44 protein-coding genes and 2 tRNA genes are annotated in these 46786 nt (G+C 61.9%); 3 read left to right on the forward strand and 43 right to left on the reverse strand.

Going from position 1 to position 46786, the window contains the following annotated elements:
* The 21 genes from PMI40_RS06870 to epsL all read right to left on the reverse strand — a co-directional run.
* On the reverse strand, window positions 1-640 hold a 640-nt coding region (locus PMI40_RS06870), incomplete at its 3' end, for an oligosaccharide flippase family protein (protein WP_008113530.1).
* Between the two features lie 36 nt (window positions 641-676).
* Window positions 677-1639: a glycosyltransferase family 2 protein gene (locus PMI40_RS22890; protein WP_008113533.1), complete on the reverse strand. Its 963-nt coding sequence runs from the start codon at window positions 1637-1639 to the stop codon at window positions 677-679.
* Window positions 1636-2601, reverse strand: coding sequence for a glycosyltransferase family 2 protein (locus PMI40_RS06880; RefSeq protein WP_008113535.1), 966 nt, complete (start codon window positions 2599-2601; stop codon window positions 1636-1638). The genes PMI40_RS22890 and PMI40_RS06880 overlap by 4 nt, the downstream gene beginning before the upstream one ends.
* 16 nt (window positions 2602-2617) lie before the next feature.
* Window positions 2618-3916, reverse strand: a complete 1299-nt coding sequence (locus PMI40_RS06885; RefSeq protein ID WP_008113536.1) for an O-antigen ligase — start codon at window positions 3914-3916, stop codon at window positions 2618-2620.
* 2 nt (window positions 3917-3918) lie between these two features.
* Window positions 3919-4935 carry a family 16 glycosylhydrolase gene (locus PMI40_RS06890; protein ID WP_008113538.1) on the reverse strand — a complete coding sequence of 339 codons (1017 nt, stop codon included), beginning with the start codon at window positions 4933-4935 and terminating at the stop codon, window positions 3919-3921.
* A 33-nt stretch (window positions 4936-4968) separates the two neighbouring features.
* A complete protein-coding gene (locus tag PMI40_RS06895) occupies window positions 4969-6048 on the reverse strand; it encodes an acyltransferase (RefSeq protein ID WP_008113540.1) in 1080 nt (359 codons plus the stop codon).
* Between the two features lie 55 nt (window positions 6049-6103).
* Entirely contained in the window at window positions 6104-7249 is a 1146-nt protein-coding gene (locus PMI40_RS06900) for an acyltransferase (protein WP_040501760.1), read from the reverse strand.
* Between the two features lie 5 nt (window positions 7250-7254).
* Window positions 7255-9294: an acyltransferase family protein gene (locus PMI40_RS06905; protein WP_157221460.1), complete on the reverse strand. Its 2040-nt coding sequence runs from the start codon at window positions 9292-9294 to the stop codon at window positions 7255-7257.
* Window positions 9291-10460 (reverse strand): acyltransferase, encoded by a 1170-nt coding sequence (locus PMI40_RS06910; RefSeq protein WP_008113544.1) that lies wholly within the window; start codon window positions 10458-10460, stop codon window positions 9291-9293. The genes PMI40_RS06905 and PMI40_RS06910 overlap by 4 nt, the downstream gene beginning before the upstream one ends.
* 4 nt (window positions 10461-10464) lie before the next feature.
* A complete protein-coding gene (locus tag PMI40_RS22895; RefSeq protein WP_008113545.1) occupies window positions 10465-11136 on the reverse strand; it encodes a hypothetical protein in 672 nt (223 codons plus the stop codon).
* On the reverse strand, window positions 11133-12050 hold the full coding sequence (locus tag PMI40_RS22900) for a DUF6492 family protein (RefSeq protein ID WP_008113546.1): 918 nt from the start codon (window positions 12048-12050) through the stop codon (window positions 11133-11135). The genes PMI40_RS22895 and PMI40_RS22900 overlap by 4 nt, the downstream gene beginning before the upstream one ends.
* Before the next feature lie 49 nt (window positions 12051-12099).
* Window positions 12100-14031, reverse strand: coding sequence for an acyltransferase family protein (locus tag PMI40_RS06925; protein ID WP_008113547.1), 1932 nt, complete (start codon window positions 14029-14031; stop codon window positions 12100-12102).
* A 9-nt stretch (window positions 14032-14040) separates the two neighbouring features.
* Window positions 14041-15222, reverse strand: coding sequence for a glycosyltransferase (locus PMI40_RS06930; protein WP_008113548.1), 1182 nt, complete (start codon window positions 15220-15222; stop codon window positions 14041-14043).
* A gap of 13 nt (window positions 15223-15235) precedes the next feature.
* Window positions 15236-16417 carry a glycosyltransferase gene (locus tag PMI40_RS06935; RefSeq protein WP_008113549.1) on the reverse strand — a complete coding sequence of 394 codons (1182 nt, stop codon included), beginning with the start codon at window positions 16415-16417 and terminating at the stop codon, window positions 15236-15238.
* Window positions 16414-18138 (reverse strand): exosortase B, encoded by a 1725-nt coding sequence (gene xrtB, locus PMI40_RS06940; protein ID WP_008113550.1) that lies wholly within the window; start codon window positions 18136-18138, stop codon window positions 16414-16416. Before xrtB ends, PMI40_RS06935 begins: the two co-directional genes overlap by 4 nt.
* Before the next feature lie 160 nt (window positions 18139-18298).
* On the reverse strand, window positions 18299-19183 hold the full coding sequence (epsG, locus tag PMI40_RS06945; RefSeq protein ID WP_008113552.1) for a chain length determinant protein tyrosine kinase EpsG: 885 nt from the start codon (window positions 19181-19183) through the stop codon (window positions 18299-18301).
* A 48-nt stretch (window positions 19184-19231) separates the two neighbouring features.
* A complete protein-coding gene (gene epsF / locus PMI40_RS06950; protein ID WP_008113554.1) occupies window positions 19232-20641 on the reverse strand; it encodes a chain length determinant protein EpsF in 1410 nt (469 codons plus the stop codon).
* A gap of 60 nt (window positions 20642-20701) precedes the next feature.
* Window positions 20702-21454: a polysaccharide export protein EpsE gene (gene epsE / locus PMI40_RS06955; protein WP_238540911.1), complete on the reverse strand. Its 753-nt coding sequence runs from the start codon at window positions 21452-21454 to the stop codon at window positions 20702-20704.
* A 109-nt stretch (window positions 21455-21563) separates the two neighbouring features.
* Window positions 21564-22469, reverse strand: a complete 906-nt coding sequence (locus tag PMI40_RS06960) for an EpsD family peptidyl-prolyl cis-trans isomerase (protein ID WP_008113557.1) — start codon at window positions 22467-22469, stop codon at window positions 21564-21566.
* A 133-nt stretch (window positions 22470-22602) separates the two neighbouring features.
* The gene (locus tag PMI40_RS06965) at window positions 22603-24015 is read right to left on the reverse strand and encodes an undecaprenyl-phosphate glucose phosphotransferase (RefSeq protein ID WP_008113559.1); all 1413 of its coding nucleotides are present in this window, start codon (window positions 24013-24015) and stop codon (window positions 22603-22605) included.
* An 8-nt stretch (window positions 24016-24023) separates the two neighbouring features.
* Window positions 24024-25376: an XrtB/PEP-CTERM-associated polysaccharide biosynthesis outer membrane protein EpsL gene (gene epsL, locus PMI40_RS06970; RefSeq protein WP_238540912.1), complete on the reverse strand. Its 1353-nt coding sequence runs from the start codon at window positions 25374-25376 to the stop codon at window positions 24024-24026.
* Window positions 25377-25514: 138 nt separating this feature from the next.
* On the opposite strand from epsL, the gene PMI40_RS23205 reads away from it, so the two are divergent.
* Entirely contained in the window at window positions 25515-26123 is a 609-nt protein-coding gene (locus tag PMI40_RS23205; RefSeq protein ID WP_081496421.1) for a phosphatase PAP2 family protein, read from the forward strand.
* A 57-nt stretch (window positions 26124-26180) separates the two neighbouring features.
* Here PMI40_RS23205 and PMI40_RS06980 read toward each other — a convergent pair whose 3' ends face one another.
* The 10 genes from PMI40_RS06980 to thrS all read right to left on the reverse strand — a co-directional run bounded on the left by PMI40_RS06980 (window position 26181) and on the right by thrS (window position 36040).
* Window positions 26181-27239 carry a choice-of-anchor A family protein gene (locus PMI40_RS06980; RefSeq protein WP_008113565.1) on the reverse strand — a complete coding sequence of 353 codons (1059 nt, stop codon included), beginning with the start codon at window positions 27237-27239 and terminating at the stop codon, window positions 26181-26183.
* Between the two features lie 285 nt (window positions 27240-27524).
* Entirely contained in the window at window positions 27525-28037 is a 513-nt protein-coding gene (locus PMI40_RS06985; RefSeq protein ID WP_008113567.1) for a GNAT family N-acetyltransferase, read from the reverse strand.
* A 95-nt stretch (window positions 28038-28132) separates the two neighbouring features.
* Window positions 28133-28534 carry a MerR family transcriptional regulator gene (locus PMI40_RS06990; RefSeq protein WP_008113570.1) on the reverse strand — a complete coding sequence of 134 codons (402 nt, stop codon included), beginning with the start codon at window positions 28532-28534 and terminating at the stop codon, window positions 28133-28135.
* A 3-nt stretch (window positions 28535-28537) separates the two neighbouring features.
* Window positions 28538-28951, reverse strand: coding sequence for an integration host factor subunit alpha (locus PMI40_RS06995; protein ID WP_081496423.1), 414 nt, complete (start codon window positions 28949-28951; stop codon window positions 28538-28540).
* A gap of 53 nt (window positions 28952-29004) precedes the next feature.
* The gene (pheT, locus tag PMI40_RS07000; protein ID WP_040501763.1) at window positions 29005-31431 is read right to left on the reverse strand and encodes a phenylalanine--tRNA ligase subunit beta; all 2427 of its coding nucleotides are present in this window, start codon (window positions 31429-31431) and stop codon (window positions 29005-29007) included.
* 65 nt (window positions 31432-31496) lie between these two features.
* A complete protein-coding gene (gene pheS / locus PMI40_RS07005) occupies window positions 31497-32513 on the reverse strand; it encodes a phenylalanine--tRNA ligase subunit alpha (protein WP_008113575.1) in 1017 nt (338 codons plus the stop codon).
* Window positions 32514-32703: 190 nt separating this feature from the next.
* Complete coding sequence (gene rplT, locus PMI40_RS07010) at window positions 32704-33066, reverse strand: 50S ribosomal protein L20 (RefSeq protein ID WP_008113576.1); 363 nt, start codon at window positions 33064-33066, stop codon at window positions 32704-32706.
* Window positions 33067-33093: 27 nt separating this feature from the next.
* Window positions 33094-33291 carry a 50S ribosomal protein L35 gene (gene rpmI, locus PMI40_RS07015; RefSeq protein WP_008113577.1) on the reverse strand — a complete coding sequence of 66 codons (198 nt, stop codon included), beginning with the start codon at window positions 33289-33291 and terminating at the stop codon, window positions 33094-33096.
* Between the two features lie 248 nt (window positions 33292-33539).
* Entirely contained in the window at window positions 33540-34061 is a 522-nt protein-coding gene (infC, locus tag PMI40_RS07020) for a translation initiation factor IF-3 (RefSeq protein ID WP_081496422.1), read from the reverse strand.
* Between the two features lie 71 nt (window positions 34062-34132).
* Window positions 34133-36040, reverse strand: a complete 1908-nt coding sequence (gene thrS, locus PMI40_RS07025) for a threonine--tRNA ligase (protein WP_008113579.1) — start codon at window positions 36038-36040, stop codon at window positions 34133-34135.
* Between the two features lie 395 nt (window positions 36041-36435).
* On the opposite strand from thrS, the gene PMI40_RS07030 reads away from it, so the two are divergent.
* Window positions 36436-36627 carry a hypothetical protein gene (locus PMI40_RS07030; protein ID WP_008113580.1) on the forward strand — a complete coding sequence of 64 codons (192 nt, stop codon included), beginning with the start codon at window positions 36436-36438 and terminating at the stop codon, window positions 36625-36627.
* A gap of 96 nt (window positions 36628-36723) precedes the next feature.
* Here the strand turns inward: PMI40_RS07030 and PMI40_RS07035 are convergent, their stop codons facing one another.
* From PMI40_RS07035 to PMI40_RS07090, 12 genes are all read right to left on the reverse strand, one after another.
* Window positions 36724-37137 carry a response regulator gene (locus tag PMI40_RS07035; protein WP_008113581.1) on the reverse strand — a complete coding sequence of 138 codons (414 nt, stop codon included), beginning with the start codon at window positions 37135-37137 and terminating at the stop codon, window positions 36724-36726.
* 266 nt (window positions 37138-37403) lie between these two features.
* Window positions 37404-37480 (reverse strand) — tRNA-Val (locus PMI40_RS07040).
* A gap of 75 nt (window positions 37481-37555) precedes the next feature.
* A complete protein-coding gene (locus tag PMI40_RS07045; RefSeq protein ID WP_008113582.1) occupies window positions 37556-39808 on the reverse strand; it encodes a bifunctional (p)ppGpp synthetase/guanosine-3',5'-bis(diphosphate) 3'-pyrophosphohydrolase in 2253 nt (750 codons plus the stop codon).
* A 4-nt stretch (window positions 39809-39812) separates the two neighbouring features.
* Window positions 39813-40163 carry a RidA family protein gene (locus tag PMI40_RS07050; protein WP_008113583.1) on the reverse strand — a complete coding sequence of 117 codons (351 nt, stop codon included), beginning with the start codon at window positions 40161-40163 and terminating at the stop codon, window positions 39813-39815.
* A gap of 59 nt (window positions 40164-40222) precedes the next feature.
* Window positions 40223-41089 carry an alpha/beta fold hydrolase gene (locus tag PMI40_RS07055; RefSeq protein ID WP_008113584.1) on the reverse strand — a complete coding sequence of 289 codons (867 nt, stop codon included), beginning with the start codon at window positions 41087-41089 and terminating at the stop codon, window positions 40223-40225.
* Window positions 41090-41235: 146 nt separating this feature from the next.
* A tRNA-Leu gene (locus tag PMI40_RS07060) sits at window positions 41236-41328 on the reverse strand.
* 113 nt (window positions 41329-41441) lie between these two features.
* The gene (locus tag PMI40_RS07065; RefSeq protein WP_008113586.1) at window positions 41442-42152 is read right to left on the reverse strand and encodes a GGDEF domain-containing protein; all 711 of its coding nucleotides are present in this window, start codon (window positions 42150-42152) and stop codon (window positions 41442-41444) included.
* Window positions 42152-42541: a DUF1987 domain-containing protein gene (locus tag PMI40_RS07070; protein WP_008113588.1), complete on the reverse strand. Its 390-nt coding sequence runs from the start codon at window positions 42539-42541 to the stop codon at window positions 42152-42154. The genes PMI40_RS07065 and PMI40_RS07070 overlap by 1 nt, the downstream gene beginning before the upstream one ends.
* Before the next feature lie 47 nt (window positions 42542-42588).
* Entirely contained in the window at window positions 42589-43149 is a 561-nt protein-coding gene (locus tag PMI40_RS07075; protein ID WP_008113590.1) for a SiaB family protein kinase, read from the reverse strand.
* Window positions 43146-44414 (reverse strand): SpoIIE family protein phosphatase, encoded by a 1269-nt coding sequence (locus PMI40_RS07080; RefSeq protein ID WP_008113593.1) that lies wholly within the window; start codon window positions 44412-44414, stop codon window positions 43146-43148. Before PMI40_RS07080 ends, PMI40_RS07075 begins: the two co-directional genes overlap by 4 nt.
* A gap of 111 nt (window positions 44415-44525) precedes the next feature.
* Entirely contained in the window at window positions 44526-44747 is a 222-nt protein-coding gene (locus PMI40_RS07085; RefSeq protein WP_040501777.1) for a hypothetical protein, read from the reverse strand.
* A gap of 201 nt (window positions 44748-44948) precedes the next feature.
* A complete protein-coding gene (locus PMI40_RS07090) occupies window positions 44949-45995 on the reverse strand; it encodes a nitronate monooxygenase family protein (protein ID WP_008113597.1) in 1047 nt (348 codons plus the stop codon).
* 158 nt (window positions 45996-46153) lie between these two features.
* On the opposite strand from PMI40_RS07090, the gene PMI40_RS07095 reads away from it, so the two are divergent.
* Complete coding sequence (locus tag PMI40_RS07095; RefSeq protein WP_008113599.1) at window positions 46154-46717, forward strand: DUF2242 domain-containing protein; 564 nt, start codon at window positions 46154-46156, stop codon at window positions 46715-46717.
* Window positions 46718-46786 lie beyond the last annotated feature (69 nt).

Genomic DNA, 46786 nt, shown 5'->3' on the forward strand with positions numbered 1-46786 from the left:
CCGGCTGCGGCCTGCCGTACAGGCGCCCGCCCAGCCAGCCATAGAACAACATCATCAGCACCGACTGCACCGTCAGGAACAGGATCCAGTCGTCCAGCGCACTGCGCTGCAGCACCATGAAGAACGCCAGCGCCACCGCCAAGCGCGCCACCACGGTGGCGACCCGCACCCAACCGGCGCGTGCGGTATGACCATGTGCCACCATCACCAGTTCGGTCGAGGCCGACACCCGCGCCAGGCCGATCTCGGCGAACAGCGCCACGACGATGAAAGGCAGGTCGACTTCGACCCGCATCACGCCGGTGGCCACCAGCGTGCCGACCAACACCGCGATGGGCAAGGTGATGGCGATGCTCAACAGCATGTTGCCGTAGTAGGTGGCAAAGCGACTCTTGTCGCGCGACACCGCACGCACCAGCAAGTCGGCCCCGCCCATGCCGATCAATTCGACGCCCACCGCCACGATGGCCAGCAAGGCGGTATAGCGACCGAACTGCTCTACCCCCAGGCCGCGTGCGGTGATGGCGAACGTCACCAGTTGCAGGCCAAGGGCGCCCATGGTCGGCACCATGGTCGAGACGATGGTCCATAGCCGGAACTTGGCCTCCAGCCTGGCCAGCAAGCCGGCGGCGCTAGCCATGGCGCGACACCCCGGCCCACACGTTGGTCAAGGGCATCAGCGGCATTGCTTCTGCCCCGGTTCTTCGGGACGCGCATATTCGACGAAGACGTCGCCGAAGTGCGATGCCCAGCGGCCCCGGATCTTGTCGTATTCGAGCAGCCAGCCGACCATCACCGATTCGGGTTCGCGTCGGAACAACGGATACAGCGGCAATCGCGCGGTGATGCCAAGGGTCTTGGCGAAGGAGCGCAACGACTTGCCGCCGATGCTTTCCCAGCGCACGGCGTGGTTGCCCACGCGGTAGCGGCGCTGGCGCATCCACTTGAAGCCGGCCCGCGACTGCGGCACTTCTTCGTGGATCCAGGCGTCCTCGGACCAGGCCATGGGGTGGCCGCGATAGAACAACTTGCGGAAGAACACCGTATCGCCGCCCCCCGAGAGTCCGAATTTTTCATCGAACAAGGGGCGCGGCTCGTTGGCGATGGCCTGCATGTCGATCAGGAAATTGCAGGAGCAGAACACGAAAGGCTTGCCCTCGAGGAACTGGCGCTGCACCGACCAGTAGCGCGCATACTTCTGCAGATGCGCCGCATTGTCGGGAAACACAGGGCGCACCGGGCCGCCCACCACCGCCGCGCGCTCGGCCGACTGGGTCTTGAGCAACTCCACCAGCCAGCCTGGTGCCGGCCATTCGTCGTCGTCGATCATGGCCATGAAGCGCACGCCAAGACGGGTCGCTTCGTCGAAGATCGCATTGCGGGCGGCCGAAATGCCGGGCGTGCTCTCGATGATGTAGTTGGCGGCGATACCGGTGCGCGCCGAGAAACCTTCCACGGACTTCCTCACCTCGGGGTCGCTACCGTCGTTGTCCACCACGATCACGGTGGCCGGCTGGCCCAGCGTGGCCACGGCCACGGCGATGTGTTCCAGCAGCCGCTCCAGCGACGGGCGCCGCTTGTAGGTGCAAAGGCCGATCGCCAGCGAGGAATCGGGTTGCCTGTCTTGTGCGCTGGTCATGATGCATCCTTTCCATTGGTCGAAACGTATCGCGTGGTCTTGGCGCCTGCCAAGCCTGCCACGCGACCTAGATAATGCGCGATGGCCAGTGTCGAGCGCGCGCACTCGTCGCGCCTGAACATGATGGCCGCGCGGCAGGTGCGCAGCACCGATGCCGCCAGTCCTTTGAACGCGCGCCACGCAGTAGTTCTCCAGCCGTCGTAGAAACCGTCGATGCGCACCATGTAGGCGCCCGTGGTGGCATAGCGCGAAAGCAGGCTGGATACGGTCAGGCGGTCCACCGGTGCCGGTTCGATCACGATCGCCTCGTCGCACCACACGATGCGACCGCGCGCCTGCGCCACGCGGCGAAACAGGTCGTAGTCCTCCCCGCCCGAGGCGCCGTATTCGTTACGAAACAGCGGCAGCCCGATCAGCTGCGTGGTGGCGCGCGCAATGGCCAGGTTCTGGGTGGTATTGAGGGTCTTGACCGGACCCGTGCTCCAGCGCGTGCGCGCGGCAAAGATGCTGTTGCGGGCCAGGATGTTGGCGTCGGCCGGCAATACGCCCTGCACCGGGCCGCCCACCAGGTGGGCGTCGTAGCGCAGGCCGGCGCCCAGCAGGTTGGCGATCCAGCCCTCGGTCACCAGGCCGTCGTCGTCCATCATCAAGAGCCAGTCCCAATCCGGACTGACGACGCCGGCATGGGCGACCAGGGCATTACGCACCTGGGCCACGCCGCGCTCGGCGACCGGGATGCATTTGGCGGCGGGCCAGCTGGCGGCGAATTGCTCGACCACGCGCGGGGCATCGGTGCCGCAATCGTTGTCGGCCACCAGTACGAACACCTCGCGCCCCTGCAATTCGGGTAACAGCGATTGCAACAGCGCGCGCAGCAGTTCGGGACGCTTGTAGGTGGGGATGCCGACCACCAGGCGCAGCGCCGACGGGTCCCTGCCGTTGTCATTGGCAAATACGTTCATGAGAACCTTTCTAGCATCAGGCAAGTGCGTTCACGACGTGGCCGGACGCCGCCTTGGCGCCCGTCTTTTCCTGCTCGTCGCGCAGCGCCATGCCGCGCAGCAGTACCATCAGGAACCAGGCAAATCCGGTGGTGAAGACTTCATGGGTCTCGACCATGCCGTGCGCCATGTTGAAGAAGGCCACGCCTGCGCACACCAGGGTGGCACGGTCGGCGCGCAGGAACGGCGCGATCATGGCCAGGTAGATCAACACACCGGCAAAGGCGAGCAGGCCGACAATGCCGCCGTCGCCGAATGCACCGAGGAAAGCATTGTGGGGCGTGACGATGGCACCGAGATCGCTCAGCCGCAACGCCAGGGGCAAGGTCAATTCGGACAGATAGGTGTATGCGCCTGGCCCTTCCCCCAGGAAGGGCGTGTTCAACATCGAATTGAAATACATCGACCAGACGAAGGTACGGCCGGTAAATGTCGGATCCTTGCCCAGCAGTGCCAGCAATTCCGGCAACACGAAGAAGCCGAAGATCAATATCGACAACAGGCTTACCAGCAAGGTCGTCACGCCCAGCGCCACGGTCACCCGCGAACGCAGGAAACCGACCAGTCCCAGGTAGCCCAAGGTCACCAATGCCGCCACCAGAGAGCCCTTGGAACCCGACATCAGGATGCACAGGATGGCCAGGGCGACCACGAACGCAGGAAATTTCCACCGCTGGCGCGTACACATGCCGGCCGAGACCAGCATGCACAAGGTGGCAATCCATCCCAGCGCATTCTTGTTGGAGAACACCCCGCGCCAGATGCCGCCATTGGCGTGTTGCCCGATTGCCGGCACCGCCACCGAAACCAGGACCGACAGCACCATCAGCGTTGCAGTGGTGCGGAACAGGACCTTGCGCGACAGCGCCACCGGCAACTCACCCACGACGATTGCCGCAGAGAGGATGCAGAAGGTCCACAGCACCAACGCCCGAAGCGAGGTGAAGGGCGAGATGCCAAAGACGGAAGCGGTCAGGCCCGCCAGGAAAAACGGTAGCCAGGGCAGCAGCACGCGCGCCAGGAAATCGAACCCGGCCCGACCGATGTGCAGGCACAGGCCGAGCAGGATCATCAACCACAGCAGGTATTGAAACGGTACGCCCCCGATCTTGTCGGTCTGCAGCGTATCGACCCCGCCAAAGGTGCTGGGCTGGAACAGCCAGGCGCCGGAAAACAGCACGATCGACATCACCAGCATGGCCACCCAGAAAGGCTTCCAGGGTATGTCCTGGGTCGGGGCCTTTGCCAGGCCGGTGGCGTTCATCGCCGCTGGCATTCTCATTTGCCTTGACATGTCTTGACCCCATTGGAAGCAGTTGTGCAGGCATCGGGCTCACCCATGGTGAAGGCCGATATATTGTCGACGTCGAACTTGACCGGCATCGGTGTGTCGGGCGTGGCGTTGCCGACCCAGGTGCCGCCTACGGCCAGGTTGACCAGCATGTACATCGGCTTGGTGAAGGTGCTGGGCGTGGCGACCTGGCCCACCGGCTTGCGATCGATGTAGTACACGATGCGCTCGGGCATCCACAAGGCGCCATAGAGATGAAAATCCTGGTCGTAGCCCTTGAGCGGGGTGCGGCAGGCGGTCTTGTTGGCCTGGCCGACCGGCTGCTGCCAGTGAAGGGTGCTCATGATGGTGTCACGCACGTGACTGGGCGCTTCCATGACGTCGAGCTCCTGCGGCCAGGTGCGGTCGTCGGCCAGCATCCAGAATGCCGGCACCAGGTGGGGTCCGGCCGGGACCCTGGCGCGGATCTCGAAATAGCCATACATCTGGGTGAACGAACGGCGCGTCGTCAGCAGTCCCGACATGTACTGGAAGCCGCCGAGGAAATTCTCCAGTTCTTCCGGTACGCGCTCGGCGGTAATGCTCATGATGCCGTTGTCGATCTTGAACGGGTTCAGCTTGAGCGACTTGCCGGCCGTGCCGCGATAATTGGGATCGACGTAGATCTGCTGTTCGCGAATGGCTGGCGCGGTGCGCTTGACCACCCAGTCGTACCCCTGCCAACGGCGCGAGATCTGGTCAAAGCCGCCGTCATAGTGCGGCGTCCATTTGTTGGCGCTGAAATCGATCTTGTCGAAGTCGTCGAAGAAGGTGCGCTTGAGCGTGACGCTGTCCTGCGCCGGTGCGCTGACCGGCGCGCATTCGGCCGGGGCCGGGCCTGGCGGCAAGGGCAACTGCACTTGCTCCTGGGCGGTGGCCGATCCGACCGACCACGCGGCCAGCGCCAACAGTTGCCCGCACAGCAAGGATATCTTCACGGCACGGGGACGAATTCCAGGTTTCATAAGCTACTCATCGATAATTGATTCGGGTGGTCGTCAGTGCGTGGCCAGCACGGGCGGCTTTTGCCGCGCGCGCAACCTGTCGTTGAGGTAGTTGGTGATCGGCTTCTCGATCAACACATGCACCACCGCGCCCACGGCCAGAGAAACGATACAGCTCAGTGCGACGTAGGCGTAAGGCTGCTGCCAGCCGGCACGCCCCCACACCACCGAGACCAGGTTGAGCGAAAACGGATGCGACAGGTAAAGCGCATAGGACGAATCGCCCAGGAACACCAGCGCCTTCTTCAGGCCGGTGGTCTCGGGCTTCTGCTCGACCAGCACGGCACCGCCACAGATGAGCAACGCCGGCAGGCCCATCCACAGGAACCGCACCGTCCAGTATGCCGTGGCAATGCCGGCCGCCTTGAGCACGAACATCAGCGCAAAGCCGGCGGCGATGGCCATCACTGCCGCCAGGGGCGACACCCGCAGGCCACGCTCGCGCGCCATTGCCAGCGCGATCCCCATCAGGAATTCGAGGATGATGGGATTGGTCCAGAACATGAACGGCTGCTGGCGCACGACATCGAACATGCCCACCAGCGCGAAGGCGCCGATCAGGCCGAACACCAGCCCCAGCCCAAGTGTGCGCCTAAAGCACAGGGCCAGGCTGAAGACCATGTAGAAAAAGAATTCGTAGTTCAGCGTCCATCCCAGCATCAGCACCGGATACGCGCCGCCATAGGCATTGTTGACTGGAATGAAGAAGAACGAGGCGATGACGTTGGCCATCGACAGCTTCGAATGGGTGATGTGACCGGCGAAGACCACGGTGGCCAGCAGCATGGCCAGGGTAAACAACCAATATGGCGGCGCGATCCGTATCAGCCGACGCACCAGGAAGTTGCCGGCCGCGCCGTCACGGCCGAAGGCCGAACTGGAAATGGCATACATGATGAAACCGCTGATGACGAAGAAGATATCCACGCCGCCGGCCAGGTAGATGGCATTCCAGGGCACGTAGTGGGCGCCGCCGAAGGTCATCTTCTCGGCCTCGTGCTGGACGTGGCTGAGCAACACCATGGCCGCGGCCAGGAAACGCAATATCTGTAAATTCGGTAAGGTGGTCTTCATGTTGCCGATCTGTATTGAATATCTGTCATGCCTTCTTTGGTCCAAGTATCGCGCTTCAAGTTTGCAGGCTCATGACCCATTTGCGGGCCGGCTCCTCTACCCAGCGCCAGACTGCATAGCCGACCACGATGGCCAGCACGATGCCGCCGGCCCATAGCGGAAACGCCAATTGCAGGTCACTGGCGATGTCCAGCTGGAAATAACGCCGGGCCACGCGGCATACCAGCACGATCAAGGTCTCCACCAGCGCGTGCGTCATGTACATGCTGTAGGAGATCTTGCCGAAGAACAACAGCACCGGACGCCGCAACGCGGCCTGGAACCAGTTGCCCGACAAGGCGGACAAGACCATCGCCGGCGCCAGCAGCACCGCCCACGGCGCCCACTGCTCGTGGCTCAGCGCGACCACGGTCGCCAGCACCAGCACCGCGGCAGCCAGGCCCGAGCCGAACCAGTGGGCAGGCGCGATGCGATACAGCAGTGCCCCCGCCAGGAACAACGGAAACACCCGCAGCAACACCAGCACGCCATTGGTCGGATACTGGTCGGGCTGCAGGTTCTGCAGGTACAGCGCCAGCGGCACCAGGGTACATGCGATCACCGCAAGAATCGCGCCTACCCGGCCGATGCGCGCGACCCACGGCACCATCAACGGAAACAGCAGGTAGGCGTGCCATTCGGCACTGATCGACCAGGCCGGGTAATTCCAGGAGCGATAGTCGATCCAGGGGCCATGCAGCATCAGCAGCGATCCGACGTAGGCGCCGAGACTGTAGCGGCCCTGCCAGGCATACAGTTCGGGCTGGCGATACAGCACCGGCAACATGATGAGCAACATCGCCGTCATGGCAAACACGTGTACCGGGTACAGCCGCGCCACACGCGCCCACATGAACCTGAAGAAGGCCTTCAGCCCGGCGCCCTGCGAAAACGCCTTGCCGTAGACGTGCATCATCACGAAGCCACTCATCAGGAAGAACACGTCCACCGCATACCAGGCCTGGGTCAGGATCACCAGGCGATCATGCAGCAGGTCGCGCACACTGGCCAGCGACCCGTAGAGGTGATAGCAGACCACCATCAACGCCAGCATGCCGCGCAAGCCATCGAGTTCATGGATACGCAGCGCCGCGCGCTTGGGTGGCAGCACCATGCGTACCTCCGGCTGGGCGACAGCCGGCTCGAGTTCGGCGTGTTGCATCGGCCTCACCGGGCGCCTCCGGCGGCCGGTTCGAACGCCCGGCTCCATAGCGACTTGAGCGCGATGCCGCCGGAACGCGACAGGTGGTTGTCATCGGCGTACAGCACCACCCCATCGCGTATCACCCCGCAGGATTGCGCATCGCACAACGACGCACCGACATCGATCACCCGGAACGGCGTGGGCGAGGCCTGCGCCAGCTTCTTGAAGGCGCCGCGCATGTCGAGCTGGCGCTTCTCATGGTCCGAATGCAGCAGGTCCACCTGCTGTGGCCGGCCAAACAAACTATGCATGGCCATGGCGCGCGGGACGTCATAGCGTTGCTCGGGAATGTAGGCGAAGATGGTGATGTTGCGCCCATCCAGCGCATGCAGCGTGCGCACCATGCCACGCTCGAACGCATTGCGGTTCTCGTCGTAACCCAATTGCCGCGTTTCATCGTCCTTGAGGAACCAGCCGCTCTGCTCGAACTGGCCGAAACGCGTTCCCAGGAAGGCCGAGGTCCAGCGCGCCACGATGATTACGTCCCTGATCTCGGGATGACGCTCCATCAAGCCCAAAGTGGCATTCATGACCCCATTGCACGACAGGTTGTCGGTCTGCTGCACGCCGGCCAACGGGAAGCAGCCGCTATGGGTCAGGACCAGGCCGCGCCTGCCGGCATCCTTGGCCGCCTGGTCGACGCCGGGCGCGACGGCGTCGCCGAAGCTGTCGCCGATCAGCGCAAAGCTCAAGGGCGCGGCCGGCGCGCCCAGGCTGCACACATCGTCACTGTCGAGTCGCGTGCGGGACGGGCTGTCGCAGGCATTGCGCGCCGGGTTGGTATCGAGTGCGGTGGCGGCATAGGCGCGCGCCTGCGGCGAGAACCGGCCCGGGATGCCGCCGGTCAGGTGCACCACCAGCGCGAAGCCCACGCCGACGGCGGTGACCGCACCGGTCAGGCCGAAGACCTGGCGACGCGAGAAACCCAGCGTCTTGGCGTCGCGCCAGGGTTGCTCGACCCACTTCCAGCTGGCCCATGCCAGGCAATAGACCAGCGCCATGTAGAGCACGATCTCCCAGCCGTGCAGCTTGCGAAACAGCAGATACTGTGCGGCGACGATGATGGGCCAGTGCCACAGGTACAGCGAATACGAGATCTTGCCGGTCCATACCATCGGCCGGGTCGACAGCCAGCCATTGGCACCGGCCGCGCCGCCCTGCCCCGCATAGATCAGCAAGGCCGCGCCCAGGCATGGCAGCAGCGCCCGTTCACCGGGAAATACATCGTGCGGCGAGAACAGCAGGATCGCCGCCATCATGGCGCCCAGGCCGACGAACCCCACCAGCGTGCGCACGCCGGAAGTGCGCAGCGGCGGGATCGCGCCGGTGGCCAGCAAGGCGCCGATGAGCAACTCCCAGATGCGGTCGAACGGCAGGTAGAACGCCGCATTGGAAGCAGCCCTGGCCTGCCAGATCGAGAACACGAACGACACCACCGCCAGCGCCATCAGCACACTCACCAGGTGGCGCCGCGCATGCCGCCACAGCAGCAGCACCAGGATCGGGAAGAACAGGTAATACTGTTCCTCGACCGCCAGCGACCAGGTATGCAGCAAAGGCTTGCTCTCGGCCGAAGGGTCGAAGTAGCCACTCTTGAGATAGAAATAGATGTTGGACGAAAACACCACCGTCGCACCCACGCTCTGGGCCAGCAGCTTGAAGTCGATCGGCACGTAGATCACCGCGCACATGACGATGGTGAAGACCACCATCACCAGCAGGGCCGGCTGGATGCGCCGTATGCGGCGCTCGTAGAAGCGGCCGATGGAGAACTTGCCGGCCTCGAGCTCATGGAAGATGATGTTCGAGATCAGGTAGCCGGAAATGACGAAGAAGATGTCGACCCCGACAAAGCCACCCTTGAGCACGCCCACCCCGGCGTGGTACAGCACCACCGACAGGACGGCCAGTGCGCGCAGGCCGTCGATATCGGGGCGGTAGGCCGTCGACTTCATGGCCGCAGGTGCCAGATTGGCGCGAAGTTGTTGATCTGAATGGCTCATGCTTGCGGTACCTGTTTGGCCTTGGCCGGCGCCGTCCCGGTCTTCATCAACCAGTGGCGTGCCGGGTCTTCGATCCATCGGCACACCAGGTATCCCAGGCATACCGCCGCAATCACGCCCGCACCCCAGGCGCAGAAGGCGACTACCGGATCGGCCGCCAGATCGCGGTGTGCGTATTTGCTGGCGGCTCCCATGGCAACGCTGATGAAGCGTTCGACCAGCGCGTGCGTCATGTACAGGCTGTACGAAATCCTGCCCAGCAACAGCAGGCTGTCATGGCGTAACGCGGCCTGCAACCAGTTCGGCGACATGGCCGCCAGTACCAGCGCCGGCGCCAGCAGTACCGCCGCCGGCGCCCACCTGTCGATACTCAACAGCACCAGCGTCGCCAGCACGATGAGCAACGCCGCCAGCCCGGAGCGCAAGACACGCTGGCTCCTGAAGTGGAACAGCAGCATCCCCAGCAGGAACAGCGGCAGCACACGGGCCAGCACCACCACGCCGTTGGTCGGATACTGATCGGGCTGGACGTGCTGCAGATACAAGGCGAACGGCACCAGCACGCAGGCCAGCGCCACTATGGTCGCCATGGCACGCCGGAGGCGCAACACCACTGGCACCAGCAGCGGGAAGAGCAGATAGGCGTGCCACTCGGCACTGATGGACCAGGACGGGTAATTCCACGAGCGGTAGTCGATCCATGGTGCATGCAGCATCAACAGCGAGCCTGCGAAAGCCCCGGCGCTGTAGCGTCCGCCAAGCGCGAAGAATTCGCCGGCACGCGAGGTAGCCAGCACCATCACCAGCATCAGGATCATGCTCAATAGATGCACCGGATAGAGGCGGGCCACGCGCGCCCACATGAACGTCCCGTAGGCGGCAACGGTGCTGCCCGCGGCGAACACCCCGGAATAGACGTGCATCATCACGAAGCCGCTCATCAGGAAGAACACATCGACTGCATACCAGGCCTGGCTGAAAATGGGCGCGTATTGCCACAGCGTGGATTGCACCAGCGGCAGCGAGCCATACATGTGATAGGCAACGACAAACAACGCCAGCAGACCGCGCAGGCCGTCCAGTTCATGAATGCGCACGGCCGGGGCAGCGGCCGCTGCCGTGGCAAGGATGGGCTGGTGGATAGGCTGGTGCTGGAGCGAGGCCATTGTTTCAACCTTCCCAGGTCTTGGAGAAAGAGTGCTTGTCGTCATCCGGGCGCTGCTTGATGATGCGCGCCGGCACGCCGCCGATGATGACACGCTGCTCGGCGATACGCTTGGTGACCACCGCGCCCATGGCCACGATCACCTGGTCGCCCACGCCGCTACCCGGCGAAAAGCGCACTGCCGAGCCGAGAAAGGACTGTTGCCCGATCGAGATGTCGCGATTCATGGTACCGGCGCCGTGGGTGAGGAACTGCGAGGCGAACCCGGCGACCCAGGTACCGTCGCCGATGCGGATCTCGCCCAGCACGTCGAACAGGTGCGATTCGTTGATCAGGCAGTTGTGCCCGACCACGAACCTGCGCGCGTAGTTCATGTGCCTGACGTTGTCGTGGGCGGCGCCATCGCCGCATTCGATCTTGTTGTAGCGTCCCACGAATACCTTGTCGCCCAGCTTGACCGCAATCGGTCCGATGAAGGTGGTGCCGCGACGGATCAGCACATTGGCGCCGGCCTCGAAGCTGTCGACCGCGATCTGCACTTGCCAACCGATGCGTGTGCCGGGTCCGAAGCGATATCCCATCAGCATTTGATAGCCGAGCCTGCGCAGGCCGCCGAGGGGCAGGTGGGCAATGGCCAACGCCAGGATACGGCGAATCTTGGTGTGCTTGACTTTCACGAGGCCACTCCCTGCAGTCGGATCACTTCGTCCAGGGTCTGCTTGCGCTTGGCCAGGCTCATGTCGATGGTCGACTGGATGTGCAGCGCCACATGCTGCGGCTTGACGGTGGCGGCCATGGCCTGGGCGCTGAAGTTGGCGTCCGGGGTCCAGTAGGAGCAGGTCAGGCCTGCCGGGTCGAGCACCTGGCGATGCTGCTCGGCCGCCAGCACGGCTTCGACGAAGACCCCGTAGAGGATGTATTCGGAGATATCGCGCTTCTTGGCCAGGGCCACGATCCAGTCTTCACCGGTGACCTCGGTAATGCGCTGCTGCAGTTGCTGCAGCACATCGCGACGCCAGCAGATCAACTGCCCGATGTAGTTGAACAGGTCACCCTTGAAGTCCTCGGCGCCGACCAGCTTGAGGGCATTGCGGTGCCATTCGATGTGCGAGGTCATGCCGGCATGGATCGGCTTCTGGGTCAGCTTGAGGGCGCCATCGATATAGAGGTCGTCGGCGGTCAGTTCGCGAAACAGCAGCACGTCGCTGTCGACGAAGACCATCACTTCGGCATCGGTGTATTCGGTGGCGGCCAGCTTGATCAGTTGCTGGATCACCCAGCCACTCAGGCGCCCTACTCCCAGCTTGTACCACTGTTCCTTGAAACGGCGGTCGATCAGCCCCGGGATCACCAGTCGCTTGGGCAACGGCAGCTTGAAGAAGCCGTGGCGCTTGAGCACCGCTTCCTTGGTCATGACGATGCGATTGGCCGACTGCAGCACCGAGAACATGCTGCGATCCGATTCCGGCACGATCAGGATGTGCTTGAACGGTACGCGGCAATACCGGTCCAGGCTGGCACTGAGGTCCTTGACGTACTCGAAGTCGTTACGGTACGACGGGGTAACGATGGCGATGGGAGAATGTTCCATACGGTGCGGTTCTTTGGTCAACTTGTTCTTTGATGAATGGACCCGGTCCTCAAGGACGCGGCCCATTTGCGGCTGGCACGCTGGCGACCGTGTCGACCGGCTTGCGCCCGTCGAGCACCGGCATCATGAGTCCCACGACATAACGCGATCCTTCGACGGTGAGATGGCCATAGTCGAATTGCAGCGGCACGCCATTGTCGACCGTCACCTTGCAGCTGCGCTGGGCGCACAACGCCCCGATCAGCGAGAAATATTGCGCACCGGCCCCCACGGCGACCTCGCGCAATTGCGGGTCGAGGGCGAACGGCCCCGACGCCAGGCCCTGTGCGGCAGCCTGCTGCTGGTTGCTGGAGGCGCGTACCAGGAAGCGCGGCAGGGCCGACACATACTGCTGGATCGGACCTACCACCACGACCCGCTTGGCGTGCTGCCTGGCCGCGGCGATCACCTTGGGCAAACCGGGCAGGTCGGCCCGGGTCCAGCGCCCGGCCAGCACCACCACATCGACCGGATGGGCCGGCAGCCATTCGGTGACGATCTGGCTGACGAACTTCTGGCAAGCGCCCTTGGGTTGCGCCAGGTCGGCAATGGCGGGACGGCAGCCGGTATGCGTGGCCTGCAGCACGTTGATGCCTGCGGCGCCGGCTTCGGCCTGCAGGCCCGGCCACAAGTGCGCGGCATGGCTGTCGCCGATGAACAGCAGATTGGGGCTGCCCGACCTGGTCTGCAGGCATTGCGCCGCATCGAATTTCTGGTTGTCGCCGACCACGAAGCAAGTGCCGCCGCGATATTCGTGGTCGCCGTCGTAGGTTTCGTACCTGGCGGCGGCCAGTTGCTGTTCGTTGAAGCGTTGCGGCCAGCCTTGCGGCACCACGTACAGCAGGCCCACCACCAGCCCCAGCGCAATGGCCACGCCGGCGCGCCCCAGCACCTGTCGATTCGGCACGGCGGCACTGACATGGCGGAACGGCCGCTCGACATAGCGCCACGACAGGGTACCCAGCACGAACGAGGCCAGCAGTTCGATCACCTTGACGGTCCAGGTCTGCTCGCGCAGCAGGCCGATCTGGGTGAAGACGATCACCGGCCAGTGCCACAGGTACAGTGAAAACGAGATCTTGCCGATGAACACTGCCGGCTGCCACGACAGCAGGCGCCCCACCAGTGAATTGCCGCCACTGCCGGCCAGGATGATGGCCGCTGCCCCCACGCAGGGCAACAGGGCGGCCGCGCCCGGGAAAGGCACGCTGTCGTTGTAGAACTTGATGGCCACCAGGATCATCAGCAGGCCGAGCGCGGCCAGCACCTCGCGCAGCCAGCGACGGTTGGCCGGCAGGCCGGGGAAGATCGCCACCAGCGCGCCCGCCATCAGTTCCCAGGCGCGGGTCGGGATCAGGTAGAAGGTAGCCGTGGCATCATGCTTGAGCAGCCACACCGACCACCCCAGCGAGACTACCGTGATGATCACGGCACCCCAGCGGATCGCGGTCTGGCGGCTGGTCGACAGTGCCATCAGGATCAACGGCCAGAACAGGTAGAACTGCTCTTCCACCGCCAGCGACCAGGTATGCAGCAAGGCCTTGGTGTGCGAGTCGGGCGCGAAGTAGCCGCTTTCCGAGTAGAACAGGATATTGGACGAGAACAGTGTGGTGGCCGCCACCGACTTGCCATAGCGCAGCAGCTCGGCCGGCAGCATCACCAGCGCAGCCAGCACCGACACCACCAAGAGCATCACGAACAAGGCGGGGAAGATGCGCAGCACCCGGCGGCGATAGAAATCGGCGATCGAGAACGTGCCCTGGCGCAATTCGCGCACGATGATGCCCGTGATCAGGTAGCCGGAAATGACAAAGAAGACGTCCACCCCGACGAAGCCACCGAAGAAGCCTGGAAAGCCGATGTGGAACAGCACCACGGGCAGGATCGCCACGGCGCGCAAGCCATCGATGTCGGGGCGGTAGGCCTGATGGGAAGTCTTCATGAATCCGCCTTATGCCGCCAGTGCCGTCAACAGCGCCTGCCCGCGATCGCTCCAGCGAAACAGGCTGCGCGCCCGTTCGAAGGCGATATCCTGCATGGCATCGAGCGCGGCGACGTCGTCGATGCGCGCCACTACCGCTTCGGCCAGCGCGGCGTGGTCGGGGGACTGGATCATCTGTTGGCGCAACTCGGCTGGCAAGCCGGCCACGGCGTCGCTCAGCGTGGCCACCGGCAGGCGCTGGAAGATATAGTCGAGGAACTTCAACTTGAAACCGCCGCCGATGGCCTCCGGCACCAGCGCAATGCGTGCCTTTTCGTAGATCGGCGCCGGATCATCGACGAAACCGTGCAGCACGGTCGCCTTCAGGCCGGGCTCGAGCTCGCGACGCAACGTGGCAGGCATGTCGCCCACCACATCGAACACGATGCCGGCATCGGCGAAGATAGCGTCGGCAATGCGCAGGAACTGCCGCAGGTTGTCCTGCTTGGCGGCCCAGCGGAAAGAGCCGACCATGATCACGTGGCGCGGGCCGCTGGCGTCGATGCGACGGCTTTCATTGACCCGGCCGTTGTAGCCGGGCGTAAGCACCAGCGTCTTCACGCCGGGGCTCTGTGCGGTGAAGGCGGCGGCATCCTCGGCGGTGATGGCGGTGACCACATCGACCGTGTCGACCATGTGGCGCTCCATGGCCTTGACCTTGAAGTAGTTCTGCCAGAAACCGGCGCGCTTGATCAGCCCGGCGTCGGAATCGGCGGCCACGGCGCGCAACACCTTCTCTTCGTGGTTGTGGGCGATGTAGGCCAGGCGCGGACGACGGGTGCCCTGGGCCAGCTTGCTGCGTTCGAATTCACGCAACGCCCAGCCGGATGCGTAGTGGTCGAACACGATGGCATCCCAGGGCTGCGCATACAGCGCACGCAGTTCGGCGCGATAGCGTTCGGTGGCGTGCATGGCCGCCACCAGGGGCATGGTCGACAGCAGGGAGCGGGCGGTGCCGTAGCGGCCGCCGTCGACGCTCTTCCATTGGATACGGCTGGCCGCCGGCGGCGCCTTGGTGTGTTGATCGGCAATGCCGATGAAGGTCAGCTCGCCGTTGGCGACGGCAAACGATTCCGACAACTGCGCGGTGTAGATGCGGTCTCCGCTGTCGGCCGGATACGGGGTTTCACGGGCAATCCATAAACATTTCATTATCAGCCTGCCTTTACTTGTCTTTTGCCTTGCGCGCGCTGGTGGGCGGTTCCCACACCTGGTAACGCGCGCCTGTAATGCCTTGCCACACGCCCAGGCCGGCGCCGACGAAGGCCATCAGGATATTGGTCACGGTGGAAAACGGCTTGATGCCCAACTTGATGCCCAGCACCAGCGTCAGGGCCGTCAGCAGCGCCAGTGCCAGCGCCAGCCAGCCGGCGCCGGCCACCACCAGTGCCAGTTCCAGCAGCACCCAGCCCAGCGTCAGGAACACGATGCCGAACCAGCGGATGAACTTGTGCGACAGGTACATGTAGAGCGTCAGCGCGCTCATCTTCGAGATCACCGGCCACAGCGTGCGGTGGGCATTGAAGCCCTGGGCGGCGATACGGATCTTGCGGCGCATTTCCTCGCCATCGTTGGTCACCGAGGGCTCGGACGACTTGGCATGCTGGGACTGGATCACGCGATAGCCATCGGCCATGATCATGAACGGGATGAAGAAGTCGTCCACGATGTCTTCCGGGGGCGCGTGGCGCAGCGGCTTGCGCAGCGCATACAGCGAGCCGTCCAGCGTCATGATGGAACCGATATCGCTTTCCAGTTGCTTGATCTTTTCCTCGATGCGCCAGTACAGGGCATTGGAGGCGGCGTTGACCGAGCCGTTGTGGTCGGTGAAGACCTGCTTGCCGCATACCGCCCCCACTTCGGGATCGGCGAAGTGCTGGCGAAAGTGCGCAAAGGCCTGGGCGTCGATCTCGACACTGGCGTCGGTGAAGCACAGGATGTCGGCCTTGGACATGGCCACCAGGCGGTTCATGCCTTCGGTCTTGCCACGTCGGCGCTCGGCGATGAGCAAGCCGTCGAGCTGCGACTCGAACTGGCGCGCGATATCCGGGGTGCGGTCGCTGCAGAAATCGACATGCACCAGGATCTCCAGGTCAGGCTCGGCGGCGCGCAGGGCGATCAGGCGCGTGATGGTATCGGCAATGACCTTCTCTTCGTTATAGGCGCATACGCAGATGCCGAAGCGCAGCTTGGACGCATCCGACAGCGGCAGCAGCGTGGCGTTGGGCGCGTTGTGATCGCGCACGCCCATCGCCCGCAACAGCACCAGCGACATCGGATAGGTAATGAAAGGATGGATGGCCAGCAGGATGCACACCGCCGCCAGGACGAACAGAAGGCCGGTCATTTGATCGCTCCGGTATTGGCCATGGCCACGTTGAGCTTGTCGGCGCCGCCGGTGAGCAGCAAGGCCTTGGCCTGGGGCCCCACCGCACCCACAAGGTCCTTCAGGAATCCTTCCTGCAGCAGGTAGGCGGCCTCGACCTGGGCGGGGTCGGTCATCAGGCTGGAAGCCCGCACCAGGATGCCATCGGGCACCTTGCCGTCGAGACCGTCCTTGAGCAACTTCATGCGGGTTTCCCAGCCACCGCGGGGAAACGCGTCACCCATGCGGATCCAGTAGCTGACGGCTTCGATGCGGTTTTTGTTCTGCATCAGGAAGCGGTCGCCGGTGACGCTCATGCCAGGCGCGGCCGCTATCTCGACCCGCGCATGGTTGAGCTCGACGAAACCCTGCGCGGTATAACAGACTTCGGGGCGGTGGATCTTGACTTCCTGGCGTTGCTGGCGGGCGTAGGCCAGCGCCAGCATCACCTGTTCGCCCTGGGCGTTGCGATAGGTCTTCATGACCACCGAATCGTAAGGCTGCTCGCTGCTGTTGCCGCCCTCCTCGCCCACCGACAGGTCCACCTGCAGGTAGGGCGATGGCACTTCCACCCATTGGCCGAAGCGGTGCGGGATCATGGTCTCGATATCCGGCGTGCGGCCGACCACTTCCGGTTGCGGCATCACCGCCATCGAGATGCCCTGGGTCAGCGCCATGGTCACGGCCACGGCAGCCGCGCCCTTGACACCGATGGCGAACAGCCCCGCATTGCGTTGCCACAGCAGCCCCTGCGACTCCTTCGGTGGCACGGCCACTGCAGCCGTGGCTGCGTGCGGGCGGGACCGTTCACGACGCTCCACCAGCCACACCAGCGTGTTGTCGATGGCCATGATCAGTCCCAGTGCCGTCAGGAACAGCACCATGCCGGCGAAGCCGTGCAGGAAGCCCTGGCCAGCGGCGTCGCCCAGGTAGTAGGTGATCAGCGCCAGGATGATCACGCGAATGGTGTTGGAGGCGAACGAGATGGGGATGATCAGCATCGCCAGCACGGTATTGCGCAATACCGAATGGTGACGCACCAGGTTCATGTAGAGCAGGCCCAGCGCTTCCAGCGTGAACAGCGAATTGAGGCCGGCGCAGGCGTCGGCCACCAGCAGCTGGTATTGCCCGATGACCAGGATCACACCGTCGCGCGCGACCGGATAACCGATGCCATGCAACACCAGCTGGGTGACCGCCGAGACCGCGATCTTCATCGGCAAGGTCACCGCGTCGACGAAGGTCGAGGGCAGCGGGATCATGAACATCATGAAGAAGAACGCGAACCACATGCGGCGGCAGGTCTGCCAGCCATAGAAGAAGATGATCACGCCGGCCAGCACCGGGATGAGTGAACCGACTTCGAAGATATGCAGGCTCTGCGAGCGTCCCAGCACGAAACTGAGCAGGCCCAGCAGCAGCACCAAGGCGCCCAGCAGCGGACGCGGCGCACGCACGATCTCGCCGGCGCGCAGCAACTGCCGGATGCGGATGTAGAAAAAGCCGAACGACACCACCAGCACGATGGGGCCGTGCGCATTACGCTCGGTGCCCCAGGGCCCGTGGAACAGGTCGATCACGGTGGGCACGTACAGCAACAGGATGCCCAGCACCACCACCAGCCATGGCAGCAGCAGGCCGCGCTTGCCGGCGGGCAGGCGGTCTACTGGGGACTCCGCGCTTTGCATACCTGTTAGAGACATATCGTGACTCTCGAAAACGGAAGACCTGGAACACCGGCATCGATGCGCAAAAAAAGCGGGTGCAATCGAAGCGATGGCGGCAGGCCTATGAAGCTTGAGGGCGCAAGCTCCCGGGGATGTCCGCTTCGACACCCCTGGCTAGCTGCTACGTCGGGATTGCTTAAAACTCGTTAAGAACGGATCCGACCACTGCCACGCCGGACTGCGACAACTGTTCGCTCAGGCCGCGCACTGCCGACACATGGCTCAGGTGCTTGCGCGCCACGATCACTGCGGCACCGGCCCGTACCGCGACGGTCTGGACGTCGGCATATTCGGTGCTGGCCGCGGTATCGATGAGGATCACGTCGAAGTCGGGCGCCAGTTCGGCGAGCAGCTGCGTGAACGCCGGGCGTCCCAGCAGCTCCTGCGGGTTGGGCGCCTTGGGGCCGGCCGGCAGCACCGACAGGCCGAGCAAGGCCGGGATGCGAATGACCGGATCTTCGCCGCGACCGGTCAGCATCGACGACAGGCCGCTGGAATTCTTCAGGCCGAACAGTTCATGCTGGCGCGGATGACGCATGTCGGCATCGATGAGCAGCGTGCGCTCGCCGAGTTGCGAGAACACCACCGCCAGGTTGGCGGCCAGGAAGCTGCGACCTTCGCCGCGGCCAGGGCTGGTCACGGCCAGCACCTTGCGTTCGGCCTCGGTGTCGAACCAGCGCAGCATCAACTGGCTGCGCAGTGCGCGCAGTGCCTCGACCTGGGCATCGAAGGGATTGTAGGCGGCGATCAATTCGGCGCTGACGGCGCTCTGGCCCTTGCGCAGGTAGGGATAGTCGAACTGGCTCGACAGCGCCTGGTCGATGTCTTCCTGGGTCAACAGCCGCAACTCGATGGCGGCGTCGCCGAAGCGCATGCCCTTCTCTTTTTGCAGCCGCAGGATACGTTCGGCATTGTCGGGCGTGAGCACGCCGCTGTCGATCAGGATGGCGCCGATCGAACGGCCCGGCAATTTGCCACTGGCAGCGCCAATGGACTCGGAATGAAATTGTGCGGTTGTCATATTGTTCTGGTTCCGGTGAGGTGGCTCAATGGCAGAAGGCTCGACGCTTTACGCGCCCACTGCCGCCGTTTTACGACGCTGCCAGAAACGGCGCTTGCCCAGCGTCGACTTTTGCGCCCTTTCGATCACACCCAGCACGGGGCCGCCAGCCAGGCCCTGCATGTCGGCCACCGAACGCACGCGGCGGTTCAGCAACTCCAGCACCAGTGCGGCAAGCACACCCAGGAACGTACCAACAAACAATGACAGGATGATGTTGAGCGGGATCTTCGGTGCCCATGCCTGCTGAGGCGGATAGGCCACCGACAGCACGCCGATATCGGACTGCACCGCCGACACGTCCAGGTTCACCTGGGTGGCGCGCTGCGAGATGGTCTTGTAGGCATCCTGGGCGCTGTCGAGTTCGCGTTGTAGTACAGACAATTCGTCGCGCTTGCGGTTCAGGTCCAGTACCTTGGCTTTCTGGGCGGCCACCGCGGCACGCAGTTCGGCCTCGCGCTTGACGAACACCGATGCATTGTTGCCCACGGCATTGGAGGCAATACCGATCTGGCGATTCAGTTCGGCACGCAGGTTGTCGGCATCGGCCTTGGCCGACAGGTAGTCGGGGTGCTTGGTGCCCAGGCGTTGCGACAACTGCGCCAGCTTGGACTCGGACACGCCCAGGTTGGCCTTGAGGGTCTGGATCAGCGTGTTGTTGGCCACGTCGGGCGACTCGCCGGCGCCAGGACCGCTGGCCGCGGCACGACGCGACGTCGCTTCCATGGCCTGCGCCTGCGCCATTACCAGCTGGGTCGACAGGTCGCCCAGGCGGGTGTTCTCGACGTCGTAGTGGTTGTCGGTGTTGACGATGCCATTGTCTTCCTGGTACTTCGACATCTTGCGCTGGGCTTCGTCATAGGCTTCGCGGCGACGCTTGATTTCATCGGCGAAGTAGCTCGATGCCTGCTGCGAAGGCGCCACCTTCAGGTCGATGCTGACCTGTTGGTAAGCGTTGGCAAACGCGTTGGCCACGGCCGCAGCGAACTGCGGATCGCTGTTCTTGTAGGTGATCTCGAGCACGTTGCTGTCACGCGAAAGCACCACGTCGATCTTCTTCAACAGCAGTTGCGCCAGCCAGTCGCGGAAGTCGCCCACACCACCGGTCTGCTCTTCATAGAGGCGCCGGGCATCGGCGCTTTGCGCCAGCTTGAGGGCATCGACCGCCTTGAGGGCGACCGCCTTGCTGTTGATGATATCGACCTGGGTCGGCATGTAGCCGGGGGTCAACTGCGCCGGCAGGGCCAGGCCGGTGAGCGCGTCGGTACCCTTGAAGTTCATCACCAGGCTGGTGCTGGCCTTGTAGGTCTTGGGCATGAGCAGGCTCAACACCACCGTCACGAAGACCACGGTGAAGAGGACCTTCAGGATAAGGCCCTTGCGTGCGCGCAGGATAAGGAATAACTGGGCAAAATTCATGAGCGGACTCTCGATCTTCTATTCTGGTTCGATACGGTCAAAACAGGCCTGCGGTGTTCTTCAGAACCAGCTTTCGCGGATATACAGGATGTCGTCCGGCTGCAGCAAGGTGTCGTCGTCGACCTTGATCTCGGTCAGCTTGCCGTTGCTGCCACGGCGCTTGATCTTCATGCCGCGTTCGGTGCCACGGGTGGTCAGGCCGCCGCCGGCGGACAACCCCTGCAGCACGGTCATGGCATGCTCCAGGCGATACATGCCGGGCCGCTGGGCCTCACCATAGATGAAGAACTTCTGTGCGCGCTCCACCACCAGCACGTCGTCCTTCTGCAGCACGACGTTCTTGGCCTGGTCGCCGCCGTTGCTCAGCTCCCACAGGTTGATCTGCTCGCGTGTGGTGACGCCGTCATCGGTGCGCACCAGCGTGACGATGTCGCCGCCGTCCGGGGTCACGCCACCGGCATTGGCCACCATGTCGGTGACGGTGCGGGGACCATCGATGACATAACGACCGGGCTTGGTGACCTGCCCCAGCACCGCTACCTGCTGGCTGACCATATTGGTCACCAGCACGTTGACCTGCGGATCGCGCATGAAGCCCTTGTCGCGCAACTGGTTGGCGATCTTCTGTTCGGCGCCGGTGGACGACAGGCCGACCACGCGAACTTCACCGATCAGCGGCACGGTGATGGTGCCGCTTTCGGTGACCCGGGTTTCGGTCGGCTGGTTGACGTCGCCATAGATGGTCACGCGCACCACGTCGCCAGGTCCTAACGGTACATCTGCGGCATGTGCTCCTCCCTGGAGGAACATCATGATCAGAGCCAAGCAAGCCATCATTTTTTTCATCTTTGCCACCTCGATTGCACTGCGTTTTTAATATTGATTGGATATCGGGACTGGGGGATTGCCTGCTGCCAACCGGCTATTTCAGGCCGGCCACGCCACGCTGGATATGGCCGTCATCGGCTTTGTTGCCTGCCGCCGCGTTCGTCGGTGCAGCGCCTGCCGGCGCCGCCTTCAGGATCGCCTCGCCGCGCGGCAGGTATTCGATCTTGGCGGCCGTGCGCAGCGGCGTGATCTGCGCGTTGACCCGTTCGGTGTACTTCTGCGATGCCAACAACTGGCGAATCTGCGGCGCGGCCGCGTTCACGCTCAGCGGGATCGACTTGGAATCGGCCAGCGATACCAACAGGGTCTGCGACGCTTCCTTGACGACGAACAGCGTACCGATTTCCATGGTGCGCAAGCTGGTAGCCATCACCTGCGGCAATTCGGAACTGAAACGGTTGACCGTCTCGCGCCGGAAAGGTACGCGTTGGGTATTGAGGAAGTTGGCCACTTCGTCGATTCCCTTCTTGCCGGTCATGAACTTCTCGATCTCGGGCGTCATGGCTGCGGGCTCGATGATCAACTCGTTGAATTCGTACTGTCGACGCTGGGCGAAACTGTCGGGCGAGTCCTTGTAGAACTGGGCCACTTCCTGGTCGGTGGGTGGCGTCACGGTCCCGGCACGACTGGCCACGTAGGCTTGCGCCAGCACCGTGTCGCGCGCCTTTTGCAGTTCGGCCAGCACCGCAGGGTCTTCGTCGAGCTTGGCTTTCTTGGCCGCGTCCACCAGCAACTGGCGATTGATCAACGCTTCCAGCAGGGTCGGCATCGGCAGGTTGGGCGAGGTCTTCACTTCGGCATTGAGCTGGTGAATGGTGATCTCCGAGCCATTGATCCGCGCCAGCGACTGGCTTGAATCCTTGGCCTTCTCGCCACAACCGGCCAGCGCCAGCAACACACCTGCTACGACTACACCACGAGACAATTTGGGCTTTTGCATTTCAATTCGCATCTTCTTGTTTTCTTGGTTCGATTCAACGGATCATCGGCGCGCCGGATACCGGCGAGCGGACACGATGGCGCCACAACAACTATCTCATTGGCCACTGGGGCCATGTCATGCTGTCAGTTACCTAGTACGCGTTATCGCGTTTCAACACGATGCGCACCGTCTGGAAGATGATCCAGAGGTCGAACATCAGCGACCAACGACGCAGGTATTCCAGGTCGAACTCGATGCGCGCCTTCATCTTGTCGAGCGTCTCGGTCTCGCCGCGCAAGCCGTTGACCTGGGCCCAGCCGGTAATGCCGGGCTTGACCTTGTGACGCAACATGTATCCCTTGATCTGCTTGCGATAGAGCTCGTTGTGGGCAATCGCATGCGGACGCGGGCCGACGATGCTCATGCGCCCCTGGAGTACGTTGAAGAACTGCGGCAACTCGTCGAGCGAACTCTTGCGCAGGAAGCCACCGATCTTGGTCAGTCGCATGTCACCCTTGGTCGCCTGGGTAACGGCGCCGCCGTCCTCCATGACCGTCATCGAACGGAATTTGTAGACCACGATTTCTTCGCCATCCAGGCCGTAGCGGCGCTGCTTGAAGATCACCGGTCCCGGCGAAGTGGCCTTGACGCAGATGGCGATGACCAGCATCACCGGCAGCAGCAACAACTGGATCACCGACGCCAGCACGATGTCACTGACCCGTTTGACGAAGTTGTTCATGCCGTGGAACGGGGTCTCGCAGATTGCCATCACCGCCATGCCGCCGACATAGTCGAAGCGCGCCTGGATCAGGTTGAAGATATAGATGTCGGGGATGAAGTAGATCGAGGCAGTGGTGTCCTGCAATTCGTCGATCACTTGCAGCACCCGCGGCTGGGCCGAGATCGGCATGCTGATATAGACGCTGTTGATGCCGTGCTCGCGCACATACGCACCCACTTCCAGCATGCCACCCAGCAACGGCGTATAGGTACCGGCCGGCTGCCGACCGATGGCGCGGTCGTCGAAGAAACCGACCAGGTCGACCATCAGCGTGGGATAGTCGTTGAGGCGCTCGGCCAGCTTCAGGGCGGTGGGATTGACACCGATGATGATCGCCTTCTGGACATCGCCCTTGGTGCGCAAATCCTTCATGACCCGCTGCTGGATGTGCTGTGTCACCAGCAGGCCGAACGGCGCGCCGATGATCCAGGGCATGATCACGCGCAGCGAAAACTGGCTGTAGAACTCGCATACGTAACCCAGTACCACCAGCACGGCGACGATCAGGAACCAGTCGATGAAGATCGGGCTGACCAGCTTGATTGCCTTGGCGTTCTTGCGCAGGCGGCGCTCGTGCAGCTCGCCGAACACATAGGAGCTGACGAAGAAGGTCATGATCGACAGCACCCAGTAGTCGCCCGTGAACGGCAGGCGCTCGACCTTGGTGATGAGCCACAGGTAGCAGACGATCAGGCCCGGTTCCAGCACGCGCTTGAACAACATCGCCAGCGAATGCGGCTTGATGTTGGACAGCGGCATATGATCATGCATTTCTTTCATTGCGGGCCTCAAAACTCGTAGCGGGTTGTCAATGACACACCGTTGGACACGTATGCAAAACTGTCGATGTTGGACTGCAGGTTTTCACGGTAGATCGCTGCCACCAGCGACAGCGAGCTGGTCGGCATATAGGTCACGCTGAAACTGGCTCTTTCATACTTGTCGCGACGCCCCGATGGGGTCAGTCCCTGGATCAGGACCGCACCATTGAAGTTACGCTTTTCGTAGTCGACCAGACCGTCGAAACGCAACTTGTCACTCGACGCCAGCGTGGCCGCAAGACTGACTCCGTTGGTGAGCGCATAGTTCGCATCGACATCATTGAGACCACCGATCTCGCGCCAAAGATTCATCGAGAACGACGTTTTTCCAGTTGCCAGCCAATCGGCAATGAGGCGCGCATTGAATCCGGAATAGTTAGTACTGCCACCGCTCTGCCGCTTGCGATCGACCATGCCACCGAGGAACTGCAAGCGCGTCTTGCCGCTGTACAACCACAACACCTTGGCCTTGAGTTCGTCCTGCGTGAAAGAGTTATTGACCAGCACCCCATTGATCGACGTCGAGTATGGATAGTTGCCTACCGTATGCCGCGCTTGCAGACCTACGGTGCTGCCACTGCGCGGCGTATAGTCGAGACCGAGTTCAGAAATGTTCTGGGTAAACATGTTGACCTGCTGCGACGGGATGCTGTAGCCCAGCGACAACTGCGTAAACAGCGCCCGCAAGGTCCAGTCCGGATGCATCTTCAGGCCCACCGAAGCAAACTTGCTGCGCGTGGTGCGGATGTTGCGCTCGAACACGCGGAAATTCTGGAACGGCGTCAGCGCCTGAGAATATACATAGCCGAGTCCACCGGACAGAAATCGGCCGGCGACCCAACTCCAGTTGGCCTTCAAGTCCTTGCCGTCGTTATCGAACGCCGAAAAGTTATCGAACTTGGTGCGGTTGGCGCTGGCATCGATGGTGAAGCGCTGGCGCCCCAGCAATTTATTGATACGCAATCCACCAACCGTGGTGCTATAGGAATCGGCCATCCTGTCCGACCCCATCACCGACTGCGCCTGGGCCGCATCACGCAGCCGCAACACGTTGTCGTCGTAGGTAATCGAGTACTGGGCGTATGGCGTAACTACATCGTCGTTGGCAGGTACAGTCGCATAGGTGTAATTCTGCTGCGCGCAAGCCAGTGAGCCTGTAAGCAATGCGACGATCCCTGATGCGACCCGGATAGAAAAACTGGAGTTTACCTGCAACGTCATTCGTTCTACCCGATGCCCTTTCTTTTTATAAATTTGCAACAAAGGATGCTCTTTTCCAGCTGGATTGCTGCGCCGCAACAGAAAAAAAGTCAGGCTCAATCATGCATCATTTTTTGTGATAAGGCAAAAAAATCTAACTTTTTTTATTGCTAACTGGCAAGGCATGTGATAGTCGTTTTATTCAGTAAAAACATCAATCAGATAACCTCGTCACAGCGTGTAGGACAACAGGAAATTATGTGGAATATCGTTACTTTTCTAGGCGACAGCAGCATTACGGTACCTGCTGCACTTCTGATCGCTTTATGGCTTTGCAGCAATCGCTGCTGGTCCCTGGCATTGCGCTGGGTAATTTGTTTCGGTACGGCGATACTATTCGTCTCGTTAAGCAAGATTATCTTCATGGGCTGGCAAATAGCGCCCGCTTTACTTAATTTTACAGGTGTAAGCGGCCACGCCGCTTCGGCCACCAGCGTCTACCTGTCGCTGTCATTGCTGGTCTCGCATGGTGCACCGCGTCGACGCCGGTTGCTGGTGGTCGGTGCCACGTCATGCCTGGTGTTGCTGATTGCGGCCTCGCGCCTGGTGGTCAAGGTCCACTCGCCCTCCGAATTGGTCTTTGGGGTCGCGCTCGGCATCGTCACCACCCTGCTCTTCGCACGCGGACTGGCCACCGCCGGCAAGCTCCCCCGTCCTTTGGCCGGCCGTCCCTGGATGGCATTGCTGCTGGCCCTGGTCATGCTTGCCGCCAATGGCAAGCCGGCGCCGACACAGGACCTGCTGATGCGGATCGCAATGAGCCTCTCGGGGCGATCCTCGGTCTACGGCCGACTGCAACCTTTATAAATCAAAGGCGCCCGATTTTCATCGCGCGCCTTTCAATCCTTCGATGTCCATCCGGTATCAACCGAGATCCTGGCCCTTCTTGCGCCGACGGATTGCCGTGAAACCCAGCAGCGCCAGTCCGCCCAGCATGCTGGCATAGGCTTGTGGCTCTGGCACCGCGGAGATGTTGCCGTTGAATGCCTGCAGGTGGATCTCGCCATTCTGCTGCAGGCTGTTGACGTAGACGCCGCCTTCGATGTTCTGGTTATTGGTCAGGGTCGCGTGGGTGGCCAGGATGGAACCACCGAACTGGGCGTTGGTGGTGATGCTGGTTGCGTTATAGAAATTCCAGATGATCGCGCTGCCCAGCGATTGCGCCTGGCCGCCCAGGAAGTTGGCCCCGATGGTGGCTGCCGTCACGCTGGAGTTGATGATGATGGTAGTGGCATGGTTGACCGAGAAGCTGAACTCACCGGCCGCAAACAACGCGGCGCTGGCGGCGTTGTCGAGATTGAACACGGCCACGCCAGCCGAATTGCCCACCGCATTGAAGGTAGCCTTGTTGCCGCTGATCGAGATGGTGCTGTTGGCGCCTGCGACCTTGAGCTTGTCCGACACCGCTTGCAGGGTGGCACCGAAGTTGGTGGAGGTCGACGCTGCCTGGTTGGTCTGCATCAGGGCCGTCGGCGTGGTCGGCTGGCCGCCATTGAAGTTGCTGCCGCTCTTGGTGCCGACCACATAGGCTGGACCATTGAGGTTGCTGCCACTGACATTGCCCGAGATATAGGACGAGCCGGTATTGACGGTCGAATTGGACAGGCTGCCGCCGATCACAGCGCCCAGGCCATTGACCTTGACGTTGGTGGCATTGCCCAGCACGGTCAGGCCGGCATAGTTCGAGGCAGCGGTGCTGCTGGCATGCTGCACCATGTCGCCGCCGGTGAGGTTGCCACCGACGAAGACACGACCGTCCACGTGGGAGTTGGAATTGGCATTACCCAATGTCACCAGGTTGAACTGCTGCAGGATTTCGGTGCCGGTAAGGCCGGTGGCAGCGTGCGCCGAGCCGGAAAATGCGAACGACATCGATACGGCTGCGGCAACCAGTGCCAACAGCGACATTGGACGACCAGACATGTAATCCCCTAGTGGATGAGCTATGTTGATTCGGAAACTAATTTCTTTAACCAAACAAGCTTCAGATGAAGAATCGGGACGTTCGAATCAATTTGGATCAAACGTTGTAAATATTTCATCAATTGTAATCCAGCCGATCACAACTCATCAAGCGCAATCCCGCTCCCAGAGGGGTTTTTTAGCGTTCCTGCCGCATTGTCGCGCGACAAGATTCCCTCTGGTTAATATTGCAACCCAGGGGCCAGCGCTGCCGAAAATGAGAAATTTCCACCAGGAAATAACTAACTATTTGTTGTTGTCGCGGATGCTCAGGACCATGTAGAGCGCATTCTTGCCATAGCTGGCAAGCCTGACTTGCATCGATGCATCCGGCACGAAGCCGGCATCGCGCCAATAAGCGGCCGATCCATGCACTGCGACCAGGCTGGCATGGGCCAGGTGGTGTTGCCGCATCAAGTCATGCATGCGCTCCATGAGCGCGCGCCCCAACCCGCCTCCGCGCGCCTGCGGCAGCAGGGCTATATCGTGCAGGTGCAACCCATCGGCGTCGATATCGAGGCGATGCAGGAGGCTGTCCAGCGCAGGCGGATGACCGTAACGCGCGGGATGCATGATGCCGTAGCCGAGCAGCGTCGACTCGGCGCCCTGCGCCACGGCAACCATGCAACCCGGCGCAAACAACGCCAGTCGCTCGGCGAACACGGCTTCGGATTCGAAATAGCCGATATGCACCCGCGCTGCGATCTGCATTACCTGCGGCAGGTCCGCCGCCGTCATCGCACGCCAGAAACAGGCCATCGCTTGCCTCCCAATTGATCCGGGCCGGGTCGACCGGCGTAAAAAAACCGCGGCATCGCCGCGGCCAGGTTCGAACTCGCCCGTTACCAGGCCGCTCAGGCCGATAGGCCTGGCTTGAGCAGCTGCAGTACTGCCGACAACTCCGCGCGCATCGCTTCGATTGCCTCTTCGTCAAGACTGATCGGCGGCGGCACCTGGATTTCGGGTTGTTCCGGCTCCTGGCTGCCATCGAGCTTGTTGCGCGCGCCACTGATGGTAAAGCCTTGCTCGTAGAGCAGTTCGCGGATGCGACGGATCAGCAGCACTTCGTGGTGCTGGTAATAGCGCCGGTTGCCGCGCCGCTTGACGGGCTTTAGCTGCGTGAATTCCTGCTCCCAATAACGCAGCACGTGCGGCTTGACGCCACACAGCTCGCTGACTTCGCCGATGGTGAAATAGCGCTTGGCAGGGATCGGTGGCAATACCACCAACGCCGGTTTGTTGATGCGATCGTTCATAGATTAGGCTGACATCTCAAGCGGTTTGACGCTCGAATCCTCGACCATTTCCTTCAGCTTTTGACTTGCATGGAAAGTAACCACGCGCCGCGCGGTGATGGGTATTTCTTCACCGGTCTTGGGATTGCGCCCCGGGCGCTGGGGCTTGTCGCGCAACTGGAAGTTGCCGAAGCCGGACAACTTGACGGCTTCACCACGCTCGAGGGCATTACGAATTTCATCGAAGAAGGTTTCGACCATGTCCTTCGCTTCGCGCTTGTTCAGACCGACCTGCTCGAACAAAAGTTCGGCCAGTTCGGCCTTGGTCAGCGTCGGCAGGTTCTTCTCGGCCTGCGAGCGCGCATGCGATTCGAGCACGGCACGTTGCAGGTCGGCGTCCAGCACGGATTGAAACTCGTTCGAATTCACGTTGTTCATGGCGAAAGTGACGGGGCCTGTGACCAGTCTGTTGTTATTGTCTTGCGGGTTCATCAGGCACGCAATCTGGCGCCAAGCTTTGCGCTTGCAGCTGTCACCAGTGCACTCATCGCAACGTCGACCTTGTCATCCTGAAGGGTGTTTTGAGTATCTTGCAACGTGAACCTGAACGCAAGACTTTTTTCGTCCGTCTCGAGCCCCTTGCCTTGATATTCATCAAATAAAACAATGGCTTGGATGATAGCGCAGGCAGCGTTGTCACGCTGTTCGGCAGCAAACACATCCAGCAATTGCTGGGCTGCGATCGGCTGCTTGACCACCAGCGCCAGGTCGCGGCTGACGGCCGGGAACTTGGAGATGTCGAGGTACGACGGCAGGTCGCGCTGCTGCAGGGCGTGGGCATCGACTTCGAACAGCACCGGTGCCAGCGGCAGGTCATATTTCTGCTGCCAGCGCGGATGCAGTTCGCCGATCACGCCGATGACCTGTTCGCCCAGCAGCACTTGCGCGCTGCGCCCCGGATGCAGCGCCGGGTGCTCGATACGGGCAAAGCGCAATGCGCGCGGCGCGAACAAGGCTTCCAGATCGGCCTTGAGATCGAAGAAATCGATATTGCGGCTGGCCTGCCCCCACTGCTCTTCCAGCACCGGGCCATAGGCCAGCGCGGCGACCTTCTTGGGCTGGTCGAAACCGGCCACCGACAGCTCGCCGTCGAGCGCGGCCGGGTTTTTGGCGAACACGCCGCCGATCTCGAAGACACGGATGCGACCGGCCTTGCGGTTGATGTTGTAGCGGGCGTTGGCGACCAGGCCCGCCAGCAAGGAAGAACGCATCACGCTCATCTGGCTGGCAATCGGATTGAGCAAACGGATGGGGTCGTCGTTGCCGGCGAAATCGGCTTCCCAGGCAGCTTCGACGAAGCTGAAATTGACCACCTCCTGGTAATCGAGGTCGGCCAGTTGGCGCCGGATCGCAAACAGGGAACGGGTGTTCTCGGGAGCGATGCGCATCGCACTGGCAGCCACCGGCGGCAGCGCCGGGATGTTCTCGAAACCGTAGACGCGCGCCACCTCTTCGATCAGGTCTTCCTCGATCTCGATATCGAATCGATACGAAGGAGGCGTGACCGAGAACAGGCCGGGCTGCTGGCTGAACTGCAGGCCCAGCCGCTTGAAGATGTCGGCCACCATGTCGTCGGTGATCGCCACCCCGATCACCTTGGCCGCGCGCGCGGTGCGCAGGCTGACCGCGGCGCGTTGCGGCAGGTTCACCACCTGGTCGTCGATCGGGCCGATGCCGGTCTGGGCGGTACCGCAGATTTCGATGAGCAAGGCGGTGATACGCTCGATATGGTCGACCACGGTGGCGAAGTCGACGCCACGCTCGAAGCGATGCGCGGCATCGGTCGAGAAGTTATAGCGACGGGCACGCCCCTGGATCGCCTGTGGGAACCAGAACGCGGCTTCGAGGTAGATGTTGGTGGTGTCGAGCGAGACGGCGGTGGCGTCGCCGCCCATGATGCCGGCCAGGGATTCGAGTTGCTTGTCGTCGGCGATCACGCCGACCCATTCATCGACCTCGACCGTATTGCCATTGAGCAGCTTGAGCGATTCGCCCTGCTTGCCCCAGCGTACGTCCAGGCCGCCGTGGATCTTGTCGAGATCGAACACGTGCGACGGACGCCCCAGTTCCAGCATGACATAGTTGGAGATGTCGACCAGCGCCGAGATCGGGCGTTGGCCGCTGCGCTCCAGGCGCTGCTTCATCCATTGCGGCGTGGCCGCACGCGCGTTGAGACCGCGGATGACGCGACCGGCGAAGCGGCCGCACAGGTCCGGCGCCGAAATACGCACCGGCAGCTTCTCGTCGAGCGTGAACGCCACCGGCTGGAACACGGGCGACTTCAGCGGCGCCCCGGTCAGGGCCGAGACTTCGCGGGCCACGCCCAGCACCGACAGGCAGTCAGCCTTGTTGGGCGTCAACTTGATGGTGAACTTGAGGTCGTTGAGCTGCAGGTAGTCGCGGAAATTCTGGCCCACCGGCGCATCGTCGGGCAGCTCCAGCAGGCCGCCGTGCTCGTCGGACAGCTTCAGCTCGCGTGCCGAGCACAGCATGCCTTGCGATTCGACGCCCCGCAGCTTGCCGACCTTGATCTCGAACGGCTTGCCGTCGGCGCCCGGCGGCAGCACCGCGCCGACCATGGCGCATGGAACCTTGAGGCCGGCCCGCACATTGGGTGCGCCGCAGACGATATTGAGGATGGTACCGGTGTGCACGTTGACACGGCAGACGTTGAGGCGGTCGGCATCGGGATGCTTGCTCACTTCCAGCACTTCGCCCACCACCACGTTGGTGAACGGCGGTGCAACCGGCTCGACCTCTTCCACTTCGAGGCCCGACATCGTCAGCAAATGCGAGAGTTCATCCGAAGTCATGTTCGGATTGACCATCGTACGCAACCAGTTTTCAGAGAATTGCATGATTCAGACTTTCGGCTATGCACCAACACGCGCCGCGACCATGCGCGACGCCGCTCGTTATCGATTTAATTGAATTGCTTGAGGAAGCGCAGGTCGCCTTCGTAGAACAGGCGCAGGTCACTGATGCCATAGCGCAGCATGGTCAGGCGCTCCAGGCCGGAGCCGAATGCAAAACCGATGTATTGCTCGGGATCGAGACCCATGTTGCGCACCACCGTCGGGTGTACCTGGCCGGCACCGGAGACTTCCAGCCAGCGCCCCTTCAGGGGGCCGCTGCCGAAGGCGATATCGATTTCGGCCGACGGTTCGGTAAACGGGAAATACGAGGGGCGGAAACGTACCTGCAGGTCATCGGTCTCGAAGAAGGCCTTGACGAAATTGAGGTAGACGCCCTTGAGGTCGGCGAAGCTGATGTCTTCGGCAATCCACAGGCCTTCGACCTGGTGGAACATGGGCGAATGGGTGGCATCGCTGTCGACGCGATAGGTACGCCCGGGGGCGATGACCTTGATCGGCGGCTTGTTCATGCGCGCATAGCGCACCTGCATCGGGCTGGTGTGGGTGCGCAGCAGCAGCGGCTTGCCGGCGCTGTCGCGGCCATCGATATAGAAGGTATCCTGCATCGAGCGTGCGGGATGGTTTTCGGGGCTGTTGAGCGCCGTGAAATTGGTCCAGTCGGTCTCGATCTCGGGGCCATCGGCCACATCGAATCCGATCGAATGGAAGATCTCTTCGACCCGCTGCCAGGAGCGCATCACGGGATGGATGCCGCCGGTGCCACGACCGCGGCCAGGCAGGGTGACGTCGATGGCCTCGGCGTTCAGGCGCGATTGCATCTGCGCATTGGCAAGTTCATCGCGCCGCGCGGTGAGCGCGGTTTCGATTTTCTCCTTGGCGACATTGATGATCGCCCCTTGCGTCTTGCGCTCTTCCGGCGCCAGCTTGCCCAGGCCCTTCATCTGCTCGGTGATCTGGCCGGTCTTGCCCAGGTACTTGGCCTTGGCGTTTTCCAGTGCGGCAGCATCAGTGGCGGCGGCAAAATCGCTCTGCGCCTGTGCCACGAGTTGGTCTAGGGGATTCATGCGGTAAATCTCGCTCCAATCGAAAATCCGACGACGAAGTCGAAAAGAAGAATATCCACGAATGCGTGGATCAAAAACATACGGGGCATCGGTATTTCACCTCTGCCCCGCAGGATTTTGCAGCGCCGGCTGCTGTTGGACTTCATGCGTCATGCATCAGCGGCCGGCTGCCGCATCAACACGCTGACGATCAGGCTGCAGCGATGTTGGCCTTCACCTGGTTGACGATGGCCAGGAACGCAGCCTTGTCGGTGACAGCCATGTCGGCCAGGACCTTGCGGTCCAGCTCGATCGAAGCACGCTTCAAGCCGTTCATGAACACGCTGTAGGTCACGCCATGCTGACGGGCAGCGGCGTTGATACGGGCGATCCACAGGGCACGGAAAACGCGCTTCTTGTTACGGCGATCGCGGTAGGCGTACTGACCAGCGCGCATGACCGCTTGCTTGGCAATACGGTATACGTTTTTGCGACGACCACGGTAACCCTTGGCAAGGGCGAGGACTTTTTTGTGACGGGCACGTGCTGTTACCCCACGTTTGACTCTAGGCATAGTAGCTCCTTTAGTATGAGTGTGAGGTTAAGCGAACGGCAGCATTGCGCGCACGGAGTTCATGTTTGTGTCATGAACTTCCACTGCACCGCGCAATTGACGCTTGTTCTTGGTGGTCTTCTTGGTCAGGATGTGACGCTTGAAGGCTTGACCGCGCTTGACAGTACCGCCCGGGCGCACGCGAAAACGTTTCTTCGCGCTGCTCTTCGACTTCATCTTAGGCATAGCAAATCTGTCCTGTTGGACAGCTCCATTTTTTTATGATTGCAGGTGGCAGCAACACTCGCTGCTCTTTGATGCCTGCTCTCACTTATTTGACAGCGGGGTAACCCCGCTGCTTTCGCCTGCCGCGGTCATTGACTGACTGCGGCGGGCAAATCCTTTGTCGGCCTACCTGTAGATCGCTTTCGCAACACAGGCGAGGTCGTGCGACCTCGCCTCTTACGGCAAACCGCGCACGCAAGACGTACGCGTTATTTCTTCTTCTTCGCCGCCATGATCATGATCATCTGGCGGCCTTCCATCTTGGGAAACTGCTCGACCTGCGCATACGGCTCGAGGTCGACCTTCAAGCGCTCCAGAACGCGCATGCCGATTTCCTGGTGGGCCATTTCACGGCCGCGGAAACGCAACGTGATCTTCACCTTGTCGCCCTCTTCCAGGAACTTGGTCATGTTGCGCACCTTGATGTTGTAATCGCCATCATCGGTGCCAGGACGGAATTTGATTTCCTTGACCTGGATGACCTTCTGCTTGAGTTTGGCTTCGTGCGCCTTCTTCTGCTCCTGGTACTTGAACTTGCCGTAGTCCATCAAACGGCAGACCGGAGGCTGGGCAGTCGGCGCGATCTCGACGAGATCCACTTCTGCCTCTTCGGACAGACGTAACGCTTCAGCCAGGCTGACGATACCCAAGGGTTCGTTCTCAACACCCGATAAACGCACCTCTGGTGCAGTGATTTCGCGATTTAGGCGATGCGACTTGTCAGTAGCTATTGCAGTTTCCTTTTGACATCCAATGAATAAAGCGGTGCTCCTTGCGCAAAGGGAGCCAGGCTCCCTTTCTATCAGGCTTTGGTGTCGACCTCTGTCTTGAGACGCTCCACCAATGCGTCGATCGGCATCACGCCCAGATCGACATTGCCCCGCGCACGCACGGCCACAGTGTTTGCATCACGTTCTTTATCACCTACCACAAGGATATATGGCGGCTTCTGAATCGAATGCTGCCGTATTTTATAGGTAATCTTTTCGTTGCGCAAATCGGTCTCGACCCTAAACCCTTGTTTTTTCAGCGTTTGTGCAACGTCCTTCACATAATCGGCTTGCGCGTCGGAAATATTCAGGATGACAACCTGCACCGGCGCCAGCCACAACGGCATCGCGCCGGCGTGGTTTTCGATCAGGATCGCAATGAAGCGCTCCAGCGAACCGACAATCGCCCGGTGCAGCATGACCGGCACCCGACGGCCGTTGTCTTCGGTGACGTATTCGGCCCCCAACCGCGCCGGCATCGAGAAGTCTACCTGCATGGTCCCGCACTGCCACGAGCGTCCGATCGAATCCTTCAGGTGGTATTCGATCTTCGGTCCGTAGAAAGCGCCCTCGCCCGGCAACTCCTCCCACTCGGTGCCGGAGGCGCGAATCGCTTCGCGCAGCGCGTTTTCGGCCTTGTCCCAGACCTCTTCGGCCCCGATACGCTTCTCGGGACGCAAGGCCAGCTTCACGGCAACATCGGTAAAGCCGAAGCAGTCGTACACTTCGCGCACCACCCGGTTGAAGGCGGCCACTTCCTCCTGGATCTGGTCTTCGGTACAGAAGATGTGTCCATCGTCCTGGGTAAAGCCGCGCACGCGCATCATGCCGTGCAGCGCGCCGGACGGCTCGTTGCGGTGGCACTGGCCGAATTCGCCGAAGCGCAACGGCAGGTCGCGATAGCTGTGCAGGCCGGAATTGTAGATCTGGATATGACCCGGGCAATTCATGGGCTTGAGCGCGTAGGCACGACTCTCCGACTCGGTGGTAAACATGTTGTCGCGATAGTTATCCCAGTGCCCGGTCTTTTCCCACAGCGAACGATCCAGGATCTGCGGCGCCTTGACTTCCTGGTAGCCGCTATCCTGGTAGACACGCCGCATGTATTGCTCGACCTGTTGCCAGATCGACCATCCCTTGGGGTGCCAGAACACCAGCCCGGGCGCTTCTTCCTGGAAGTGGAACAGGTCCAGTGCACGGCCCAGCTTGCGGTGGTCGCGCTTCTCGGCTTCTTCCAGCATGTGCAGGTAGGCCTCCTGGTCTTCCTTCTTGAGCCAGGCGGTGCCGTACACCCGCTGCAGCATCTCGTTGTTGGAGTCGCCGCGCCAGTAGGCGCCGGCCAGCTTCATCAGCTTGAATACCTTCAATTTGCCGGTCGACGGCACGTGCGGGCCGCGGCACAGGTCGGTGAAGCCGCCTTCGCTGTACAGCGAGACATCTTCGTTCTGGGGAATCGAGGCAATGATCTCGGCCTTGTAGTTTTCACCGATGGACTTGAAATAACTGACCGCTTCATCGCGCGGCAAGACCTTGCGCGTGACTGGCTCATCCTTCTTGGCCAGCTCGGCCATCTTCTTCTCGATGGCAGCCAGGTCGTCCGGCGTGAATGGGCGCTTGTACGAGAAGTCGTAATAGAAGCCGTTCTCGATCACCGGGCCAATGGTCACCTGGGCCTCGGGAAACAATTCCTTGACCGCATAGGCCAGCAAGTGCGCGGTGGAATGGCGGATCACGTCCAGGCCATCGGCATCCTTGTCGGTCACGATGGCCAGCTCGGCGTCCCGCTCGATCAGGAAGGACGTATCGACCAGCTTGCCATCGACACGACCGGCCAGGGCCGCCTTGGCCAGGCCGGCGCCAATACTGGACGCGACCTGTGCCACAGTCACGGGCGCGTCGAATTGACGCTGGGAACCATCGGGAAGACGAACTGAAACCATAGTGTGCTCCGTGTCGGCAGCATTGCTGCCTTGCCTGAATTGGGTGGGTGATACCAAAAATGAAGACGAAAAAAAACGCGGGCCAGCCGCGCTTTTCGTGAAGACGAAAAAGAACCCGACTAGCGTCGCAAGGAATTTCCAGTGCTAGTTCGCGGTGTCATAACCGATTCGCCTTTCTCGCTCTTATATAGAAGTGGATTCAATGTTCTTGCCGCCCGCCATACAACGTCGGCAAACGCAAAGAACGACATTATAGCAAACATCACGCAATTGAGGACCCGCCCACGGCGTTGCATTTTACAAGTGCAAATTGCGCGACCTGTCGCTTATTTCAATCAGGTTGAAAACTGACCCATGATACGATGATGGTAGATATTCGAAGAAAGAAACGCATCATGTCGGACCATCAACACTGCATCGAGCACATCACCGTCATCAACAACGTCGAGTACACCCTTCAGAGTCGCACCGTCGAGCTTGACGACGGCCAGCGGCACGCTGAATATCGCGTACTGCTCGATGGCGATGAGATCAAGGGCTGGACGCGCGGCGAGATACTGCCGCTGTTCGGCATCGGGCGCAGCTGAGCTGCTCTCGCATCCACGCAATAGTCCACCCGCAACGTAAAAACGGCATCCTCCTGGATGCCGTTTTTGCGTGATACCGATCATTCCAGAGAACGACTACGGTGCGCTCTTGGCCAGCTGCGCACGTCGCGCCAGGATCTTCTCGATCTTTTCCTTGAGCGTGGCAGCGTTGAACGGCTTGACGATATAGCCATCCGCCCCCGACTGCGCCGCTTCGACGATATTTTCCTTCTTGGCCTCGGCCGTGATCATCAGCACCGGCAGGTGTGCCAGTGCCGGCGTGGCGCGAATCTTCTTGAGCAGGGTCAGGCCATCCATGACCGGCATGTTCCAGTCGGTCAGCACAAAGGTGATACCCAAGGCACCTGCCTCGAGCACCTTCAATGCAGACGAGCCGTCGTCGGCCTCGACGATCCTGGTGTACTCCAACTCCTTCAGGAGGCCACTGACAATGCGCCGCATGGTCGAGAAATCGTCGACTACGAGAAAATACTGGTCATCCACTGCCATAGCTAATTCAACATCCGTAGGGAAATTATGCCTCGAGTGCAAATATCGAATCGATTCGAACTGCCCTAAGTTTAAAGCAATTTGGAAATGTTTCCGCGGCACAGCAAAGGCAAACTCAAAAAAAATCACAACGAGTTTGATCAGTGACGGCAACCGGGCTGACACCCGCAAGAAAAACACGGGCCGGAAAACAAAAATGGAAGCCGCGAATGCGCTCCCATTTCAGTTTGACTTCGTTATCCAATTCACTGCATCAACAGAAGAATTGGTAGGCACGATTGGACTCGAACCAACGACCCCTACCATGTCAAGGTAGTGCTCTAACCAGCTGAGCTACGCGCCTAACGAAGAACAAGATTATAGGTGGGCTTTTCAGTTTTGCCAAGGGGTAAATTCAAAAAAACTAAACTTTCTTAAATCACTGCCGCTTAGCCTCGATCACGCCCTTGACGTCGCGAATCACGGTCAATGCCTTTTGCAATTGCTCGGTCGATCCGATCTCGGCGGTAAACGCCATGCGCGCATGGCCCTTGACACTCTGAGTGCTCACCCCGATCACATTGATCTTGTCGCGCAGGAAGATATCCGAAATATCGCGCAGCAGCCCCTGGCGGTCATTGGCCAGCACGAAGATATCCACCGGATAGACCGTATCGCGCGCCGGCGAGCCCCAGGTGGTCTGGATCACTCGCTCTGGCGCCTGGGCACTCATCTCGGCGAAGTTCTTGCAGCTCATGCGATGAATCGACACCCCCTTGCCGCGCGTGACGAAGCCGGCAATCGCATCGGGCGGCGCCGGCTTGCAGCAGCGCGCCAGTTGCGTCAGCAAACCATCGGTGCCGACCACCAGCACGCCCGACTTGGCCCCCTGCACGATGCTCGAGGCGCGACTCTTGCGGGTAATCGACGCCTCGTCGTCGAGCTCGGGCTTCCTGGCTTCGGCATCTTGCAGCGCCTGCTCGACGTGACGCAGGCTGAATTCGTCCTTGCCCAATGAAAGACACAGGTCGTCGACCTTGGCGAAGCCCAGCTTCTGGGCCAGCTCTTCGAGGTTGACGGCGGTCTTGCCCTCGCGCTGCAAGGTCTTCTCCAGCAGGCCGCGGCCCACCGAGAGCGTTTCCTGCTGCTCGATGGCGTTGAACCAGGCGCGCACCTTGGACCGGGTACGACTGCTGGTGGCATAGCCAGGGCTGAGCCAGTCGCGCGACGGCCCGACGCCCGGACCGCTCTTGACGGTGATGATGTCGACCGTCTGGCCATTCTTCAATGGCGTATTGAGCGGCACCATCACGCCATCGACGCGCGCGCCTCGGCAACGATGGCCAACGTCGCTGTGCAGGTGGTAGGCAAAGTCGATGGGCGTGGCGCCACTGGGCAACTCGATCACCCGCGCCTGGGGCGTGAGCACATAGATGCGTTCGTCCAGCGTGGCCGCCTTGAGTTTCTCGGCCAGGTCGCGGCGTACGTCTTCCTCGTCGACCACGGCGCCGGTGACCTCGGTCTTCCATGCCAGCAGTTGGCGCAGCCAGGCGATCTTCTCGTCGTACTTCTGGGCCGCAAAGTTGGAGCCGCCGCTTTCCTTGTAGCGCCAGTGTGCCGCCACGCCATATTCGGCGAAGTAATGCATCTCGTGCGTGCGCACCTGCACTTCGATGGCGCGGCCATCCTCGGCCATCACCACCGTATGCAGCGACTGGTAGCCGTTGGCCTTGGGGCGCGAGATATAGTCGTCGAATTCCTCCGGGATCGGGGTCCAGATGTCATGCACGATACCCAGCACCGTATAGCAGGTCTTGACGTCGTCGACGATCACACGAAAAGCGCGCACGTCGTAGAGCTCGGAAAAGTCGAGCGACTTGCCGCGCATCTTGTTCCAGATACTGTAGATGTGCTTGGGCCGGCCACTGACCTCGGCCCGGATGCCCAACGATGCCAGCTCCGAACGCAGGCGGGTGATGGCGTCGGCCACGAACTGTTCGCGCTCGAGTCGTTTTTCCTCGAGCATCCTGGCGATGCGCTTGTAGGTGGCCGGCTCCTGGAACCGGAACGACAGGTCTTCCAGCTCCCACTTCAGCTGCCAGATACCGAGCCGGTTGGCCAGCGGCGCATACAGCTCGAAGGTCTCGCGCGCATATTGGCGACTGGCGTCGTTCTCCTGCTTGGTTTCGGCAAAGTAGCGCAGCGTCGCCACCCGCGAAGCCAGTCGCACCAATACCACTCGCATGTCCGACGCCATGGCCAGCAACATCTTGCGCAAGGTCTCGACCTGCGAGGCGGCCTGCTGGGCCGCGTGCTTGCCGCGCAATACCTCTTGCTGCGGGGCCTGGAAGGTCAGGCTATGAAAACGCATCAGCTGGCGCACACCGCCGACCAGCTCCGCGGTCTCGCGCCCGAAGCGCTCCTCGAGTCGTTCGTCGAGTTCCGGGTGGATCATCTTGAGCTCGAACAGCAAGCCCGCCAGGCGGGTTTCGACATCGACATTGAGCGCCGTCAACACCGTCACCACCGACAGCACGAACTGCAGCGCGTTCTGCCCCGACGGAATCTGCCGCTCGGCATACAACGACTCGACCTCGGCCAGCGCCGTCTCGAGGCGCGCAGCCTCGGCCGCGCCAAGACCGGCGGTCAATGCGGCCAGGCCTTCGCCCTGGGTGCCAGCAACTGAAACCATGGATCTACTTCTGGGCCGCGACGATGATGATTTCGACCAGCAACTCGGGACGCGCCAGCTTGGATTCGACGGTGGCGCGCGGGGGCGCGTTGCCATCGGCAACCCAGGCATCCCAGACCGCGTTCATGCCGGCGAAGTCCTTGACGTCGGACAGATAGATCTGGCACGACAGGATCTTGGTCTTGTCGCTGCCGGACTCGGCCAGCAGGCGATCGATGTGACCCAGTACCTCGCGGGTCTGGCCTTCGATATTCTGCGTGGTGTCTTCGGCGATCTGGCCGGCGAGGTATACGGTACCGTTATGGATCGCCACTTCGGAGAGGCGCTTGCCGACGTGCAGGCGTTGTACAGACATGATGTTTCCCTTATTTCCTGAATGCGCCGTGACACCGGCGCCAATAAAAATAACTGCGTTCAGCCCAGCAAGAACTTCTTGGCCACTTCGATCTGGGCCGCATGCATGAAGGTGGGCGCGTGGCCCACATCGGGCACTTCGACCAACGTGGCGTGCGGACCACGCCGGGTCATCTGTTGCGCGGTGTCCGGCAGCAGCAGGTCAGACTGCGCGCCCCGCACCAGCAGCGTCGGACAGCGCAACGCGTCGTAGGCCGCCCACAGCATCTGCTCACCGGCGCTGGCCGCCTCGGGCGTGGACGACTTGAAGGGCAGCGCCAGCGCCAGGTCGTAATGCCGGATCCACTGGCCCTGCTCGTTTTGCCGCAGCACGTCGGCGGCCAGCTTGTGCCACTCTTCGTCGCTGTGATGGCCAAAGCTGGCCGAGATGGTGCGGATGTAGTGCGCCGCCTCGTCGAAGGTATCGAAGCGTACGTCCTGGCCGATATAGTCGCCGATGCGCGCCAGCGCGGCGCCATTGATCGATGGACCGATATCGTTGAGCACCAGCTTGTGGATCGGGCTGTCGGGCATCGACCCCAGCACCATGCCGATCAAGCCGCCCATCGAGGTACCGAACCAGTCGACCAGCTCGGCATCGAGCCGGGCCAGCAGCGTGACCATGTCGCTCACGTATTGCGGAATGGTGTAGAACTGCGGATTGGCCAGGCGAGCGGAGCGGCCGCGCCCGACGATATCCGGACACACCACCCGATAGGTATCGCAGAGCTCGCGCGCGAGCCGGTCGAAGTCGTCGGCAACCCGCGTCACCCCGTGCACGCACACCAGCACATTGGGATTGCGCGGGTCGCCCCACTCCTTGTAGGCCATGCTGTGCAGCCCGGCGGGAGAAATGCATTGCACCGTCTTCACTACCGCTTCCGTCATGGTCGCCGCTCTTGGTGGTGGATGAAGACGATATTTTACTCTGCCCGGGCGCCTTGGCGGACAGCCGCATGGATGGGGTCGAACAAGAATGGATTGCGATGGCGACGACGCCGCGCCAAGTCGGGCCCGGCGTGGATGATTGCTGCTGGTGCCTGAGACCGGAATCGAACCGGTACGCCCCTTTCCAGGGTAGCGGCGGATTTTAAGTCCGCTGTGTCTACCAATTTCACCACTCAGGCCAGTGGGTTCCGGCATGGCTGCCGAAAGCGGATCGCATTATAGCAGCGCGCGCGCCAGGGTCACGCTATTTTTCTGATGACCTTGCAGCGGCCCCACCACCTGGCGGCACGGATCAGCCGTTGCTCTCGACCCGGTTGCGCCCGCCCCGCTTGGCACGATAGAGCGCTTCGTCGGCGCGCGCATAGGCGCTTTCGAAATCGCCCCCGGCGGCGCTCCACGACACGCCGAAACTGGCCGTCACGGGATGCGAGGGCAAGCAGGCGAAAGGTTCGCCGATGATCGCCTGGCGGATGTCTTGCGCCACGCGTGCCGCCGCCTGCAACGGCATGTCGGCCAGCAGCACCGAGAATTCTTCACCGCCGACGCGGCCGATCAGGCCCTCGCCCTGCAAGCCCTGGCGCAACCGCTGGACCAGTTCGCGAATGACCGCGTCGCCCGCCGGATGACCGAATTCGTCGTTGATGCGCTTGAAGAAATCGATGTCGAGCACGATCAGCGACAGCGCCGAATCCTCGAGGATGCCGCGCGCCGCGTCGAACACCGCCCCGCGATTGAGCGCACCGGTCAGGTTGTCGTGACGCGCCTTGTAGTCGAGCTCGTCGCTCAGTTGCTGCAGCCGCGCATTGAGGGCGTTGAGCTCGCGCTCGGTGCGGTCGCTGCGCGAGATCAGGCGCCGGCTCTGGCGCATCAACTGGCCATAGTTCTGTACCAGCTGCTCGAGCGCATCGCGATAATGCACCACGTCGGCAGCCGGGCTTTGCAGCACCTGGCTGGCGCGTGCCAGCGCGGCGGCTTCCGCTTCGAAGAGGTCGACGTCGGTCATCAGCTGGTTACCGCGTGATCATGGAACACCAGGTCGGCGAAGTCTTCCTTGAGCTCCTGGCCGAATTCGAAGATGGTGTCGTCTTCTTCGTCGTGGTACCAGTTGAGGATCACTTCGGTGCCGGCCTCGGCCTTTTCGTTGAGCGCATCGAACAACGAAAACAGCATCTTGGTGCTGGAGCTGTTGAAATACGCCAATGCCACATTGACAGTGATGGGAGTGGCCAGCTCGTCATGCGCCAGGAAGGCGCGCAGGGTGGCGATGATGTCGCCCCAGAACTGCGCGGCGTTCTCCGGGTATGACTCGCCCTTGAGCGAGAGAATCCGTTCTTCGAAGCGGAAATCGACCTCGGGAGAACTGGCACTGGCGGCAATAAATAAGTTATCCATAGACTCGATCAGAAAGCAAGACGGGTCTGCATCATGAGACCCTTTCTTTAAATGGTTGCGCGCAGGTAGAACATCGAACTGCCGTCCGCGTCCGGCGCCGAGAACTCGAAGTCCAGCGGTGCGCTGGCATCGCGTGCCATGGTCAACAGGCCCAGGCCGGCACCCTTGCTGTCGGGCGGCGTTTCCGATCGTAGGGTTTCCTTGTAGGCCGACTTGATTTCATCGATCGTCAGCGACCGCAGATGCGCCAGCTTGGTGCGCAGGCGTTCGGCGATCTCGGCATTGACCGGGTTGGCGCAATGCAGGTAGTAACGATCATCGGTATGCGAGATGAACACGGCGCCATGCCGCATCGAGGTCTCGCCCTGCCCTTCCTTCTGGTATGAATCGGCCGAGTAATGCACGATGTTCTGGGCCATCTCGATGAACGATGAAAACAGCTTGCGCCGGGTCTGCGCGATCGCGCCGGTCTGCTCTACGCGCAGCTTCACGGCGTCGGCCATGGCGGCGATGATGCTCTGGGAAAAATAGCCGACGTAATAGAAGATCACGTCGCGCCGCTCCACGTAGCTGTGGAAATCGGCCCATTCCTGTCCTATGCCGCTCATCTTGGTTGCTCGCTGTGGCCGGTGGACGTGGCGTCCAGCCGGCATCCAAAAAAGGTGACGTCGTCGCGACGCCGCTGCTGTGCCTGATAGCTCGAGTACGTGGCCATGAGCTCGCGCCCGAGCTCGGCCATCGGCAAGCCCCGGTGTGCCAGCAAGGCCTGGCGCAGGCGCTGCTTGCCGAACGCGATGTGCCTGGGGCCACCGATCTGGTCGATGACGCCATCGCTGCACACCAGGATCATGGCCGCTTGCGCGAGCACGATGGTGCGGCTGCTCCAGGTCATGTCGTCGCCGGTATCGACATAGCCCAGGCCGACGCGCTCGCCATCCACGGTCTGCACCGTATCGCTGCCGGGCTCCAGCAGGAACAGCGACATCTTGGCATTGGCGGTGGTCAGGCTGCGGCTGTCGGCGTGGTACCAGAAGAAGCAGGTATCCATGCCATCGTCCGATTCGGACGGCTTGCCGGCGCCGGCATGCTGTCCCAGCACCCGCTTCATGGCACGGTTGACCTCGCCCATCAGGCGCGCCGGATCGCGCGGCCCGCATTGCTCGATGGCCTGCTTCAGGCACGACGACGCGATCAGGGTCAGGAAGGCGCCCGGCACACCATGCCCGGTGCAGTCGGCGACCGCCGCGAACCAGCCATCGGCATGTTGTTCGAAATGATAGAAGTCGCCACCGACCACATCGCGTGGCTCCCATACCAGGCAGGCATCGGCCAGCGCGGCCGACATCGCGCCGCGCGACGTGCTCAGCATGGCGCGCTGGATCACGCTGGCGTAGTCGATACTCTGCATCACCTGGCGGTTCTTCTCGACTTGCAGGCTCACCAGTTCACGCATCAGCGCCAGGCCTGAGCCGAGCCCGACCAGGCGGCCCTGCTCCACGATCAGGAAACCGTCGGCCAGGGTCTTGTCACCGGAGGCCACCGCCAGCGCGCCCAGCGTTTCGATGGGCGTTGCGACGTCGACGATCAGCGGATCCTTGTCCATGAAGGCAATGCAGCTCTTGCGTTCGTACAGCTCGCGGTGATACGGCTTGGACATCTGGGACATGAAGATATGCCGGCTGATCAGTCCGATCGGACGATCATGCTCGACCACGGGCAGGCTCACCAGCTCCCGATGCTGGCCGAATATCTCCAGCACCCGCGCGTTGTTCTCGTCGAAGGGGACGACCGGAACGCTGACGGCCAGGTTGCCGGCGCTTGGCTGGTAGATAGGGGAGCCCCTGGTCGGGGCAAGACTGAAATGGCTGTTCACCGTGCTCGTACCCGCGTCATGAATTTTGATCAGTCGCGGATTGTATGCAAGCTCTATGACAACAATGTGACCAGCCGCTTCGAGGATACGGGCCAGGCCGGCCTGGGTGGATCAGCGCTTGAGCAACTCCAGGGCGTCTTCGGCCACGCTGCGCAGGTTGGTGATGGTGGCGTTCAGATCGGCCAGCTCGGCCGCCGTGGGTGGCTGGTCCATGCCGTCCTTGACCAGCGAGGCCTTGATGATGGTGGCAGCCATCTGCCACGCCGCCCGGTTATGGGCTTCGACCAGCTCCCGCTGGATGCGCTCCAATTCGACTTTCTGATTTTTATCCATTGCCATCTTCAACAAACCATTTGTGGGAACCATGCCACCATGGGCACGGCTCACGATCGTCCTGATGGAAAACGATACATTGAAAGACTTGAACATTACTTTCAGCGCGGCAATTGCACAAGCGATTTTGCACCACGCACCGCTCCCCGCCCCGGCAATTCCCATTCGACGGTAACGCGCACCCCGTCAGTGACATCGGCGCTAGCGATACAGCCCCTCCAGCAGCATGGCGGTCAACTCGGCGGCTGCGATCTCGCGGCATCCGGTGACGTTCTGCCCGGCCCAAAGTGGGGTGAATTCGCCGCGACCCAGCGCTTCTGCCTTGGCACGCAGCGGTGCAATACCGGAAGTAGCCAGCGGAAACTCGGGGGCCAGCGGACTCAACGCCCCCAGCTCGCGCATGGCACGATTGACGATCCCGCGCGCGGGGCGACCGGTAAACAGATTGGTCAATGCGGTATGCGCGGCGCCTTCGCTCTTTAGCGCTGCCCGGTGTACCGCACTGGTGGTGGCTTCGGGGCACAGCATATAGGCGGTGCCCACCTGCACGCCGGCCGCGCCCAGCGCCATGGCGGCGGCCACGCCATTGGCGTCGGCAATGCCGCCGGCGGCGATCACCGGCACCGATACCGCCTGCACGATCTGCGGCAACAGTGAAAACAGGCCTACCTGGGTGGTGAGGTCGTCGCCGAGGAAGATGCCACGATGGCCGCCCGCCTCCAGCCCCTGGGCGATGATTGCATCGACCCCGCGCTCGGCCAGCCAGCGCGCCTCCTGCACGGTGGTGGCAGAGGCGATGATACGTGCGCCCCAGTCACGAATGCGCTGCATCGCCTGGGGCGAGGGCAATCCAAAGTGGAAACTGACCACCCGCGGCTTGAAACGGGACAGCAACTCGGCCGCTTCGTCGCTGAAAGGCTGGCGCCCCGGCCCGCTGCCGATGCTGGCCGGGTCGATACCGAACTCGGCATAATAAGGCGCCAGTGCCTGGCGCCAGGCAGCCTCCCGCGCGGGGTCGGCGACCGGGGTGGTATGGGCAAAGAAATTGACGTTGTAGGGCCGGTCGGTTGCAGCCTGCAGTTTTTCCAGTTCGCTTTGCAATGCCGGCGCTGCCAGCATTGCGCATGGCAACGAACCGAGCCCACCGGCGTTCGATACCGCTGCGGCCAGCACGTGGTCTTGTACCCCGGCCAGCGGTGCCTGGATCAGCGGGTGTCGTATGCCCAACAGGGCCTGCAATGTGGTCATGGGGTCAGGGCCGGGAGTGAATCGATGCGCTAGCATAGCAGGCATCCCGAGCTTTGGCCGCACGCCTGCGTTACCGATATTTACCAAGCCTTTCCAGCCTGGCGCCGACGAATCCCTTACAATTGCCGCCACCAGAATCTGTCGTCGGAGAATGCCGCATGTCGTGCCCGCGTTTTTTTCACTCCACTGCCCTGCTTGCCCTGGGCGCCCTGGCAATGGCCGGTTGCGCCGGCAACCGCGCCGCGTTCTATCACCAGGAAGAGTTCACCGATACCAGCGCCTTCTCGCGCAGCTTTCCGGGCAGCGAAAAGGCGGTATGCGAAGCGGCGCGCCGGGCCTTGCTGGGCCAGGGGTACATCATCAACAAGAGCACCGCCAACACCCTCGACGGCAACAAGAGTTTCCAGCCCAGCGCCGACAAGCACATGGAAATCTCGTTTCATGTGGTGTGCGCGTCCAATGGCAACGGCCGCAGCTCGACCATGTTCGTCAGCGCCACCCAGGACGGTTTCGCGCTGAAGAAGACCGGCCAGTCGGCCAGCGTCGGGGTGGGCGTGCTGGGATCGGTATCGATGCCATTCACTTCCAGCGACGACTCGCTGGTGCGCGTGACCAGCGAGACCATCCGCTCGGGTGATTTCTACGACCGGTTCTTCGGCGCGTCCGAGCGCTATCTCATCGTCGACACCGAAGAAGACGCCGAGACGCCGCCCAAGAAATAGGCCGCAGCGCAAACCTCGAGGCACGCAGGACGAGTATGACGAATGCGACAATGGCGGCCGAGGCCGCCA

The organism is Herbaspirillum sp. YR522 (assembly GCF_000282575.1).
Classification (GTDB): Bacteria; Pseudomonadota; Gammaproteobacteria; order Burkholderiales; family Burkholderiaceae_D; genus Herbaspirillum.

Bases quoted from the DNA above. Each gene is read 5' to 3' on its own strand.
- PMI40_RS22890 (WP_008113533.1), bottom strand. From the start codon at position 1,639: ATGACCAGCGCACAAGACAGGCAACCCGATTCCTCGCTGGCGATCGGC.
- PMI40_RS06880 (WP_008113535.1), bottom strand. From the start codon at position 2,601: ATGAACGTATTTGCCAATGACAACGGCAGGGACCCGTCGGCGCTGCGC.
- PMI40_RS06885 (WP_008113536.1), bottom strand. From the start codon at position 3,916: ATGCCAGCGGCGATGAACGCCACCGGCCTGGCAAAGGCCCCGACCCAG.
- PMI40_RS06890 (WP_008113538.1), bottom strand. From the start codon at position 4,935: ATGAAACCTGGAATTCGTCCCCGTGCCGTGAAGATATCCTTGCTGTGC.
- PMI40_RS06895 (WP_008113540.1), bottom strand. From the start codon at position 6,048: ATGAAGACCACCTTACCGAATTTACAGATATTGCGTTTCCTGGCCGCG.
- PMI40_RS06900 (WP_040501760.1), bottom strand. From the start codon at position 7,249: ATGCAACACGCCGAACTCGAGCCGGCTGTCGCCCAGCCGGAGGTACGC.
- PMI40_RS06905 (WP_157221460.1), bottom strand. From the start codon at position 9,294: ATGAGCCATTCAGATCAACAACTTCGCGCCAATCTGGCACCTGCGGCC.
- PMI40_RS06910 (WP_008113544.1), bottom strand. From the start codon at position 10,460: ATGGCCTCGCTCCAGCACCAGCCTATCCACCAGCCCATCCTTGCCACG.
- PMI40_RS22900 (WP_008113546.1), bottom strand. From the start codon at position 12,050: ATGGAACATTCTCCCATCGCCATCGTTACCCCGTCGTACCGTAACGAC.
- PMI40_RS06925 (WP_008113547.1), bottom strand. From the start codon at position 14,031: ATGAAGACTTCCCATCAGGCCTACCGCCCCGACATCGATGGCTTGCGC.
- PMI40_RS06930 (WP_008113548.1), bottom strand. From the start codon at position 15,222: ATGAAATGTTTATGGATTGCCCGTGAAACCCCGTATCCGGCCGACAGC.
- PMI40_RS06935 (WP_008113549.1), bottom strand. From the start codon at position 16,417: ATGACCGGCCTTCTGTTCGTCCTGGCGGCGGTGTGCATCCTGCTGGCC.
- xrtB (WP_008113550.1), bottom strand. From the start codon at position 18,138: ATGTCTCTAACAGGTATGCAAAGCGCGGAGTCCCCAGTAGACCGCCTG.
- epsG (WP_008113552.1), bottom strand. From the start codon at position 19,183: ATGACAACCGCACAATTTCATTCCGAGTCCATTGGCGCTGCCAGTGGC.
- epsF (WP_008113554.1), bottom strand. From the start codon at position 20,641: ATGAATTTTGCCCAGTTATTCCTTATCCTGCGCGCACGCAAGGGCCTT.
- epsE (WP_238540911.1), bottom strand. From the start codon at position 21,454: ATGATGTTCCTCCAGGGAGGAGCACATGCCGCAGATGTACCGTTAGGA.
- PMI40_RS06960 (WP_008113557.1), bottom strand. From the start codon at position 22,469: ATGCAAAAGCCCAAATTGTCTCGTGGTGTAGTCGTAGCAGGTGTGTTG.
- PMI40_RS06965 (WP_008113559.1), bottom strand. From the start codon at position 24,015: ATGAAAGAAATGCATGATCATATGCCGCTGTCCAACATCAAGCCGCAT.
- PMI40_RS23205 (WP_081496421.1), top strand. From the start codon at position 25,515: ATGTGGAATATCGTTACTTTTCTAGGCGACAGCAGCATTACGGTACCT.
- PMI40_RS06980 (WP_008113565.1), bottom strand. From the start codon at position 27,239: ATGTCTGGTCGTCCAATGTCGCTGTTGGCACTGGTTGCCGCAGCCGTA.
- PMI40_RS06985 (WP_008113567.1), bottom strand. From the start codon at position 28,037: ATGGCCTGTTTCTGGCGTGCGATGACGGCGGCGGACCTGCCGCAGGTA.
- PMI40_RS06990 (WP_008113570.1), bottom strand. From the start codon at position 28,534: ATGAACGATCGCATCAACAAACCGGCGTTGGTGGTATTGCCACCGATC.
- PMI40_RS06995 (WP_081496423.1), bottom strand. From the start codon at position 28,951: ATGAACAACGTGAATTCGAACGAGTTTCAATCCGTGCTGGACGCCGAC.
- pheT (WP_040501763.1), bottom strand. From the start codon at position 31,431: ATGCAATTCTCTGAAAACTGGTTGCGTACGATGGTCAATCCGAACATG.
- pheS (WP_008113575.1), bottom strand. From the start codon at position 32,513: ATGAATCCCCTAGACCAACTCGTGGCACAGGCGCAGAGCGATTTTGCC.
- rplT (WP_008113576.1), bottom strand. From the start codon at position 33,066: ATGCCTAGAGTCAAACGTGGGGTAACAGCACGTGCCCGTCACAAAAAA.
- rpmI (WP_008113577.1), bottom strand. From the start codon at position 33,291: ATGCCTAAGATGAAGTCGAAGAGCAGCGCGAAGAAACGTTTTCGCGTG.
- thrS (WP_008113579.1), bottom strand. From the start codon at position 36,040: ATGGTTTCAGTTCGTCTTCCCGATGGTTCCCAGCGTCAATTCGACGCG.
- PMI40_RS07030 (WP_008113580.1), top strand. From the start codon at position 36,436: ATGTCGGACCATCAACACTGCATCGAGCACATCACCGTCATCAACAAC.
- PMI40_RS07035 (WP_008113581.1), bottom strand. From the start codon at position 37,137: ATGGCAGTGGATGACCAGTATTTTCTCGTAGTCGACGATTTCTCGACC.
- PMI40_RS07045 (WP_008113582.1), bottom strand. From the start codon at position 39,808: ATGGTTTCAGTTGCTGGCACCCAGGGCGAAGGCCTGGCCGCATTGACC.
- PMI40_RS07050 (WP_008113583.1), bottom strand. From the start codon at position 40,163: ATGTCTGTACAACGCCTGCACGTCGGCAAGCGCCTCTCCGAAGTGGCG.
- PMI40_RS07055 (WP_008113584.1), bottom strand. From the start codon at position 41,089: ATGACGGAAGCGGTAGTGAAGACGGTGCAATGCATTTCTCCCGCCGGG.
- PMI40_RS07065 (WP_008113586.1), bottom strand. From the start codon at position 42,152: ATGACCGACGTCGACCTCTTCGAAGCGGAAGCCGCCGCGCTGGCACGC.
- PMI40_RS07070 (WP_008113588.1), bottom strand. From the start codon at position 42,541: ATGGATAACTTATTTATTGCCGCCAGTGCCAGTTCTCCCGAGGTCGAT.
- PMI40_RS07075 (WP_008113590.1), bottom strand. From the start codon at position 43,149: ATGAGCGGCATAGGACAGGAATGGGCCGATTTCCACAGCTACGTGGAG.
- PMI40_RS07085 (WP_040501777.1), bottom strand. From the start codon at position 44,747: ATGGATAAAAATCAGAAAGTCGAATTGGAGCGCATCCAGCGGGAGCTG.
- PMI40_RS07090 (WP_008113597.1), bottom strand. From the start codon at position 45,995: ATGACCACATTGCAGGCCCTGTTGGGCATACGACACCCGCTGATCCAG.
- PMI40_RS07095 (WP_008113599.1), top strand. From the start codon at position 46,154: ATGTCGTGCCCGCGTTTTTTTCACTCCACTGCCCTGCTTGCCCTGGGC.